We start from the raw sequence: 56,746 nt of genomic DNA, 5'->3' as shown, positions 1-56,746 counted from the left end.
GCGCACGGACCCGCCTCGAGGGCGGTGTCGACCGGAATCGTCCGCTTGAGCAGAGCCAACGCGATCGGGCCGAGCTCGAAGTGGTCGATGACGGTACCCAGACGCCCCACCGTGCGGCCGCCTGCGGTGACCGCATCGCCGGTGCTGGGCCTGCCGTCCGCCGAACCGTCGAGATGAAGCAACACCAGGTGACGCGGCGGGCGACCGAGATTGTGAACGCGCGAGACCGTCTCCTGGCCGCGATAGCAGCCCTTCTCCAGATGCACCGCGCCGAACTCGGCGGCGCTACCGATCCACCGAACCTCGTGCGGGATGGTCTTCTCGTCGGTGTCCACGCCCACGCGTGGACGCAGCGATTCCACGCGCAAGGCGTCGAACGCCCAGGTTCCGGCGGGACCGGCTCCGGCGTCACGAAGTCGGAGGAACCAGTCGACCAGGTTCGCGCGGGGGATCACCACGTCGTACGAGTTCTCGCCCGGCCACGGCATCCGCCGAACGAAACCGCCGCCGTCGATCGCCGACGCACCGTAGGTCTCGCTCGGGGCGGGCAGGCCGGCTTTGTCGAGAATCGACGCCGCGTCGGATCCGAGGACGGTGAGAACGGCGAGTTCGTCGGCCTCACGGGGTTCGGCCTTGGCCCAGAACACCATCTTCTTCAGGAACGAGAGCAGGTCGGGGCCGGCCACGCGTTCGGTGTCGATGTACGTGACGCCGCCCGAGTCGGTCTGCACGAAGTGATGCTCGATGCGGCCGTTGACGTCCAGGCTCAGATTCTCGGCCGAGCTGCCGTCGGCCAGGTTCGAGACGAGTTGGCTCGAGATCGTGTTCAGCCAGCTCAACCGTTCGTCGCCGCTGATGGCGAGGACGAAGCGATGGGATCGATCGATGACGGCGGCCCCGCTCACGGCGTGGCGTTGCTCGCCGAACGGATTGCCGTAGTGCCAGGCCACTCCGGCGTCGACGCTGTCGTCGGGGGAAGGAACCGCACCGGGGAGGGTGAGAAGAGGACTCGGGGTGATCGTCACGGAATCGGACACCACTCCATAGTAGGAGCAGCCCGGCATGTCCTCGACGGCCGACGGGGCACGAACCGGTCTGCGGAGGGTTGCGGACGTTTTACATACGTGCAACCCGTCCGATATCTGTCTGCGTTTCGGCCCGCCTACGTTGAGCGCGTGAAATATCTGAAGCACCCGGCAGCGCAGATCGGCCTGGCCGCGGTCGGCGGAATCGTGTTCGGTCTGATCGTCGGCGATTGGGCGTCGAACCTGAAGTTCGTCGGCGACCTGTTCATCCGCTTGATCCAGATGTCGATCGTTCCACTGGTGATGGCGTCGGTGATCGTTGCGACCGGGTCGATGTCCGGCACCGGCACGGGAAAGATCGCGGCTCGCACGTTCAAGTGGATGATCGGGTTCTCCTTCGTGGCCGCGGTCCTGGCCTGGGTGCTCAGCAGCCTCATCCAGCCGGGTGCAGGCATGGTGTTCACCCAGGAACTCGATCCCGGTCTCGAAGAAGCGGCAGGCGAGGCGCTGGGCTGGCAGGACACGTTGCTCAACTTCGTCTCGACGAACGTCTTCAGCGCCATGTCGACGGCCACGATGGTGCCCATCATCGTCTTCTCGTTGCTCTTCGGAATCGCGCTGCGCAGTCACATCTCCAAGACCGGTGACACCGGGGTTCTCACGCTCATGGATCAGTTCCAGCAGATTGTGCTGACCATGATTCGCCTGGTGATGGTGATTGCACCGATCGGCGTCTTCTGTCTGCTCGCCGCGCTCGCAGGCGATGTCGGATTCTCCGTCGTCTCCACCGCACTGAGCTACCTGGGCACGACACTGCTCGGCGTGCTGATCCTGTTCGTGCTGTTCGTCGTGGTGGTCACGGTACGAACCCGATTGGACCCGAGGTTGCTGCCGGCCAAGCTCACCGAGCAGACGGTCATCGCCGTCACCACCACCAGTTCCGCCGTCACGTTCCCGACGGTGCTGAAGAACACCGTGGAGAAGGTCGGCGTCAGTCAGAAGGTCGCCAACTTCACGCTGTCGATCGGGCTGACCATGGGGTCGTACGGCGCGGTGCTCAACTACATGATCGTCGTGATGTTCCTCGCGCAGGCAGGCAACATCGAGCTGAGCCTCGGCCAGATCGCTCTCGGAATGGGACTGGCGATTCTGCTGAACATGGGCACCATCACGGTGCCGGGCGGATTTCCCGTGGTCGCGATGTTCCTCGCGACGTCGCTGGATCTGCCGTTCGAGGCCGTCGGCCTGCTGATCGCCGTGGACTGGTTCGCCGGAATCTTCCGCACCTTCCTCAACGTCAACGGAGACACCTTCGTCGCGATGCTGGTGGCCAACGCCGACGACGAGATCGACCGCGAGGTCTACGACGGCACCAAGGTCGTGGTCGCCGAGGAGATCGACCTCGACGAGTACCGCGATGTCATGGCCCAAGCGGATCGGGCGGACTGACCCCGCTGCTCTACAGTGACGGCCATGTCGGAGTCGGTAGTGGTGACGTTGGACGGCCGGGTGCACGACGCGAATCGGCCGTTGCTGTTCGCCGACGATCTGGCGGCCGTGCGTGGTGACGGCGTGTTCGAGACGCTGCTCGTGCGGGACGGGGTGGCGTGCGCGGTGGAGTTGCATCTGGCGCGACTGGCGGGGTCGGCCGAGGCATTGGATCTACCCGTTCCCGACCTGGATGCGTGGCGAGCGGTCGTGCAGCAGGCCACCGAACGGTGGGCGGAGGCGTCGACGGAGGAGGGCGTGCTCCGGCTCGTGCTCAGCCGCGGACGCGAGGGCGGGGGAGGCCCGACTGCCTACGTGACGGTGGGGCCGCTTCCCGGACGAGTGCGGAGCGCGCGTGCGGACGGAGTGTCGGTGATCACGCTCGATCGCGGCTACTCGGTGGATTTCTCGGCGGGTGCACCGTGGCAGCTCGCGGGGGCCAAGACGTTGTCCTACGCGACGAACATGGCCGCATTGCGGCACGCCGCGACGCTCGGGGCCGACGATGTGATCTATCTCAGCAGTGAGGGGCGGGTGCTCGAGGGTCCGCGCTCGACGGTGGTGCTCGCCCGCGGTAAGACTCTCGTCACACCCTCTGTGGAACAGGGCATCCTCGCCGGAACCACGGTCGCCGGGTTGTTCGGGGTTGCCGAGGCTGCCGGGTGGGCGTGTTCGCACGGCCACCTGTATCCCGCGGATCTCATTGCCGCAGATGGTGTTTGGCTGGTGTCCTCGGTGACTCTCGCGGCTCGGGTCGCGTCGATGAACGGTGTCGTCCTCGGGCGTCCCGGCCCGCGCGACGAGGTTCGGGAGATGGTCGATCTGGCCGTCCGGACCCCCGAGAAGGCGTAAGGGTCCAACGACCCTGTCGTAAGACTCTTCCCTACTACTACTCGTAGTAGTACTGTCGAATTCGTCGCGGGTCAACGCCCTGACCTGCGGTGTTGCCCGTCACAGCTCGGGTACGAGAGTTCGGAGTACTGATGGACGCCTTGGATGTCTCGAGGTGGCAGTTCGGTATCACCACCGTCTACCACTTCATACTGGTTCCCCTCACGATCGGGCTGGCTCCGATGGTGGCCGCCATGCAGACCATGTGGGTGATCACCGGCAAGGACTCCTGGTATCGGCTGACCAAGTTCTTCGGCAAGCTGTTCCTCATCAACTTCGCCCTCGGCGTCGCCACCGGCATCGTGCAGGAGTTCCAGTTCGGTATGAACTGGAGCGAGTACTCCCGTTTCGTCGGTGACGTCTTCGGCGCACCACTCGCCCTCGAGGGACTGGTGGCCTTCTTCCTCGAATCCACTTTCCTCGGACTGTGGATCTTCGGCTGGAGCCGCCTTCCGAAACTCGTGCACCTGGCGACCATTTGGCTCGTCGCCATCGGCGTCAACGCCTCGGCCTACTTCATCATCGCGGCCAATTCCTGGATGCAGCATCCCGTCGGCGCGATCTACAACGAGGAGACCGGCCGCGCGGAGCTGACCGACATCTGGGCCCTGCTCACCAACAACACCGCGCTGGCGGCATTTCCGCACGCCGTGGCAGGAGCGTTCCTCACTGCGGCCACCTTCGTCGCCGGAATCTCCGGCTGGTGGATGGTCCGTGAGGCCCGCAAGAACAAGGGTGGCGTCGGACCACAGGATCCGCTTCGGGAATCCAACTCGCGCAGCATGTTTCGTCCGGCCGCCCGCATGTCCTTCGTCATCATGATCGTCGCAGGTGGCGCACTGGCCATCACCGGCGACATCCAGGGCAAGCTGATGTTCGAGCAGCAGCCGATGAAGATGGCCTCGGCGGAATCGCTGTGCGACACCGAGACCGGAGCCAGCTTCTCGCTGCTGACCGTCGGAACCCACAACAACTGTGAATCCGTGGTGCACCTCATCGCGATACCCGGCCTCACCTCGTTCCTGGCGGAGAACGACTTCGGGGCCACCGTGCAGGGCGTCAACCAGTTGCAGGAGCAGTACGAGCAGCAATTCGGACCGGGCAACTACAAGCCGAACCTGTTCGTCACCTATTGGGCCTTCCGAATGATGATCGGACTTGCCGCCGGATCGGCCTTGCTCGCCATCGCGGGACTGTGGGTCACCCGAGGGGGTCGAGTGCCCGACCAGAAATGGTTCTCATGGCTGAGCCTCGCGGCGATCCCGACGCCGTTCCTGGCCAACAGCGCCGGCTGGATCTTCACCGAAATGGGCCGGCAGCCATGGGTTGTCGCACCCAACCTGTCGGGTGTCGATCAGATCCGGCTCACCGTCGACCAAGGTGTCTCGGACCATCCCGTCGGCTTGGTCGTCGCCTCGCTGGTCACCTTCACCCTGCTCTACGCGGCACTGGGCGGCGTGTGGTTCTACCTGCTTCGCCGGTACGTCATCGAAGGACCTCTCGACCACGACGCGCATCCGCACGTCGACCCGCCGGACTCGGAAGACGAAGAGCCCAAACAGCTCTCGTTCGCGTACTAGGGGATAGCAATGTCACTGCCCGAATTCTGGTTCTTCGTCATCGCGTTCTTCTTCGTCGGCTACTTCGTGCTCGAAGGCTTCGACTTCGGCGTCGGCATGCTCATGCCCATTCTGGGACGGCACCCCGACGCCGCGACCGGGGAGAAGCGTCGCCGTACCGTGCTCAACACCATCGGACCCGTCTGGGACGGCAACGAGGTGTGGCTCATCACTGCGGGCGGAGCGCTGTTCGCCGCCTTCCCCGAGTGGTACGCCACACTGTTCTCCGGCTTCTATCTCCCGCTGCTGCTCATCCTGGTGGCCCTGATCCTGCGGATCTGCGCCATCGAGTGGCGCGGCAAGATCGACGACCCGCTATGGCGTCGACGCTGCGATATCGGCATCGGCATCGGTTCCTGGGTTCCGGCGGTGCTGTGGGGTGTCGCCTTCGCGAACATCGTGCGCGGGGTCGCGATCGACGAGAACAAGAAGGTCACCGCCGGCTTCTTCGACCTGCTCAATCCCTACGCCCTACTCGGCGGAGCCACCATGGCACTGGTGTTCGCCCTGCACGGTGCAGTGTTCATCGCACTCAAGACCTCCGGCGACGTGCACGAGGACTCGGTGAAAATCGCAGCACGCCTGTCGGTTCCGGCCGTTCTCGTCGGCGGGACATTCGCTCTGTGGACCCAACTCGCGCACGGGAAGACCTGGACGTGGATACTCGTCGGCGTGGCCGCGGTCGCCCTGCTTCTCGTCGTCGCACTGACCGCGAAAGTACGGGAAGGCTGGGCCTTCGTCTTCACCAGCATCGCCATCGTGGCCGTCGTCGTGCTGCTGTTCGCATCCCTGTTCCCCAACGTCATGCCGTCGAGTACCGATGCCGCCTTCGATCTCACGATCGCGAACGCGTCGTCCAGTCCGTACACGCTGAAGGTGATGACCTGGGCCGCGGCATTCGCAGCACCGGTTGTCCTCGGGTACCAGGCGTGGACGTACTGGGTATTCCGCCAACGCATTTCGAGTGATCGGATCCCGGACTCGATCGGATTGACGGTGAAGTCGTGACCACTCCCGCTCGCTCACGGGGGCCGATCGATCCCAGACTCTGGAAGTACTCTCGGCCCGCGCGTGGCTACATGATGGTCACGGTCGCGCTGTCCACCGTCGTCACGCTCTGCATCGTCGTGAGTGCGTTGACCCTCGGCCGCGTACTGGCCGGTGTCATCACCGACCCGACAGCCAGATCGCTGTCGGTCTGGACGACGGAACTGGCGGTGCTGGCGGGCGCAACAGCTGTTCGAGTGCTCGCGACCGGAGCCCAGTCCCGGTACGCGCACCGGTCGGCGTCGCGGGTGGTGGCCGAACTCGAAGTCGACGTGCTCACCGCAGCAACGCGATTCGATCCTCGCGAGCTCGACGCCGAACGGGAAGAACTGGCCGTCGTGGTGACCCGAGCCATCGGGGGACTGCGGGCGTATCTGACCGGATACCTGCCGGCATTGGTGCTGGCCGCCGTCGTCACACCACTGGTGCTGGTCGTCATCGTCACCCAGGACGTGACCTCGGCGGTGGTCATCGCGGTGACCTTGCCGCTCATCCCCATCTTCATGATCCTGATCGGCTTGTTGACCAAGGGCCGGGCCGCGGCGACGCTCGCCACGATGACCCGGTTGTCTGCGCAGATGCTCGATCTCCTGGCCGGTCTACCGACCTTGCGCGCACTGCGCCGTGAACACGGACCGGCCGCCCGCATCCGAGCACTCGGCGACGCCCATCGACGAACGACGATGCGCGCGTTGAAGGTTGCCTTCCTGTCGTCGATGGTGCTCGAGTTGCTCGCGACCCTGTGTGTCGCGCTGGTGGCCGTCGGTATCGGATTGCGCTTGGTGTTCGGGGAGATGACCCTCGAAGCAGGAATCATCGCGTTGATCCTCGCGCCCGAGGTGTATTTCCCGTTGCGTGCCGTCGGTACCCAGTTCCACGCAGCGGAGGACGGCGCCGAGGCCGCCGACCGCGCATTCCGAGTACTGGATCGGCGAACGACGCAGCCGACCGGTGGGCGCACCGTCGACGCTACGGCCGCGGACATCGAACTCGTCGGGCTCACCGTCGAGAGTCGGGACGGCGACGCTCCGGCAGGGCTGAGTGCGCTGTGTCGGGCGGGCACCATCACGGTACTCACCGGCCCGAACGGCTCGGGTAAATCGACTGCACTGCATGCCGTTCTGGGGCTGACGACTCCGACGAGCGGCGCGGTTCTCGTCGGCGGAGTGCCTGTGGTCGATCTCGACCTCGACCGGTGGTGGGCGCAGGTCGCGTGGCTTCCGCAGCGGCCGGTGCTGCTTCCCGGCACGCTCTACGAGAATGTCGTCCTGCACGGGGTGCCCGACGCCGATGCGTTGGACGCAGCCTGCCGCGCTTCGGGTTTCGGCGCCGTACTGCGAGATCACCCGAACGGCTGGAACACTCGCGTCGGACAGGGCGGAGTGGGACTCTCCCTCGGCGAGCTGCAACGCCTGGCCCTGACGCGAACCTTCGTGGCCGACGCTCCGGTGATGGTGTTGGACGAGCCGACGGCACACTTGGACACGGAGAGTGAACGGACTGTGCTGCAGGCTGTTCGAGACGCAGCGGACCGAGGCGTCACCGTGGTGATGGTCGGCCACCGGCGGTCGGTGCTGCAGGCAGCAGATCGTGTCGTCGAGGCGCGAAGCAGCACGCCGACGGTACGGGAGTTCGATCATGTCTGACCTACGACGAGCGCTGGCCCTGTTCGAGCTGTCACCGCGGCGGGTGGCGCTGGCGTCGGCGGCCGGGGTGGCAACGCTCGGCAGCGCACTGGCACTCGCTGCGCTGTCTGCATGGTTGATCACCCGAGCGTGGCAGATGCCTCCGGTGATGGACCTGACCGTGGCAGTGGTAGCCGTTCGAGCACTGGGCATTTCGCGCGGGGTGTTCCGCTACCTCGAACGGTTGACCACCCACGACGCGGCACTGCGCGGTACGACGGCAGCGCGCACGAGGATCTACGAGAAATTGGCGAACGGAGACGGCACACTCGCTCTGCGGCGCGGTGACGTCCTGGCTCGCACCGGGGCGGACGTCGACGTGCTCGGCGACGTGGTCGTACGGGCGATCGTCCCCATCTGCGTCAGCGTCGTGATGATGCTCGCGGCCGTGGGACTGCTCGCAGGTATCGCGCCGGCTGCCGCGTCGATCCTGGCGGTGGCGTTGCTGGTCGCGGGCGTGGGCGCACCGATCCTGGCCGCGCGGTCCGCACGGATCGCCGAAGAGGCCGGGGCCGACGCCGACGCCCGTTTCGCCGAGACCGCCGTCCGAGCACTCGACCATGCCGCAGAACTGCGAGTGGCCGGACGGCTCGACGCGACGCTCGCCGAAGCCGCAGGGGCAGCACAGGATTCGGTGATCGCCCGCGACCGTGCGGCGCGGCCGTCGGCGCTGGCCGATGCGGCCGGGCCGTTGTCCATCGGGGCGTCGGTGATCGGGTCCTTGCTCGTCGGCATCGGGCTGTACGGACCGACCGGAGGCACTCCAGGCGGCATGACCCCGATGGCCTTGGCGATCATCGTGTTGGTCCCGCTGGCGGCCTTCGAGGCGACCGCGGCACTGCCGGGCGCGGCGATCGCCCTGATGCGTGGACGAATCGCGGCAACTCGAATCATGGCGATGCTCGATGCGGCTCCGCCGCATGTGAGTGGAACTTCGACCCCTGCTACGAATTTCCGCGCACATGCGCGCAGCGCTCTCATCGGGCCCAGCGGATCGGGGAAGACCACGATGCTGCGCGCTCTGGCCGAGGAATACGGTTCGGAGGCAGCACTGTTCGCCGAGGACGCGCATCTGTTCGACACCTCGATTCTGGAGAACCTGAGGGTGGTGCGCGGCGACGTCGACGAAGAACAGGCAACGGACGCACTGCGGCGCGTCGGCCTCGGCCCGTGGCTCGACGCTCTGCCGCTGGGAGTGCACACCACGCTGGTCGGCGGCGCGCAGGCGGTCTCCGGGGGCGAGCGACGCAGACTGCTGTTGGCGCGCGCTCTGCTCAGTACGGCGCCGATCGTGCTGCTGGACGAGCCGACGGAACATCTCGATGGAGCCTCCGGCGAACGCATACTGCGGGAGTTGCTCACCACCGACGGTGGCCTGTTCGGTGCCGACCGAACCGTGGTGGTCGTCACCCATCAATTGCCGGAGAACACCGACGCGGACCAGGTGATCGATCTCGGCGCAGACCCGGAGAAAAAACCCTTTGCCGACTCGGAATCTCCGGCGTACGTTGGGAGTACACGAGAGAGGAGGTGGTCTGAAGTTGATGAACTCTAGGACGCGTGAGGTGGCTGTCAGCTAGCCGCAATCGCTGACGGATTCACTCGGAAGACCGCGCGAGCGGCAGGCGAATCCCAGGCAGCTACCCGGCCCCCGAGCCCCCGACCTGTCCGGTCGGGACCTGAAAGCAGGTATGGCTCGGGGGCCGTTCGCGTGCAGTGGGTAGGTGAGAGTCAGCCGATGTAGCGCGACAGGCGAGCGGACAACCGCGGCGCCAGTGGGCCGTCGGCGACGACGCGTTCCTCGACGTACGCGAGGTCTCCGCCCTCGACGATGCCGTAGAGCCGTCGGGCCCCGCCCACCAATGCGCCCGATGTGCTGCGGATGACGACGTCGGTGGCGAGCTCCCAGGACGACTGGGTGAGTGCGTGGCCGTAATACAGCTCGACGACGCCGGTGCTGTGAGTCAGCAGCAGTTCGACGACCTCTTCGTTCTCGGAGCCCTTTTCGCCGTGGCCCCCACTCATGCGCCAGAATCCGGTCTCGCGGAGGTCCGGATGTGCGAAGTTGCCGTCGGAATCGAGACGCCACGACCGCGATTCCCAGCTCAGGTAGCTACCGCCGTCGTGGGTGACGATGATCTGCTGACCGAAGGGGTAGTCGGTGCCGGACTCCGGGTCGTGCCCCTCACCCTCGCCGCGCCACACACCGACGAGCGGCAGCAGGGCGAGCATGGAGGGATGCAGATCGGGGCCGAGGCGGACATTGGCGGTGTCGTCGGGATGCGGGATGTCCGGCAGGACCGGAACATTGCGCGTCGACGCCTCGGCGAACTTCTGTTCGGCTGCCGCTATCGCTTCGTCACCGCTGGTGATGGGGGTGTCGAGGCCCTCGTCACCATTGCTTGGTTGCCCCGCGACCGGTTCTGTCACGACTCGTCGTTGACCAGTCGGTAGACGACATAGAGCGAGAACGCGATGATGGCTACTGCCGCAAGCGCCAGCAATACCTCGAAGAAGATGACCACGAGTGCGAGTTTAACCCGCGGCGATCATCGTGGAGAACAGCGGCCCGAATCCGGCATGTGTCCTTGGTGACATATAACCGGATTCGAGGATACGAGTGGGCTGGATCACCCGTAGTGGTGGAGAATTCCCGGCGAGCAGGTACCTTCTTCGAGGGGCGTCGGGTGGTACAGGATCAATTCCCGATGTTGTTCACTTGTGTTTCGCCACGAAGGCTGGGGAGGTCTCCGCACCAATGCTGCGTCGTAAACGGGCTCTGACATCCGTGTTTCTCAGGTCGGCGGCGGTGACCGTGGCGTTGGCGCTTGCCGCTCCCGCCGTTGCGCTCGCCGCTCCGGACTCGGGATCGGCAGACTCCGGATCGTCCGACTTCGGGTCCTCGCAGGGCCCGAACATCGACCCGAACAACTACGCGCAGGACTGCCCGGACGTGTTGATGCTGGCCGTGTCCGGGGCCACCGACTCGGACGCGGATCGCAATCCCCTCAACGAGGAGTCGCAGACCGTCGCGTCCAACTGGGTCGGGAACGTCACGGTTCCCACCGGTGAGGTCAACGCAGGCAGCCCCGGCACGGTCGGGTGGCTCTACGTCCCCTACGCATCGACGTACGGCGTCGGTTTCCTGGACGACGTGTTGACCTACCAGCAGACGATCGACGACGGTATTGCCTCGACCAATCGTCTGCTGGACGAGTACAAGACGAAGTGCGGTGACAGGACGAAGTTCGTTCTCGTCGGCTACAGCGTCGGCGGAGAGGTACTCGATCGGTTGGCCGTCGAGATCGGCCGACGCGACCCCGGTGCCTTGGTCACCGGCGACGACATCGCAGGCGTGATGATGATCGGCTCGCCCTACCGTCCGGCCGGCGTGCCGAACTTCGAGGACGAGCCCGGGCAATCACGTGGCGGGTTCATGGACCAGTCGCCCCGGGACTACGGAACGCTGACCGACAAGGTCACGTGGTCGTGCCGGCCCTACGATCTGGCGTGCGACGCACCGGCCGACATCGAGTTCCTGCAGCTGGCGCTGGAGATCATCTCGCAGATGCGGATGACGCTGCTCGACCCGGTGCAGACCGTGTCCGACTTCGCGCGTGCAGTGACGACCATCGCCACCCGCGCGATCGTCGACATCGCAACGAACAAGACCTGGCTCGAATCCGACGAGACCCTTCTGCAGGTTCTGGTGAAGGTGGCGGATGTGGACTACACGGTCGCCGATCAGCAGGCGGCGGACGCACTCACCCCGGACCAGCTCCTGGCAGATCTCAACTGGGCACTGGGGCCGGGAGCCGAGACCGTGGAAGCGAAGCTGCGTGCCGAGGGCGAAGGGCTGGTGGACAACAACAAGGGCATCGTCGACGTCGTGCTCGGGCCGTACCTGCTCATCGGATTCCTGCAGCATCTGTCGTACTGGTACAACGACCCGAACGACGGCTACGAGTGGGAGAGCGAGAAGGTCGTGGCCTGGGTCACCGATCTCGCCCGCACCGAACGGGAGAAGGAGAACGCGCCCGAGGTCGTCACCCCGGAAGCCCCCGAGGCCGCACCCGAAGCCCGACTGCTCCCGGTACCCGGAACGCAGACGAGGGTCAGTGATCTCGGTGCATTCCTCGAGTCCCAGGGCATCCCGCTACCGGAAGGGATGTTCCCGCCCCAGTACTCGACGGTGCCCGATCCGGCAGCCTCGGCATCCGTTCCCAACTAGAACCTCCGCTGGACCGAAAGAACCCCGCACCTGCGAGCAGGTGCGGGGTTCTTTTCTCGTTCGATGCGAGCGGGTCGAATCAGACTCCGACGGTCACGTTCGCCGAGTGCACGCCTGCGCTCTCGGGGGCGATGACGGTGTCTCCGTTGCCCGATGCCGACAGCGCACGCAGCGTCCACTGTCCGGGTGCGGCGAAGAATCGGAAATCTCCGGTGCCCGACGCGACGACCTCTGCGGTGAACTCACCGCTGCCGTCGAGCAGACGCACGAATGCGCCTGCTACGGGCTCGCCGTCGCCTGCGAGGACGCGGCCGGTGATGACCGTTTCCTTCTCGACGTCGACGCCTGCGGGGATGGTCTGGCCCTGTACGGGTGCTCCACACATATCAGTGAACCTCCAACTCGATGGGTGCTCCGACGAGGGAGCCGTACTCGACCCAGCTGCCGTCGTAGTTCTTGACGTCTTCCTTGCCCAGGAGCTCCTTGAGCACGAACCAGGTGTGGCTCGAACGCTCACCGATGCGGCAGTAGGCGATGGTGGCCTTGCTGTCGTCGTAGCCCTTGGTCTTGTACAGCTCTTCGAGCGCTTCGTCGGACTTGAAGGTGCCGTCCTCGTTGGCGGTGGTGCTCCACGGGATGTTGATCGCGGACGGCACGTGGCCACGCTGCTGCGCCTGTTCCTGCGGCAGGTGCGCCGGGGCGAGGATCTTGCCCGAGAACTCGTCGGGCGAACGCACGTCGATCAGGTTCTTGTTTCCGATGGCGTCGATGACCTCGTCGCGGAACGCGCGGATCGACAGGTCGGGGGCCTCGGCGCGGTACTGGGTGGTCTCGCGGCTGACGACGTCCTTCGACAGCGCGCGGCCGTCGAGTTCCCACTTCTTGCGTCCGCCGTCGATGAGCTTGACGTCCTGGTGGCCGTACAGCTTGAAGTACCAGTACGCGTAGGCGGCGAACCAGTTGTTGTTTCCGCCGTACAGGACGATGGTGTCGTCGTTGCTGATGCCCTTGGCCGACAACAGGTCCGAGAACTGTTCCTGGTTGAGGAAGTCGCGGCGAACCGGGTCCTGCAGGTCCTTGCGCCAGTCGAGCTTGACCGCACCGTCGATGTGTCCGCCGTCGTAGGCGCTTGCGTCTTCGTCGACCTCGACGAAGACGGTCTTCGGTGCGTTCAGGTTCTGCTCGGCCCAGTCGGCCGAGACCAGGACGTCGGAGCGAGCCATGGTGTTCCTTTCGGTCTTTCTCTGTGGATCGGTGAGGGTCAAGCAGTGGTGCGCAGCCGCGCAGCGAGGGGGTAGATCATGCAACCGAGGCAGACCGCGAATGCGGCGTTGAGGAAGGCCGCGAACAGTGCGAAGCCTGCCGCCACGGTGCCGACGACGGGAGCGCCGAGCGCGAAGCCGAGAACTCCCACGGCGGCGAACACGAAGCCCACCAATTGAGCGAACTTCAACGGTGCCACCGGTTCGCGTTCACTGGTGGGGGAGAGACGCGGTGCGACGAATGTCGCAAAGATCGTGCCGTACGGACTGTGCTTGGGTCCGCGGACGGCTCCGATTCCGAACACGATCGCCTGTAGCCCGAGCAGGATTGCCGCCGCGGGGACCGAGAACGTGGTCAGGAGCAGAACGACGACCAGTACGGCGGTGGTGATCCACGCTGCGAAGCGAGGACCGCGAACGTCGACCTGATCGATCGTGGTGGGGGTGGTGGTTCTGGTGTCGGGTGTCGACATCGAGTGGTACTCCTGTGCGAGGCCGGGCACGCCGCATCGGCAGTGCTCGGACATGGATTTCGATCATCGGGCCGGACAACACGCACGGGCGTGGCGGCAGAAGGAAATCAGCAGCAGCGACAGCAACAACCGCCCAGTCGGCACAGATCAACTGTGCGTCGACTGGTGAGCATCAGCTCGCGGCGGGAGAACACGAAGAGCATCCTACCTTCTACCAGCAGCGCGTCCTACCGCCGGTCCCGGCAGGTCCGGTCACAGCGCGTCGAGCGCCGACCGCAGGGCCGCCGCAGACGGCACGCCCGCAATTCTGGAGCGCCGACGCAACTCGGTGTCGAGGACGAACGTCGTGGGTAGCGACAGCACTCCCAGTTCGCGGGCGAGAATCGGATGGGCGTCGATGTCGAGTTCGACTTCGCGTGCTTCGGTGCGGTCGGCGAGAACCTGATGCACCACACGACGCACGGCAGCGCACGGACCACACCAGTCCGCCGAGAAGTGCAAAATCGTCGGAGTTCCCGAGGTGACGCCCGCATCGACGAGCAGCGGGAGAAGGTCGTCGGAATCGGTGGACGCGATGGTGCGTACGGCACCGGAACGACGACGCAGAATCAAGCCGGTAGCAACGGCAAGGATCGCCACGACGACAAGAACTGTGATCCCTGTCACGGCTTTTCGATTTCGTTGAGGTCGATCGTCACGTTGTCGCCCGACCCTTCGACGACGATCTGCGAGCCCTCTGCGTAGACGTCGGTCGGCTGGAGTCCGAAGGGCAGACTCTGTCGTTCGATGGTCTTGGTGAACATTCCGAGGACCGCGGGCTCGGCGAAATCGGGGATCGAGAAATCCGCCTGACCCTCCGGGCCGAAGTACAAGTCCGACGCCACGATGGCGACGCTGTCACCTTCGAGCACGAGGTCGGCCTTGACGCTCACCGTCGTCTCGAGCGGACCGATCGGAACCGTTCCGGTCAGCACGACGCCACCGGTGGTGGTCATGCCCGACCCGCCGGAGCCGCCGGTGCCGTCGGACTTGTCGGCCGGTGGCGCGGAAACCTGCAGGTCGACGATGCCGAGGAACCTGCCGAGGTCCGTCGCTTCGATACGGACGCGGCCGTCGAGCTCGTCCACCGGGATCGCCCGCACGTTGTTGTCGATCAAGTCGGACAGCTCGATGTGTACGCCGCGAAGATTGGCCTCGATGGTCGTCGAGCCGACGTACTCGGTGGGCACGTCCTGCGCTCGGATCTCGATGTTCTGGTAGCGGCCGTCCGCCGCCTGGGTGAGGAACGGAAAGCCGTGCACGATCACCTGAGGATCGGAGGTGAGCTCACCGCCGGCGCGGATCGCGCGAGAGACTCGGTACTCCGAGTAGGCCGCAGCGCCGAAATCCACCACGAGCGCGAGGGCCAGCAGGCTGGCGAGTCCGATGAGAAGTGTGCGCACCGGACCATTGTGACCGACGAATCGCGCACTGCCCCCTTCGGCCGGTTGTACGGACAAGCTAGTCTGTGTCCTTGACGATCACTCGAGTCCAGTCTGGGCTGGACCGGCAAGCAGCAAGAACGGAGACGCAGTGGAGCTCCTACTACTGACCTCCGATCCCGATCCGGAGGGCGTTCTGCCGTCCCTCGCTCTTCTGGCGCATCACGTACGTCCGGTACCCACCGAGGTGTCCTCGCTTCTCGAAGCCGGTTCGGCAGACATCGCGCTCGTCGACGCCCGTACCGATCTGGCTGCGGCCCGTGGCCTGTGTCGGCTGCTCGGAAGTACCGGATCGGCCATCCCCGTCGTCGCGGTCCTCACCGAAGGCGGCCTCGTCGCGGTCAACTCCGACTGGGGCCTGGACGACATCCTGCTGCCCGGCACCGGTCCGGCGGAACTGGACGCTCGACTGCGGTTGCTCGTCGGCCGTAGCGGCGGAGTTGCCAGCCCCGAGACCTCCGGCAAGATCACGCTCGGTGAACTGGTCATCGACGAGGGCACCTACACCGCGCGACTGCGAGGTCGTCCACTCGACCTGACGTACAAGGAATTCGAGCTGCTCAAGTATCTGGCTCAGCACGCGGGGCGGGTGTTCACCCGCGCCCAGCTCCTGCAGGAAGTGTGGGGCTACGACTTCTTCGGCGGCACGCGTACCGTCGACGTCCATGTTCGACGCCTCCGCGCCAAGCTCGGTACCGAGTACGAGTCCCTCATCGGTACGGTGCGCAACGTGGGATACAAGGCTGTCCGACCGGCGCGCAACTCCAAGGGTGGACCGGCGGCCTCGGATCCTGCGGGCAGGGATTCCGACGATGCGGAATTCGAGTTCGAGCAAGAGAGTACTCTCTCGTAGATGAGTTCGGATTTTGCGTACGGCGTCCATTCGATCGACGGCGGCGCACCGTCTTCGCACGTATCCCACGAGATTCATCGAATCCTTTCCCGCGCAACCGAAGTCGATGGCACTGCGCCCTTGTCAGAGCAGGCGGTGAAGGCGGTCGACGACGGTGACGAGGTCGTTCGTCTCGTCGCCACCGAGGGCGATCGTGTCGTCGGCTACGTCGGAATCGCCGACGGAATGGCCGAGGTCGTCGTCGATCCTCCTTCTCGCGGTCGTGGAGTCGGGAGCGAATTGGTCTCTCGTGCACTCGATGTCGCGTCCGGAACTCGGGTGTGGGCGCACGGCAACCTGCCCGCGGCGCAGGCCGTCGCGGCGCGGCTCGGGTTGACGGTGGTTCGTGAGCTGCTGCAGATGCGTCGGGCAGCCGCACACCCCGATCTGCCGGATGTCGTTGTGCCGGACGGTATTACGCTGCGGACCTATCGAGGCCATCAGGACGATGCCGAGTTGCTGCGGGTGAACAACGCGGCATTTTCGTGGCACCCCGAGCAGGGTGGCTGGACCGATCGCGACATCGCCTCGCGCCGCGACGAATCGTGGTTCGATCCGGCGGGCCTCTTCCTGGCCTTCGAGGAGGGCAGTGACCGGCTGCTCGGGTTCCACTGGACGAAGGTGCATTCTGCCCAAGATCGGGTCGTTCCGCAGGCTCCACTCCTGCCGGCCGAAGGTGTGGAACCGGCCATCGGTGAGGTCTACGTGGTCGGCATCGACCCGCAGTCGCAGGGTCGTGGTCTCGGTCGAGTTCTCACGCTGGCCGGCCTGCATTACCTGCGCAACCGCGAACTGGGCCAGATCATGCTCTACGTCGAGGCCGACAACACCGCTGCCGTCCACACGTACACCAAGCTGGGCTTCGAGAACTTCCACGTGGACGCCGCATACGCGCGCAACGTCTGAAACGGACATAACCACTGGGGTGTTCATCTTCCGTTCACCCGCGCGGGGGTAAACGTCTACCACCTGCCCCTACCTTTCTCCATGGGCGGCAACTACGTCGCCTGGTGCGAGGTTCTCTTGTCGAGCCGGCACCCACACAGCCACAGCGCGGCCGATCAGGTCCGAGCCGTGGACACGGCCCAAGATTCCTCGGAGGAAACAGGTGAACCTCAAGCGCAACGGTGCTCTCATGAGCGCAGTGGCCATCAGTGCCATGTTGCTGACCGCATGCGGTAGCGACGCGAACGTCGAGACCGTCGGCGCGGAAGATTCTTCCGCCTCGTGCGAGGGCAAGTCTCCGCTCACGGGCGAAGGATCTTCTGCTCAGCAGAACGCGATGTCCAACTTCACCTCGGTCTACTCGAGCGTCTGCTCCGGCAAGTCCGTCGAGTACACCACCAGCGGCTCGGGCAACGGTCGTACGCAGTTCGTCGCCGGTCTGGTCGACTTCGCCGGCTCCGACTCCGCGATCAAGGACGAGCAGGCAGCCGAAGCGGCCACCCGCTGCGACAGCAACCCGGCATGGAACCTGCCGCTGGTCTTCGGGCCGGTCGCAGTGGCCTACAACCTCGACGGTGTCGACAGCCTGGTGCTCACGCCCGATGTCACCGCACGGATGTTCACCGGCCAGATCACGACCTGGAACGATCCCGCGATCGCCGCCCTCAACGAAGGCGTCGATTTGCCGGCCACCCCGGTCACCCCGGTCTACCGCTCCGATTCCTCGGGCACCAGCGACAACTTCCAGCGCTTCCTGTCCGACGCTGCTCCCGAGGCGTGGACCCTGGATCACAGCTCCGACTGGGCCGGCGGCGTCGGCGAAGGTGCCAACGGCTCCTCGGGCGTCGCCCAGGCCGTGTCCGGGACTCCGGGCTCGGTCACGTACGTCGAGTTCGGTTTCGTGGAGCAGGAAGGCCTCAGCGCCGCGAACATCGACTTCGGCAACGGACCGGTCGAGCTGAGCACCGAGAGTGCTGCCGCCGCCATCGACGCCGTGACCTTCTCCGGTGAAGGCAACGACCTCGTACTCGACCTCGACACGTTGTACGCCAGCAACGAGGCCGACACCTACCCGTTGGTGCTCGCCACCTACGAGATCGTCTGCTCGGCGGGCTACGACGCCGACACCTCGGCAGCAGTCAAGTCGTTCCTGCTCAGCGCCGCCAACGAGGGCCAGCAGGGCCTCGAAGAAGCCGGTTACGTCCCGCTGCCGGACCGCTTCAAGGAGCGCCTGGTCACCGCCATCGAAGCAATCGCCTGATTCAATGAGACGTAATCTTGCTTCGGCTCGCGAAAACGCGAGCCGAAGCAAGACCGTCCTCGACCTCCACACGAGACAGTGAGCGGTATGAGCGACACCCACTCGATGACCGGCGTTCCCTCCGCGGCCACCACTCCCTCCGCGGGTGCCGCGCACAAACCGGAAGAACCACAATTGTCAACGAAGAAAAAATCGGGGACCGTCACCCGCCCCGGTGACAGGATCTTCTCCGGCCTCGCCACGGGCTCGGGTATCTTTATCATCGCCCTGATCGCCGCCGTGGGTATCTTCCTGGTCTGGCGCGCGATCCCCTCACTGTCGAACAACACGGTCAACTTCCTGACCTACAACGGTGCCTGGGACACGTCCAACACCTCGGCCATGGTGTTCGGTGTTCTCGATCTGTTCCTGGTCACCATCACGGTGTCGCTGTTCGCGCTCGTCCTCGCGATGCCCGTCGCACTCGGCATCGCCATCTACCTGACGAACTACGCGCCCAAGCGAATCGCCGGCCCGCTCGGCTACGTCATCGATCTGCTCGCCGCCGTCCCGTCGATCGTCTTCGGACTCTGGGGCCTGTACGTTCTCGCCCCGGTGATCAGCCCGTTCGCCGAGTGGCTGAACACCAACCTGGGATGGTTCCCGCTCTTCGGTACCGGGTCGGTCTCCATCGCCGGCGGCGGCACCATCTTCACCGGTGGCATCGTGCTCGCCGTCATGATCCTGCCGATCATCGCCGCCGTCACTCGCGAAGTGTTCATGCAGACCCCGAAGGGGCAGATCGAAGCCGCTCTCGCACTCGGAGCCACCCGCTGGGAGGTCGTGCGCACCACGGTCATTCCGTTCGGCAAATCCGGTTACGTCAGCGGCTCCATGCTCGGTCTCGGTCGTGCACTCGGTGAGACCATCGCGCTCTACATCATCATTCGCAGCACCCAGGCGACGTTCGGCGGAACGTTGTTCGACGGCGGTTCCACCTTCGCCACGAAGATCGCGCTGGCCGCAGGTGAGTTCAACAACCCGCTGCAAGCCGGTGCGTACATCGCCGCAGGTCTGGTGCTCTTCATCCTGACGTTCGTCGTCAACGCCGGTGCCCGCGCCGCCATCGCCGGAAAGAAGGACTGACCCATGACCTCAACCATGGACAAGCCCGTCAAGGAACCCACGTTCCAGGGCGTCAGCGCTCGCCGCAAGGCGTCCAACCTCTCGGCGACGATCCTCGTCAGCCTCTCGGTGCTGGTGGCCCTCGTCCCGCTGATCTGGGTGCTCTACACGGTGATCTCTCGTGGACTGTCCGCGGTGGTCTCACCCACGTGGTGGCAGAACTCGCAGGCCGGCGTCACCCAGTTCATCGCAGGTGGCGGTGCGTACCACGCCATCGTCGGAACGCTCCTGCAAGGACTGTTCTGCGCCGTCATCTCCATCCCGATCGGCGTCTTCGTCGCCATCTACCTCGTCGAGTACGGCGTAGGTACCAAATTGGCCAAGGTCACCACGTTCATGGTCGACATCCTCACCGGTGTGCCGTCCATCGTCGCGGCCCTGTTCATCTACGCGCTGTGGATCGCCACCTTCGGATTCCAGCGATCCGGCTTGGCCGTCGCATTCGCCCTCGTGCTCCTGATGATCCCCGTGATCGTGCGCTCGGCCGAGGAAATGCTGCGCATCGTCCCTCAGGATCTGCGCGAGGCGTCCTACGCGCTCGGTGTGCCGAAGTGGAAGACGATCGCCAAGATCGTCATCCCCACCGCCCTGTCCGGCATCGTCACCGGCATCATGCTCGCCCTGGCCCGCGTGATGGGCGAGACGGCACCGGTGCTGATCCTGGTGGGATCCGCCACAGCTATCAACTTCAACATCTTCGAGGGGCCGCAGACGTCTCTGCCGCTCATGATGGTCGACCTGCAGAAAGCAGGAACCGGCGTGCTCACCGCTGAGCGCATGTGGGGAGCAGCCCTGACGCTGATCCTGATCGTCGCAATACTCAACATCGGCGCGAAGTTGGTCTCGAAGTTCTTCTCGCCCAAGAGCTTCTGACTCACCCGACTCCAGCGAATTCTAAGGAACGAAGAACATGGCAAAGCGTCTCGATCTCAAGGACGTCAACATCTACTACGGCAAGTTCCATGCCGTCTCCGACGTCACTCTGGCCGTACCGCCGCGCAGCGTCACCGCGTTCATCGGACCGTCCGGCTGCGGTAAGTCGACCGTGCTGCGTTCGCTCAACCGCATGCACGAGGTCACCCCCGGTGCCCGCGTCGAAGGTTCGGTGCTGCTCGACGGCGAGGACATCTACGGCGGTGGCGTCGACCCGGTGGGTGTGCGTCGCACCATCGGCATGGTCTTCCAGCGTCCCAACCCGTTCCCGACGATGTCGATCAGGGACAACGTCGTCGCAGGCCTGAAGCTGCAGGGCGGCCGTGGCAAGAAGGAACTCGACGAGATCGCCGAGCGCTCGCTCAAGGGTGCCAATCTCTGGACCGAGGTCAAGGATCGCCTCGACAAGCCCGGTGGCGGCCTCTCCGGTGGACAGCAGCAGCGTCTGTGCATCGCTCGCGCGATCGCCGTCTCGCCCGACGTCCTGCTGATGGACGAGCCGTGCTCGGCCCTCGACCCCATCTCGACCCTCGCGATCGAGGACCTGATCCAGGAACTCAAGCAGGACTTCACGATCGTGATCGTCACGCACAACATGCAGCAGGCCGCCCGAGTCAGCGATCAGACCGGCTTCTTCAACCTCGAGGCGACCGGCAAGCCGGGCAAGCTCATCGAGATCGACGACACCGAGAAGATCTTCTCCAACCCGACGCAGAAGGCCACCGAGGACTACATCTCCGGCCGCTTCGGATAACCCGCACACCGACGAGAGAACCCCCGCAGAGCGAAAGCTCGGCGGGGGTTCTCTCGTTCGTGTCTGCGCTCGTTGCTCCGATACGAAAGCCGAGTAGCGCTGCAGCAGCGCTACTCGGCCTCGATGAGGGTGGTCCTACGAGGTGGGGATGTTGTTGTGGCTCAGGTCGACGGGCAGTTCACCCGTCACCAGGAAGATCACTCGACGCCCGACCTCGACGGCATGATCGGCGAACCGTTCGTAGAAGCGTCCCAGCAGGGTCACGTCCACTGCCGCAGCGACGCCGTGGCTCCACTCGCGATCCATCAGCACCGTGAAGAGGTGACGGTGCAGATCGTCCATCGCCTCGTCCTCCTCCTGCAGCTTCGCGGCGCGCTCGGGATCGCGGGTCTCGAGGACCTCGCGGGCCGAAGCACCGATCTGAACGGCGAGGCGACCCATCTCGGCGAAGTACCCGTTGACGACCTCGGGGAGGGCGTGGTTGGGGTGCCTGCGGCGGGTGATCTTGGCGACGTGCAGTGCGAGTGCGCCCATACGGTCGATGTCGGCAACGATCTGAATGCCGGCCACCACCGAACGGAGATCGCCTGCGACCGGAGCCTGCAGGGCGAGAAGCGTGAAGGCCTTCTCCTCGCACACCGCGCTGAGCTCGGTGATCCTGTCGTGTTCGGAAATGACCTGCTCGGCGAGCACCAGGTCTGCTTGAAGGAGGGACTGAGTGGCCTTTTCCATGGCCGCACCAGCCAGGCTCGCCATTTCTCCGAGGAGATCGGCAAGCTCGTTCATCTGTTCGTTGTAGGCGACGCGCATGAGCGAAGTTTAGTAGGTCACACCGACCAGTTCTCTGTCCCGAGGGTTAACGGAGCATGAATGAAGTCAGGCGCACGTGTCGTCGGCGGCGTTGGTGTACGAGAGATCCTCCGGGAGGGGCGCACTCTGGGTGGTGCCTTCCACCTGAGTGGGATCGATTTCGGTACCGAACTCCGTCGGGTACTGGGTGTATCCGGGATAGTTCGAGCCGAGCACGACCTCGACGACATTGTTCAAACTCGGTGCCAGCTCGATGGCAGCGCCGGGGATGGCCGATGCGACCGTCGCCGCAGCGGCTTCCTGATCGGGGGAATAGCGCACCACGGTCTGCGCGGCGGTGCCCGAGAAGTTGCCGACTGCCAGGATCTGGAACCCGTAGACCGCGAGTTCGTCGGATGCCGTCTGAGCCATGCCGGCGATGTCGGAAGCATTGGACACCTGCAGTGAGACGGTTCCCGGATCGACGGCCAACAGCGGGGCGTCGGGAGCGGCGGCAGGTGCGGGCTCTTCGGGAGTGACCGGTTCCGCGCGCTCCTCGCCGGGCAACGGAGCGTCGTCGATGATGGCCCGGAAGATCGCACCGATCGCGTCGTCGTTGGGGATTTCGTTGCCGTAATCGTTGGTTCCGGTGGTGGGGATGGTCAGGAACGTGACCGCCCCCGCGTCCACGTTCTGCAGCGAGCGACCGAGCGTCACCAGATCCTGAGTCTTGACGTTCTCCACGAAGGTGTCCGAGGTGAACGCATTGACGAACCCGTTGAGCTTGCCCGGATCGAGCAACACGTTGTTCGACAGAGCCGACCTGAGCAGTGACGACAGGAATCGTTGCTGTCTCTTGATCCGGCCGTAGTCGCCGTTGCCCTCGGATTCGACGTTGCGCGCCCGAACGTAGTTCAGTGCGGTCCGGCCGTCGACCCGCTGTGTTCCGACGTTGGGGAGGATATTTCCGAGTTCGTAGTCGAACAGGGGTTGCGCGGTGCAGACCTCGACACCACCGACCTCGTCGACCATGGACTCGAACCCGGCGAAGTCCATCCCGACGAAATGCCCGATCCGCAGGCCTGAGATCTTCTGGATGGTCTTGACCAGGCACTTCGGGCCACCGAGGGCATAGGTGGCATTGAGCTTGTCGCCATATGCCTCCGGGAACATCTCCCCGGTGTAGGTATTGGTGTCGTTGTCGAACTGCTCGCACTCGGGGCGGGTCACATCGAGATCTCGCGGGAACGACACGGCGACGACGCGACTGCGATCGGCCGGAATGTTGACGAGCATGATCGTGTCCGAGCGGGCCCCTTCGGCGTCGGCGACGGTGCCCGCACCCACCTCGCCGCTGGCCCCGGTGCGGGTATCGGTACCCACGATCAGGTAGGTCTCGTCGCCGTACTGGCCTGCGGCGTCGACGACGTCGGCCGAATCGGGATCGAGCGCAGCGACCTGGAGAAAGCCCTGGTCGGTGTTGCGGAGATATCCCCACACCACTCCGGTCAGGGCCACCGCCAGGATCGCGACGAGGGAGACAATGCTGCGGCCGATCACCCGCACCCGACGGCGTCGACGTACCCGGCTCATCGCCAATCGCGTCAATGCGGGGCGATCGGCTGTATGCGCGCCCACCGGTTCCGGTGCCGCATGTGGCGGCGGCGGCGTTGGCGGCGTCCGGGTAGGCGAGGGCGTGGAATCGGTGACCGGGGCGATGACCTCGGTCGGCTCTTCGACATCGGGACGGTCGGCCGACACCTCCCGCGTCGATCCCGAGCGTGACATCTTGTCCACCAACTCCGCAACGGAGACGGTATCTGCGTTACGCGGCGATCGTTTGCCGAGCCTGCCGCTGTCACCGGGCTGCGGGGGTGACTCCGAGTCGGGAGTGGCAGGTCGCTCGGAGCGGGGTGGGCGCTGACCGGCCCGTCCGATTGCGCCGTTTCGTCCGATTGAGGACAGTGGGCGCTCCCATGGGGCGCGACCCTCGGGCACTGACGGGCCCGACTCTCGATCGTCTCCCACGAATTCGAACCTGGCCTTCCATCACACGCGCGCGCCGTCTACTCGGCAATCCAAGCCATAGTACTGACTCGAGCGGCATGGTCCACTCGTGCGAGGTGGGCTGCTGGTCAGCTGCGAATCAGCCGCCGGAATGCATCAGTTCGGCACCGGCGGGGACGCAGACGTCCTCCGGATCGTCGAGCCACCCGTCGGGCAGCGACACCGCGCCCGGTGAACCCTGCCGACCACGGGGGCCCTCGGCGTCCTTGGGAAACGGAACGGTCGGATCGAGTTGTGCCAGAAGATCGTCCAGTTCGGCGAGCGTGGACACCAACGCCATCGAGACGCGGAGGTCCGAGCCCGCAGGAAAACCGCGCAGGTACCAGGACACGTGCTTGCGCAGCTCACGTAGACCCTTGCTCTCACCGTGATGCTCAGCGAGCAGCTCGGCATGTCGAGCGATGATGGTGGCCACCTCGCCGAGGGTGGGTGGAGTGGGCTCGGGCCTGCCGTTCAGGCGGGCACTGAGTTCTGCGAACAGCCAGGGCCGACCGAGGCAACCACGCCCGACGACGACGCCGTCGCACCCGGTCTCCGCCATCATGCGGACCGCGTCGGACGCCGAGAAGATGTCACCGTTGCCCAGTACCGGGATGCCGGAGACATGTTCCTTGAGTCGAGCGATCTCGTTCCAGTCGGCGGTGCCGGAGTAACGCTGCGAGGCGGTTCTGGCGTGCAGCGCCACTGCGGCTGCGCCTTCGTCGGCGGCGATTCGACCTGCATCGAGATGAGTGTGGTGGTTCTCGTCGATACCGACGCGGAACTTGACGGTGACGGGGATGTCGGTGCCCTCGGTCGCCTTGACTGCGGCAGCAACGATGCGACCGAACAGGTTTCGCTTGTAGGGCAGCGCTGCGCCGCCGCCTTTGCGGGTGACCTTCGGAACCGGGCAGCCGAAGTTCATGTCGATGTGATCGGCCAGGTTGTCGTCGACGATCATCTTCGCTGCGGCGTAGGTGGTGTCCGGATCGACGGTGTAGAGCTGCAGCGACCGCGGAGTCTCGGTGGGGCCGAAGGTCGTCATGTGCATCGTGGCCGGCTGCCGTTCGACGAGTGCGCGAGCGGTGACCATCTCGCAGACGTACAGACCCGACGTGCTGCCTGCCCGCTCCAGCTCCTGCTCCCGGCACAGAGTGCGGAAGGCCACGTTGGTGACGCCGGCCATCGGTGCGAGGACGACGGGGCTGCGCAACTCGAGTGAGCCGATCTGCAATGTCATGGAAAACAAGCCTTTGGAACGGAGGGAGAACTGTCAGGAGAAAGAAGCGTGCCCGGCACCGAAGTCGGTACCGGGCACACCAGTCGATCGAAGACTACGACGCGCGTGCTTCGGCCTTCGCGCGTTCGCGGGCGAGGGAGCGATCACGCATCTCCTCGAACTTGGTGGCCTGACGCTCGAGGTCTTCGAGGAACGCGGCGAGTTCTTCACGCTTGTTCTCACCACGGGCGGTGAAGTCGTTGCGCTCGAACACGCTCCACTTGCGCAGCACCGGCCAGACGACGTCCTCGAGGTGCTGACGCAGGTCGTAGATGCCGTGCTTGGCCATCAGCACACCGTTGCGGCGGAAGTTCGGCATCCCCGCGCCTGGCATGACGAAGTTCGTCACGATGTCGGAGACCGCGTCGAGGGTCTGGTCGGGAGCGATGTCCATCGCCGCACCGGTGATGTTGCGGTAGAAGATCATGTGCAGGTTCTCGTCGGCGGCGATGCGCTGGAGCATGCGGTCGGCGATCGGATCGTCGCAGACCTTGCCGGTGTTGCGGTGCGAGACGCGGGTGGCGAGTTCCTGGAAGGTCACGTACGCGACCGAGTGCAGCAGGCCCGTCTGCGAGCCTGCCGGTGAGGCGAACCCGTTGGTCATGTGGATCATGCGGGCTTCTTCGAGGGCGACGGGATCGACGCCGCGGGTGACGACGAGGTAGTCACGCATGACGATGCCGTGACGGTTCTCCTCGGCGGTCCAGCGGCCGACCCACGTTCCCCAGGCACCGTCCTGAGAGAAGTTCTCGGCGATCTCACGGTGGTAGGACGGCAGGTTGTCCTCGGTGAGCAGGTTGGTGATCATCGCGGCCTGCGCGACGTCGGAGAGCTTGGACTGCTCCGGGTCGTAGTCCTTGCCGCCGAGTGCGGCGAAGTTCCGACCTTCGTCCCACGGAACGTAATCGTGAGGGTGCCACTCCCGCGCCATCGAAATGTGCCGGTTCACATTGTCCTCGGCAGTGGGCACCAGCTCTTGCAGAAGCTCGAGCTGTGTCAGATCCCTCGCCATTAGATCGCCTCCATAGATTGCGTACGACCGGTCCAGCTTACGGCACCGTAGGTTCGGTGTGAACCTCGTCGCGCCTGTTCACTTGCTGTTCCGGCGGTCGTGGTGTTCGGTGTCGATCGACGCGAAGTGCCCCCGGAGCGTCGATCTTCCGGCCGGCCCTCGCGAATCGACGACCGCTGCAGTTCCTCTTGCACGTCGCTCAATCTCGTCCGATCGTTACGTCCGAGTGTACGTTCCGAACAGGTGTGACCACTGTTACCCGGACGGTGTGTGGTGCCCCCAGTAGGACTCGAACCTACGACCTGCGGATTAAAAGTCCGTAGCTCTACCAACTGAGCTATAGGGGCGCGGCTCGAAAGTGTAACGGGCCGCGCAGCGCCGACGGCATGTACCCCCGACAGTGCTACCGATGGGTCAGCGTCCGAAGCTGCTGCAGCCGTTCGGTGCCGGAATGCCGGCCAGACGGTCGTCGATCCAGGCATACGCACCGGGTATTCCGGTCACCGCGACAACGAAATGCTCGCCGACGTATTCCTCCAATCGGACGCTCGCGCCGTTGGCGCACCACTCGTCGTACAGGTTCTCGGCCCCTTCCGCGGGTATCCAGAACTCTTGCTGTCCGTGATAGATGAAAACCGGGACGGTCGGTGTCTTGTCTCCACCCATGCGTGTCGACGCGATGATCTGCTCGGCGATCGGCGTCCGATCGACGTCCGGAATATCCGAAAGGGCCTGTGCTGGAATGGGAGCCACCAGGCCTCCAGGGGCGGTGAGATAGATGCACATGTCCTTGGCGATGGTGGCCAGGCGCAGGCCGTTGGCGTTCATCAACGAGAACATCTCGGGATACTCTCGGGCGACGCCGAGTGTGGCCGACAGGAACAGTGTGGAGCCGACCGTCCCGTTGAGCGAATGCAGCAGAATGCGGTAATCGGTGGGTGCACCGCCGAACGCCACGCCGACGAGATTCACGTCCGGGGCGTAGCTGGGAGCCAGCTGCGCGGCCCATCCGGTAGCGATGGCACCTCCGGAGTATCCCGTCGCGGCGATCGGAGACCCTGCAGGCAAGCCCAGTTCGGGCAGTTTCACCATCGCGCGGAGGGAGTCCAGGATGGCGTGGCCCGCCATCGGTCCGGACGCATATCCCTGGCGCGGCCCCTGATGATCGGTGACGACGACGGCGTAGTTCTTCGCCAGGAACGATTGCACCGGAACGATCTCCGGTGCGATTCCGCGCGGGAGGGTCCACGACGGAGCGCAGGTGTTTCCGAGTGAATCGATGGCCATGTTGTACGCCACTACCGGCCGGCTCCCGGGGCCCGTCCATGGAGCCGTGGGCACGATGATCGTGGTGACACCCGCAACCGGCCGATCCTTGGAATCGTTGGTGCGGAACAGGATTTGCGTCGACCTGACGGGGGTGAACAGCGGCCCGACGGTGACGTGTCGAGTTGCCAGGACGGACCCGGGTGGTTGCTGTTCGTAGCCGGCGGGCGGATCGAACCAGGGCTCGCCGAGCGGGGTGGGCAAGTAGAGGGCAGGATCGGGAACAGGGTTCACGAAGTTGCCGATGGGGTCTGCGATCGCCGTGCCGGTTGCCGGGAGCATCAGAAGCGAGACCGCGAAAAGTGTTGTCATGGAACGAAATATTCGGACCGATCCCCTCATGGCATGCACTCGTTTCCGATAAGCAGAGGCGTAAGTGTGATTCGTTTCACACTAAGCTGATGTGATCGCGAGGGATGCGTGAAGCGGCGAAAGTATCGAAAACGTTATCTATTTATCGTTTCGACATCGTTTATGCAACATGCTATTTGGATGTGCTCCTCAAACGTGCGACTGTAAGGCATTGTTGTGCAATAGATTTGACTTGCTAACGAGCTTGCCGAATCAATCTGTCTCGAGACTTGTTACCGGAAAATGTAATTCGGCTTTCAACTGAAAGCGAGGCACGTGCCCGAGACCGTGGGGCGACGCGTCGACGGTTCCGTTCTCGAGGTGCCGATCGGGCGATGCGTGCGCTCTCGGCTTCGGATCCGGTGCCGACACTGGTTGTCGTAGTGGAGGCCCGATAGGAGCAGGTGGTTGTCGGTGGGCGGTGCCACGGCGGTGAAGCGGCTCGAGTGCGCACCCCCTGCAGCGCACTCGAGCCGCGCAGATCGTACCATCCGGCTTGTTTCTGTTCGCTAACCGATTTTTCTGTCGGCTGCGGTGGCCGAAGCGAACCGCAGGTGAGTCGACTCGAGTGTCGTTCGGGTGAAGTACTCTCTATCTGTACTACCTGTGGATACGCAGGGCGCTTGGGCTCGGAGGCACGGAGTAAATGGCACAACAAGAGCGCGCACGGCGGACCCGGGCGGCCATCGTAGAGGCGGCGGCGGCGGAGTTCGCAAAGCGTGGATACGCAGCGGCATCCGTCAACACCATCTTGGAGGGCTCCAATGCCACCAAGGGTGCGATGTATTTCCATTTCCAGTCGAAGGAAGATCTGGCCAGAGCGGTGCTCGGGGCCGGGCTGGATCGGTACGTCGCCATCACGGAGAAGTGGGCCGACACCACGGCGCATCCCTTCTACGTCATTCGCGGCATCGTGGACGACATAGCGCAGAACTTCCAGAACGACGTGATCGTGCGCGCCGAATTCCGGCTCATAGTCGAGCCGGAGTTCTATGCGGAGGTTCATTCGGGCGGCGGTCGCGTCTGGGGCGCTCAGGGGCACAAGCAGGCAGAGCGCGCTCTGGCGATGGGCGATCTCAAGCCGGAGTTCGACGCAGTCAAGTTCGTCCGAGTGTTGGCTGCGTCGATGGCCGGTCAGCGTTACATGTCGGATCTGGTCGCAGACAACGCCGATCTGCGTGAGCGGTTCGAGGAGTCCGTCGAGGTCGTTCTCCTCGCGATGGCGTCGGAGCGTTGGCTCTCCGAATTCAAACTGCACGGGTGGGAGCATTTCGGCGAAAACTGCGCGAAAACCAGCTCTGACCTGCCGGTTTGAGATTTACAGCGAAAGTGTCCTAAGCTATCCCAGCTCCCAACGGAACGCCGTTGAGGGTAACGTCGAAGCAGTTCGGCGGGCCCCCTTCGTCTAGCGGCCTAGGACGCCGCCCTTTCAAGGCGGTAGCGCGGGTTCGAATCCCGTAGGGGGTACGTAGGAAAGATCGGATTGACAATCCGATCTGCAGTAAGCATTCTCCATCTCGCTCCTGGCGAGGCGTTGATTTGCAGTTCGGAGAGTTGTTGCGCTAGAAATAGCGCGGCAACAACAGCAAGGCCCTGTGGCGCAGTTGGTTAGCGCGCCGCCCTGTCACGGCGGAGGTCGCGGGTTCGAGTCCCGTCAGGGTCGCAACATCGGTGCGAAAGTACCGACATTGCGATGGCATTGTTTCACCGGTGCCGCCCGGCCAGGTAGCTCAGTTGGTACGAGCGTCCGCCTGAAAAGCGGAAGGTCGCCGGTTCGATCCCGGCCCTGGCCACTCTCGGTGTTGGATCGACAGGCACCTGGGATCGACAAGAACGACGACAGCCCCTTCTGGATCTCCGGAAGGGGCTTTTTCGTGTTCACGCGTTATTGTCGACGCGTGGACGTGATCGAGCGAGCGCAAGAGGATCTGGCGCGAGGAGACAACATCGCGGCCCGGGATCGCCTGGTCTCCGCCCTGGCTCGAAACCCGGCGTCGCCCGGCATTCTCGAACTGCTCGCGTACACGCACCTGGTGCTCGGCGATCGTGCCGCAGCCGGAGCGGCCTGGTTCCTCACCGACATCTCCGACGACGACCCGACGGCGTCTGCCGCCTTCGCGGCGTTGGAGAGGCAGTACCGGTCGCCGTTGGCACTGGCGCAGGCTCTGCCCATCCACGCACCCTCCGACTGGTACCCCACCCATGCTCGGCTTCGGCTCGAACGGCTCGGAGCCTCGATCGAAGCCAACGGTCAGCGATGGGTGCCACCGCGAGACGTCGTCTACTTCGACGAGGACGGGCTGGACTCGGACGACTTCTACGGCTCGGACGGCGATCAGGACGACTCCGAGTACGACCGCACGGGGTCGAGTTACCGAACGGTGCGTCAGCGTGCGATCGCGGCGACCATCGTCATTGCCATAGCGGCCACCTCGGCATCGGTGGTGCTGGCTCTCGTGTTCGGGTGACACCCGGTTCCGAGAAGAACCGCTCGACGCCGAGCGTAGAGTCGCGAAAGAATTTCTGGCCGACGATCGAGGGTGACGGGTATTCATGGGCACAGCGAACGGCGCAGCGTCACCCGCTCCGCGAGACGACAACTACGCCGTCAATCTCGAACAGGCGAGGGTGTTCGCACGGGGACTGGCCGAACACATCGAGACGTGTTCGGCATCCATCGAGCGGGCGCAATCCAGGGCATTTCGAGCTCGCGCGGAACGCGCCGAAGCTCGTGCCCGAGCGTTCGAGTCCGAGGCGTCGACGCTCAGAACCGAACTGTACGAAATGTACCGACACATCGATGCAATGACGGCCCGCTTCCCGGAGCTGCGGACCGATCCGTCCGTGCGAGGGTAGGTACCTCGGGGATCAGAGGGCTGCGGAGTCGGTGACCAAGCCGAAGGTCGCCTCTGCGCCACGACGGCCGAGTGCCGAGCCCCACACCTCGTACACCGCGTCGGTGGCCGAGGTTCGCTCGATATCGCGGCCCTCTGCGACGGTGATGAGCGTGCGCGAGAGCTCGAACAGGCTGACCCGGTGATTTCTCGCGGTCGTGAACAGCTCTTCGATGGCGTCGGCGACGGATCCACCGTGGATGCCGATCAGCACTCCGGTTGCGATGTCGACGTCGGTGCGAGATGCAGGCGAATCGGGCAGTCTGTCGGTCATCTTTTTCCTCGAGATGGTGTGGTCGGTGCGGATGACCGAAGCGGATCCTGGCGTCGAGCGGCTTCACTGTCTCACACGGACATGACATTTCATACCGTCGGTTTTGCCCGCACGTGCATTCGCTCACCCTGCGGTCCGAACAAGCTCAGAAGCTCCACAGGCCGGTTGCCGACGGCACCGAACCAGTGCGGCACACGAGTGTCGAATTCGGCTGCCTCACCGGCCTTCATCGTCAGATCGTGCTCGCCGAGAATCAGGCGCAGGGTGCCGTCGAGGACGTAGAACCATTCGTAGCCCTCGTGCGTGCGCGGACGCGGCTCCGAGTCCTCGGGGCGGACCACGAGCTTGTACGCCTGCAGGCCGCCGGGACGCAGCGTCAACGGAAGGATGGTGACGTTCTCACGAACCGTGGCGGTGGTGCGCACCCTCGGGTCGGCGACGGGTGGCGCAGTCACCAGATCGTCGAGGGCCATCTGGTGGGCTCGCGCGATCGGCCACAGAAGTTCGAGGCTGGGCTTGCGGTCACCGGATTCGAGCCTCGAGAGCGTGCTGATCGAAATTCCCGTGGTCTCGGACAGCGACGCCAAGGTGGTGTTCTTCTCCATCCTGATGCGCTTGAGGCGGGGACCGAGGCCCGCAATGACTTCGTCCAGGCTGGTGACCGATTCCTTCATACCCCTATTGCAGTTTCAGCAATCGGATTTGTCAAGTGTGGAAATAGTGACTCGGCCGAAAACGGCCCGTGCAGGACGGCAGGCGGCACATACTCGATCGATGACCGGTCGTTCGGGGACCACATTTCGCAGCGTCGTGATCCGTGATGCCTACGGCAGTCCTGCATCCGAGGCATTCATGGTCGTCGCCATCGCGACCATCCTGATCACCAGGGCCTATCTGGAGTTGACCAACTATCCCCAGGTGGGTGGTAAGTCGCTGCACATCGCTCACGCCCTGTACGGCGGAGCGGCGATGATGTTCGCACTTCTCGTCGGATGGATGTTCGTCGGTTTCGGCGTTCGGGTGTTCACCGTGCTGCTCGGCGGTATCGGATTCGGACTGTTCCTCGACGAAGTCGGCAAATTCGTCACCAAGGACAACGACTATTTCTACGGCCCCTCGTCGGAGATCATGTACGTCCTGGTGGTCCTGCTGTTGGTGTTCAGCAGGATCGTCCGCGAGTTCCGCCGGCCCTCGGTCGAAGAATCGCTGGCCAACGCGGCTGCCATCGCCGCCGACGGCGTCGCGCACGGCCTACCCGAGCATCGACGCGATTGGGCGCTACGGATGGTCGCGCGGGCCGAGGCGGAAGGAGCCGATCCGGATACCGTGGCCGGCATCAGGATGTTGCTCGGTACCTGTCGTCGCTCGACGTCACGCACCCACTCCCTGCGTCAGTTCGTTCCCCGGCTGATTCCGGCGTTCTTCACCAGTGCCCGGTGGGTTCCTGTCGTCGGCTGGGGCCTGGTTCTGGTCTCCGGGGCCGGCGTGGTGTTCGGAATCGTCGAACTCGTCATCGGCGAACTGCACATCGACCGACGAGACCTGGCGATCGACGTCGACGGAATGGGAATCGCCAGTGGAATCCTGTTCGTCAGTGCCTGCCTCACCTTCGCCACGGCGCTGCCGGCGATGCTGAGGTTGCGTGCGGACGGGGCGCTGTGGCCGCTGCGTATCCTCCGTGTCTCCGCGTTGATCTTCACTCTGCTCAACGCTCTTGTGGACTTCGCTCAGGAGGGATTCGCCGCGCTGGTGAACGTGGCGATCGGACTGTTCGCGCTTGCGGTCATCTCCCATCGAATCACCGTCCGCACGGTCGAGATCAACTCGGAATCTGGAGTGCTGCAGGAGGGTCGAGTCTCCGATCACTCTCGAATCGCCGAACCAGGCCGCTGAGCGGATCGACGAATTCGATCGAGCGGGCCAGCAGGCGGAGCGGCTCGGAGTAGTTGTCGTCGGCGACCTCACGGAACGTGGGGTAGAAGTTGTCGCCGACGATCGGAATACCCAACGAGCACAGATGAAGCCGAAGTTGATGAGTCTTCCCGGTTCGCGGATGCAATCGATACAGGCCGTGGGATCCGACGGTGTCGACCAGATCCACGAGTGTCTCGGCGTTGGGCTCGCCCGGTACCTCTCGGGCCTGAAGAACGCCGCGCTCCTTGATGATTCTGCTGCGCACCGTCAACGGGAGATCGAGATCCCGGGCGAGTGGGGCGATCGCGTCGTACTGCTTGGTGATGGTGCGTTGAGCGAACAGCTCTTGGTACGGCCGGCGGGCCTGCTGCCTGACGGTGAACACCAGAACCCCGGCGGTGAGTCGATCCAGCCGATGCGCCGGGCTCAGCTCCGGCAGGTCGAACCGGCGTCGAAGCAGGACCAGGGCCGATCGCGCGATATACGCGCCGCGCGGGGTGGTGGCCAGGAAATGAGGCTTGTCGACCACCAGTAGATTCTCGTCGCGATGGAGGATGTCGAGGGAGAACGGCACCGTCGGCTCCACCGGTGGGTCGCGGTAGAGGTAGATGTCCGCGCGTGGTCTCGCCACCGTTGCCGAATCGACGGGTACGCCTGCCGCGTCGACGATCTCGCCGCAGGCGACCTTCTCGGTCAGCCTGGCCGCGTCCTGCGGGAACCGGGCGCACAGGTACTCGAGCACCGTCGCTCCGGTCGCGACGTCGGGCATCCGCACCCGAGTGGGATCGAGACCGTCGCGCAAGGGAAGGGGAGCGGCGGGCATATGTCGACTCTAATCGTCGGGGCATGGAAACACCCCGGTCGGAATTCCCGACCGGGGTGTGGACTGCGGTAGAACTCTTCGGGTCCGAGCTAGATGGTGACGACCATCTTGCCGGTGTTCTCGCCCTTCATCAGTCCGATGAACGCCGAGGGTGCGTTGTCGAGACCGTCGACGACCGTCTCGTCGAATTCGATTGCGCCACTGCCGAGCCACTCGGTCATCTTCGCGCGGAACTCATCGGTGAGGTGCGAGTAGGAACCGACGATGAACCCCTTGAGTGTCAGCTCCTTGCCGATGGCCAGCGCGAGGTTGCGCGGTGCCGGTGTCGGTTCGGTCGAGTTGTACTGAGCGATGGCTCCGCACATGGCAATTCGGCCGAACTTGTTCATCGAACCGATGGCGGCTTCGAGGTGCTCGCCGCCGACGTTGTCGAAGTACACGTCGATGCCGTCCGGTGCCGCCTTGCGGAGCTGCTCGGCAACCGGACCGTCGTGGTAATCGAACGCTGCGTCGAAACCGAGCTCGAGCAGGCGGGCGACCTTGGCGGGCGATCCGGCACTGCCGATGACGCGAGAAGCACCGAGCGCCTTGGCGATCTGGCCGACGAGCGACCCGACTGCCCCGGCAGCGCCGGAGACGAACACGACGTCACCCTCCTTGAACGAGGCGACGTCGGTCAGTCCGGCGTACGCCGTCGTGCCGGTCATTCCCAGTGCGCTCAGGTAGGCGGACGCCTTCGCGGCCGAGAGATCGACCTTGCTTGCGGCGTTCGCCGGGACGATGGCGAGGTCGCGCCAGCCCTTGCCGTGCACAACCGCGTCGCCGACCGCGAATCCGTCGGCCTTGGACTCGACGACCTCACCGACCGCGCCGCCGTCGAGTGGGGCGTCGAGCTGGAACGGCGGTACATAGGACTTGACGTCGTTCATCCGACCACGCATGTACGGATCGACGGACATCACGATGTTGCGGACGAGGATCTGCCCATCCGCGAGTTCGGGGAGTTCGATGACCTCCGCGCGAAAGTTGTCTTCGGTCGGCCAGCCTTCTGGGCGGGACGCGAGGTGAATTTCGTGTGCCTTCATGGTGTTTCCTCTTACTCGTCTTCGGTGACGGTGACGGTGACGTCGATGTTGCCGCGGGTGGCGTTGGAGTACGGGCAGACCTGGTGGGCCTTGTCGGCCAGGGCCTGGGCGTTCTCGCGGCTCAGGTTCGGCAGCGTCACCTCGAGGGTGACGGCGAGCTGGAAGCCGCCTGCGTCGTTGGGTCCGATGTCGACACGAGCGCCGACGGCCGAATCGGTGACGTCGGCCTTGTCCTGGCGCGCCACCATCTGCAGTGCGGAGTGGAAGCACGCGGCATAGCCGGCGGCGAAGAGCTGCTCGGGGTTGGTGCCGTTGCCGCTGCCGCCCATGGCCTCCGGGATGGCCAGGTCGAGATCGAGGCGTCCGTCGGAGGTGCGGGCGTGGCCGTTGCGGCCCTCTCCGGTCGCGAGAGCTTCGGCGGTGTAGATGGTCTTCATGATTCTCCTTCTGTCGTGCTCGAATCGGTGTGATGCAGAGCGCTCGTCAATGCGTCGAGCGACTCTTTGAGCTTGACGAGATCGTCGACGTTCATGCCGGTTTTCTCGGCGAGCTTGCGTGGAATGTCGAGTGCCTTTGCGCGCATGGCGCTACCGGTCTCGGTGAGGTGGATTTCGACACGGCGTTCGTCCGTGCTCAGCCGTCGGCGCTCGATGAAACCGAGGCCTTCGAGCCGCTTGAGCATCGGCGACAGAGTGCCGGTGTCGAGATCGAGTTCGGCGCAGATGTCCTTGACGCCGCGCCCGTCCTTCTCCCACAGCACCAGCAGTACGAGGTACTGCGGGTACGTGACGCCGAGCTCCTCGAGCATCGGGCGATACACCGCGGTCGTAGCCCGCGATGCGGAGTACAGCGCGAAGCACACCTGACGGTCGAGTGCGAGTTCGTTGGTCACGTCAAGGACAGTAGTGCACGGTTAAGTTGTGCGCAACCTATCTGTCCGATGTGCGTGGAACTTCGTAGTGGACTACGAAGTTCCACGCACGTGGGGGTCAGCCCTGCAGGGCGTTCTTCAAGCCGTCGAGCACGATGGTTGCCGCGGTCGGACCGGCGTTGAGGTACCACGGGTCGTCGTCGACGCGCACGATGTGGTTCTCGGTGGCCGCGCTCATTCCGGTCCACAGCGGGTTCGTGGTGTACGACGCGGCGCTCGAATCGGCTTCGGCGTCCTGGCTCGAGACGAACACCCAGTCCGCGTTCGCCAGTTGAATCTCTTCCTCGCTGAAGTCCTGGGAAGTCTTGTCGAACTGCTGGCTTTCCGGCCGCGCCAGTCCGGCGTCCCAGGCGATGTAACCGGCGAACGACGGAACGCCGAACACTCGCGCGCGATCAGCGGTGAAGCGAACGAAGGAGACCGTGGGCGTGCCGCCATCGGCAACCGAATTACCCAGTGCCGCAGCGTCGGAGGTAAAGGTGTCGAGGAAGCTCTGGGCTTGCTCGGTGCGGCCGAGCGCGTCGCCGAGAAGCAGGAAGTCCTGCTTCCAGTTCACTCCGGTGCCCTCGGTGAGCACGGTCGGAGCGATGGTCGAGAGAGTCGAATAGATGTCCTCCGAGCCTGCCTTGTTCGCCAGGATGAGGTCCGGTTCGACAACGGCGATCGCCTCGATGTCGACTTCTTGCCGGTTGCCGACGTCGACGAACTGCGACATGCGATCCGCGTACTGCGGGAACGAGAAGCTGATGTAGTCCGGAACCAGTGCGGCACCGTCCCCGTAGGCGACTCCGGTGGGTACGACGCCCAGAGTGAGGGCCGCGTCGAGCTGGCCGGTGGCGATCACGACGATCTTCGTCGGTTCGGCGGGGATTTCGGTGGACCCACCGAAGTGCCCGACGGTGCGGGGAAACACTCCGTCCGCGGCTCCCGAACCCATCCCGTCGGGAATGCCGGTCGGGCCTGGTGCGTCCGTGACGGCGTCGCCGGTAGTGGATTCATTGCTGGTGGACGGAGTGGCCGTCTGCTCGTCGGTGTCGCCGCAGGCAACGGTGGTCAGTGCGGTGACCGCGGCGATCGTGGTGGCCAGGAGTAGACGTTTCACTTCGTTCTCTTTCACGGGTCCGACAGAGACAGGTAACGCTAGCCTAAACCTCGACGGGCCGAGATCGGTGCTATGCGTCTGCTACGGTGCTCTCATGCAGCGCACGTATTTCTGGTTTAGCAGGCCGGCCCCGGGTGGGTCAGCCAGCGACGCCATGCGCTGAACTTCCACCCCACGAGCCGGATACAGACCGGCTCGAAGTGCGTGTGGAGCATGATGAGCCGGCCTGGGAACAGGAACGCCCTCTCATGACACTCTCTCTCGACACCCCACCTCTCGACGATCAGCGGACCATCAGCATCAGTCCACTGATAGCCCCGTCAGTGCTGCGCCGCGAACACGCTGTGGACGACGCGATCTCGGCCACCGTCCGAACCGGACGCGCGGGAGTGGTCGACGTGCTGGACGGCACCGACGATCGGCTGATCGTCGTGGTCGGCCCGTGCTCGGTGCACGACACCGACGCGGCTCTCGACTACGCCCGCCGACTTGCCGCCACGGCAGCCGAATTGGGCGACCGACTGCACATCGTCATGCGGGTCTACTTCGAGAAGCCCCGGACGACGCTCGGCTGGAAGGGACTGATCAACGATCCGCACCTCGACGGCAGCTTCGACATCAACGCCGGACTACGAGTGGGACGCCAACTGCTGCTCGATATTTCGGCGCTCGGTCTGCCGGTCGGATGCGAATTCCTCGACCCGATCACTCCGCAGTACATCGCAGACCTGGTGAGCTACGGCGCGATCGGTGCACGGACCGCTGCGAGCCAGGTGCACCGCCAGCTGTGCAGTGCGCTGTCGATGCCGGTGGGGATCAAGAACTCCACCGAGGGTGACATCCAGGTAGCGGTCGACGGAACTCGCGCCGCCGCGGCGAGTCATGTCTTCCCCGGCACCGATCTGGACGGCCAAGCAGCGCTCATTCGTACCGTCGGAAACCCGGACTGCCACGTCATTCTCCGCGGGGGCGTCGACGGACCGAACTACGACGCCGAATCGGTCGCCGATACCGTTGCGCGGCTGAATAAGTCGGGCCTACCGGAGCGCGTTGTCATCGACGCCAGTCACGGCAACAGCCGCAAGGACCACAACAAGCAGGTGGACGTCGTCACCGACGTGGCCGCCCGGGTAGCGGCAGGCGAACACGGCATCGTCGGTCTGATGCTGGAGAGCTTCCTGGTCGAGGGGCGTCAGGATCTCGAACTCGGCCGCCGCGACGATCTGGTCTACGGGCAGTCGATCACCGATGCCTGCCTCGACTGGGACACCACGGCAACACAATTGAACGTGCTGGCTGCGGCGGTCGAGGAGCGTCGGAACTCCCGAACCGCTCGCTAACGAACCCCGCGCGGTCGGAATTGCACGCTGATGCGTGGGCCGGTCGCGCGGGTGGACTTGGGTACGGCATGTTCCCACGTCCGTTGACACGAGCCACCCATCACCACCAGGTCTCCGTGACCGAGCGTGAATTTCAGCGACGTACCGCCGCCGCGCGGTCGAAGCATGAGTTGCCTTGTGGCACCGAGCGATACGATCGCCACCATGGTGTCCTCGGTCGCGCTGCGGCCGATGTTGTCGCCGTGCCAGGCGACGCTGTCGGACCCGTCGCGGTAGTAGCACAGTCCGGCGGTGGCGAAGGACTCGCCGAGTTCGGCGCGGTAGTGCTCGTCGAGGGCGTCGCGCGCGTCGTACAGCGATGCGTCGGGCCAACGCTCGCGCTCGCCGTAGAACCGAACCAGCCGTGGCACATCGACCACGCGGTCGTACATCTGTCTGCGTTCGGCGCGCCAATCGACGTCGGTCACCAGCGAGTCGAAGAGATCGGTATCGGACAACCAACCCGGGCGAACGTCCACCCACGCCCCGAGTGTGAGTTCGCGACGGGTGACGGACTCGAGCGACCCGACGCCGCCGTCGGCGTCACCGAACAACGAGCCTTGCATCGCGAGCGACATGGTTCGACTGTATCGAACAGGTGTTCCCATTTCCAGTGACCGGCGGTATTGTCCCACCATGGGATACGTATTTCAGGTCGTCGTGGACAGCGTCAACCCCCATGCGCTGGCGAAGTGGTGGGCGCAGACTCTGGGTTGGCAGTCCGAACCCAGCAACGAGGACTTCATCCGTGAGATGGTCGCCGCTGGACACGCTCGCGACGAGGACACGACCACCTTCGAGGGCGTTCTCGTGTGGCGGGCCGGCGCGGGCATCGTCGACGCCGAGTCACCCGGCACCCCGCGAGTGCTCTTTCAATCGGTGCCCGAGGCCAAAACGGTGAAGAATCGGTTGCACCTCGACATCCGCGTCGGCGACGAGCGCGAATCGGTGGTGACGGAACTCGAAGCGCGGGGCGCGACGGTACTGCATCGAGGACAGCAGGGCCCCAGCGTCTGGATCACCATGACCGACCCGGAGGGCAACGAGTTCTGCGTCAGCTGAGACGGTATGCGCCGGGGGTCTGGCCGGTCCACCGCTTGAAGGCTCGGCGAAAGGCACTCGGCTCGGAGAAGCCCAATCGGGTCGAGATGTCGTCGACGCTGTCGCCGCGGCTGAGCCCGGAGATCGCTGCATCGCGCAGAACCTCTTCTCGCAGTTGGTTGATCGAGGTGCCCTCCTGTCGGAGGATGCGTCGCAGATGCGGCGGGCTGATGTTGAGCATCGCCGCGATTTCCTCGGTCCCCGGTGCGCCGCCCTTGAATCCGGTTTCCAGAGCGCGGCGGACCTGGCTCGAGGCCGTGCTGTCGTAATCTCGCGACGAGAACAGCAGATTGGGCGATTCCGCGAGATACTCCGCCAGAGTGGCCTCGGTCTGCACGATCGGTGCTCGCATCACAGCAGTGTCGAATTCAAGTGTGGCGAGGTCGGTTCCGAACTCGACGTGGGTGCCGAAGATGGCGTCGTACATCTTCCCGGCCTCCGGTCCCGGTAACGCGTAGGGCAGCTGGACCGACAGCAGTTTGACCCGGCTGCCGATGAGCCAGGCCGCGAATCGGTGCAGCAGAATCAACAGAAAATCGGTCAGCAAGCGTTCGGCGAGTTCGTTGGCTTCCGGGCTCAGGTGCGTGGTGGGGGTGACGTGCACCGTCAACACCGTGGACTCCTCGGTCCGATCCAACGTCATGGGACGTACCGGAATCAACACCCGCATGGTCTCGGACATCCGAATCAGTGCCGCCCACAGGTTCTCGGTGTGGATGAGCGTCTGACACACCACGCGAAAGCTCCCGCGCCGCACCGGTACTGCGGCGAGGCCGAACAGTTCGTCGCCGGTCATCGTCCAGACCGCCTGGGTGAACGCGGTGACCTGCCGGGTGGTCAGACGCTCGGCCGGGTTGTCGAGAATGGTGGATCCGATGCCCGCCATCGACAACGGGTAGGTCAGGTCGACACCACTGTTCGTCGCGAGGTCGACGGCTTGTCTGACGAAATACGCCGGGATCGTCGGCTGCGGAGTCACAATGTCCGCAGCCTCTCGGCCGCGTCGGAGAGTACCTCGTCCTGCTTGCAGAAAGCGAAGCGCACCAACGACTTCCACGGAGCGGGCTCGTCGACGAAGGCCGTGACCGGAACGGCCGCGACACCCACCAGGTCCGGGAGGGAACGGCAGAACTCGTAGGCGTCGCCCCGCCCGATCGGTGCGATGTCGGCACAGACGAAATACGTTCCCGCGCTGTATTTCACATCCGCTCCAGCGGCGGCGAGAGCAATCGAGAGGGTGTCCCGCTTGCGTTGCAGCCCGTCGCGCATGGCGGTTATCCAGGCCTGTTCGTGCTCGAGCGCGTAGGCCACGGCCGGCTGAAAAGGAGTGCCGCCGACGAAGCTCATGAACTGTTTGGCGGCGCGGACGGCGTCGATCAGCTCTTTCGGTCCGAGCGCCCAACCGGTCTTCCATCCGGTGGCGTTGAAGGTCTTCGCCGCACTCGACACGGTGACGGTGCGCTCGAACATCCCGGGCAGTGTCGCGATCGGGGTGTGCACGCCACCGTCGAAGACGAGGTGCTCGTACACCTCGTCGGTGAGGACCAGCAGATCGTGTGCCACCGCGATGTCGGCGATGCGGATCATGGTGTCGCGGTCGAAGACCGTGCCGGTGGGGTTGTGCGGGGAATTGACGATCAGCATGCGCGTGCGAGGCCCGATCGCGCGCGCGAGGGCGTCGGTGTCGACGGTCCACCCGTTGCCGTCCGAGACCAGGGGCACGGCGGTCCTGGTGGCACCGGCGAGGGCGATGGCGGCCGCGTAGGAGTCGTAGAACGGCTCGATCAGCAGGACGTCGTCGCCTGGCTCGATCAGACCGAGTAGTGACGCCGAGATCGCCTCGGTGGCACCGACGGTGACGAGTATCTGTGAATCGGGGTCGTAGCTCAGTCCGAATCGGGCCGCTCGGTCGTCGGCGATGGCAGCGCGCAACACCGGCATGCCGGGGCCGGGGGAGTACTGATTGAGTCCGTTCGCGATGGCCTCGCGAGCTGCCTCGAGCATGGCGGGTGGGCCGTCGGTGTCAGGGAAGCCCTGCCCGAGGTTGACGGCATTCTTCTCGACGGCGAGTGCGGTCATCTCGGCGAAGATCGTCGAGGAGAACGGGCGCAACCGTGCCACTGTGCGCGAGGGCAACAACTCGGACATTCCTGCAGCGTAGTTCACCGAGCAGAACGGCTGGATCAGGTCGGTATCGACCCGCTCGGCTCTGGAACTCGCTGCGTGATCACGCGCTCGCCGCCGAAGCCTGCCCGCGGGAGTCTCGGTGGGCTCACGACCACGTTCACACCGTTCCGATCGCGACGGACGAGGCGACGCACGAAGCGTGGTCGCTGAAGTACGGCGCTGGAGGAGCATGGAATGACGTACTACTGACCTCACCGACCACAATTCGAATGATCACACGGCATTCCGTCGTAGGCTTCGAATAGTGCGACCCGAGGTCAGTTGTCGACAAGTATCGAGTCGAGCCACAATTCTCGAATCGCATCCCCGCGATGGCTGTTTCGACGCTGAGCGTACGAGAGGTGCCCCGATCAGCGCAGGTCGTCGGGAAGATCCGCCGGGTCGATGAGCAGCTGCTGGTTCTTGGCCGTGCGGACTTTTTCGGACAGACCGATGTTGGCGTGCAGTAGCGCCCATTCGCCCTCGGTGATCTCGTCGACGGCGCGTGCGATGACCGCCTTGTCGGTGGTTCCCCAGGCTATGGGCATCGCCGAGGCCAGCTGCCACGTCCGCCCACCGGTGTTCCGGCCCCGGTCCGCGAGAACCGACACCGCAGGCACCTGCGCGCCCCGCTCGACGGCGTGGCCGGGAAGCGCCCGCACGACGCGTGTGATCAACACGTAGTGCGGCTCGTTCACCCCTGGCTTTGCGATGTCGACCAGGGCCAGCAGTATTGCTCCACTCGGTAGCTTCTCGGCCACCACCGCCGGCACGAGATCGCCTGCAGCATATTGTGATTCGATGGACCCCATCTTTCGCGGTGCCCACAGCATCACCCAGAGCGAAGTGGCCGCGCCGATCAGGAACACCGCGCCGAGGATGTACGACCACGGGGCCGCGATCCAGATGAACCAGGCCCCCAGCGCGATCAGGAAGACGGCGGTGAGCGCCGCAGAGGCCCGTAACCGGCGAAGCTCGGTGAACGTCTCGTTGACCGATTTCGCGTGGGCTACGTCTACGGGGAACTCGAACTTGCGCACACAGGTATTCCTAGCACGGTGCCGAGCCGACCCGAAGTCTCAGATCGCCGGGCCGAGCAGATCGTCCGCGTCGGTGATGCGGTAGGCGTAGCCCTGTTCGGCGAGGAAACGCTGGCGGTGGGCCGCGTACTCGGCGTCGAGGGTGTCGCGGGAGACCACCGAGTAGAAGTGCGCCTGACCGCCGTCGTGCTTCGGTCGGAGCAGTCGGCCGAGGCGCTGGGCCTCTTCCTGCCTGGAGCCGAACGTTCCCGAAACCTGCACTGCAACGGACGCTTCCGGAAGGTCGATCGAGAAGTTAGCCACCTTGCTCACCACCAGCGTCTGGATCTCGCCCTTGCGGAACGCGTCGAACAACACTTCACGTTCCTTGTTCTTGGTCGAGCCCTGAATGACCGGAGCGTTCAGCGCTTCGCCGAGCTCGTTCAACTGGTCGAGGTACGCGCCGATGACCAACGTCGGGGCGTCCTGATGTTTGGCGAGGATCGATTTCACGACGGCGATCTTCGTGTGCGCCGTCGAGCACAGCTTGTAGCGCTCCTCGGGCTCGGCGACCGCGTACGACATACGCTCGGCATCGGTCAGGGTGACGCGAACCTCGATGCATTCGGCGGGCGCGATCCAGCCCTGTGCCTCGATGTCCTTCCACGGGGCGTCGTAGCGCTTGGGTCCGATCAGCGAGAAGACGTCGCCCTCGCGGCCGTCCTCGCGGACGAGCGTCGCGGTCAGGCCGAGGCGTCGACGCGACTGCAGATCGGCCGTCATGCGGAACACCGGCGCGGGCAGCAGGTGCACCTCGTCGTAGATCACCAGTCCCCAGTCCCGGGAATCGAAGAGTTCGAGGTGCTTGTACTCACCCTTGGTGCGACGCGTGATCACCTGGTACGTGGCGATTGTCACAGGGCGAATCTCTTTGCGCTCGCCCGAATACTCGCCGATCTCCTCCTCGGTGAGCGAGGTGCGTGCGATGAGTTCGCGCTTCCACTGCCGACCGGCGACGGTGTTGGTGACCAGAATCAGCGTGGTCGCCTTGGCTCTGGCCATCGCGGCGGCGCCGACCATCGTCTTGCCGGCGCCACACGGCAGTACGACGACGCCCGAGCCGCCGGCCCAGAACGAATCGGCCGCCATCTCCTGGTAGTCGCGCAGCGTCCAGTTGCCGCCCTCGGTGTCGAGCTCGATGGGGTGCGCTTCGCCGTCGACGTAACCGGCGAGGTCTTCGGCAGGCCAGCCGATCTTGAGCAACATCTGCTTCACGTGGCCGCGTTCGCTGGGATGCACGATCACCGTGTCCTCGTCGACCATCGCGCCGAGCATGGGCGCAATCTTCTTGTGCCGCATCACCTCTGTGAGCACAGCGCGGTCCAGGCTGATCAGTACCAGGCCGTGCACCGGGCTCTTGACCAACTGCAGTCGGCCGTACCGAGCCATGGTGTCGACGATGTCGACCAGGAGCGGCTGCGGCACTGCGTAGCGGGAGAAGTTCACCAGCGCATCGACCACCTGCTCGGCGTCGTGGCCTGCGGCACGTGCGTTCCACAGTGCCAGTGGGGTGATGCGGTAGGTGTGCACGTGCTCGGGGGCACGTTCGAGCTCCGCGAACGGTGCGATGGCCGCCCGCGCTGCGCCCGCGAGATCGTGATCGACCTCGAGCAACAACGTTTTGTCGGACTGGACGATCAGCGGGCCGTCGGTCACGGTTCCTCCTAGAGACATCTGCTGCGCCCGAAAGAGCGCAACTTCTCCATTGTCCACAGGTAGGGGCGTGCGTGCACGTGAGCCCGGTCTACTCGACCAGCGCGACCGAGGTGATTCGATGCAGGGTGAAGCGTCGAACCCCACCGGTGGCGGGGTCGAACGCGTCGAGTTGACCGCCGCCGATGCTGATCGGATCGACGATGCGATGCGTGGCAACCCCCTGGGCATCGACGTAGCCGATGCTCACACTCCGCTTGACCTTCGCTGCGGTCTGCAACAGCGTCATCGTCGCGGTGCTGCTGGCCCGGGATCCGTCGGCGCGTACCACTGCGCCGCCGTTGCCTGCCGCTCGGTCGGCGGCGCGCATTCCGCGCACCAACGACCCCAGCTGTTCCTCGGTGGGGACGGCCGGAGTGCGGAACGCCTGGCGCGGCCGCCGTGCCGAGACCCGCGACCCGCGCGCACGCAGATCGACGATGGTGCCGGACGAGTCCTCGCCTGCCGGCGCGAAACCCGCTCCGGCCAACACCGTGAGCACCTCGGCGAGCGGAGCCTGTGAGATCGCGACGGTGGGGGCCAGTGCCCTCAGCGCCAGCGATTCGGCCGCCGGGGACGCCATCACCTCGGCGAGCAACGCCGGATCCTCGCACCGAACGAACGACGCGGCGACGCCTGCTCGAAGGCGGCCGTGCCGACGAGCCACGTCGTCGATCAGATAGGTCAGGGCCTGCGGCACCGGCGTCCGCGAGTGGGTGGCGAACAACGCGTGCAACTCGGACGCGCTCAGTCCCACATCGAGTGCGCGGCGCAGGCTCGTGTCGCTGATCCGGTACATCGTGGCTGCGCCCGCGGATTCCACGTCGGCGACGAGTTCGATCCGATCCTGCAGGTCCGGCTCGAGCGGGCCGGGTGCCACCAGCGTGAGGTCGGCTTGCACCAGGACGTAGTCGATGGGTTCGGGTAGAGCCGCACGCATATCGGCTTCGGCATTGCCGTCGTGCAGCAACGAGCGACCCGGGGTCGACATCGCTCCACGGCCGACGATGCCGAGCGCCGTCGCTTCGGCGAGAACATGGCCGACGGGGGTGACGCCGAAGCGTCCGGACCACCGAGGTCGACGCCACGCCAGGGTGCGAGCGAGGTCGGCGGGCTGCGCTGCGTGCCCACTGCCGAGTTCGGCGAGCAGTTCCAGGATCATGCGTCGATCCCGCGGTGCGGCCGGAGAGCGGACTTCCTCGGACAGGGCGGCGATGGGCTTGTCGTTGGGGTCACGCATCCCGATGACCCAGGGTGCCCGTGGCACTTCGAGCCAGGCGGCGGCGAGCGTGTGCCAGCGGGCCGCCGGTGCGGCGGCGAGCCACGCGTCGACGGCAGGCGTGGGTGCCCAGTAATCGTCGCCGTTGTCGGACGCGGGAACCGGGTCCGGTGTTCCGCTGGAGATCAGGTGGGCGGCGGCGAGCAGCTCGACGAGGACGCTCACGCGGTCGTCGTCGAGTCCGGTGGCCTTGGTGATCTTGCGGAGCTCGCGCACTCCCAGGCCCCCGGCTTTGAGGGCGGGTGCCGGTGCGGTCGAGAGCGCGTCGATGATCGCTACGCAGTGCCTGCCCAGCTCGAGTGCCTCGCCTGCCGCGGCGGCGTCCACGTCGGCGAGTGAATGCGTAGTGGTGTCGAGCGTGGGTTCGGCGAGAGAGCGTGGGTCGGACATCGGCTCGCCGCGCAGAATCTGCCCCACCTGGACGGGAAGCTCGACGGTTTGCTCGTCCAACCAGATCAGCAGGCCCTTGGCGAGCAGCTTCTGGACGGGCCGATCCGGGGGTGTGCCGGGCGCAGCGTCCCTGGTACGCCCGGTCGGCGACGATCTGGCGAGGGTGTCGAGGAGGTTGCGTTCACCGTCGCCGAGTTCGGCCAGTGCAGCGGTGATGGATGCCTCGGTGAGATTGTCGACCGGGTCGAGTACGCGCCCGATGCGCCACGGCACGGCATCCGCCGCTGCGGGGCTGATCCGGAACCCGGCTGCGTCTCCCCACACCAGCAGCCGTTCGCGCAGTTGGGCCAGCACCCGGTCGACGCTCTTGGCCAGTGCGCGCTTGGCCACCACCGCAAGCAACGTTGCGCGGGTGACGGGCCGCTCGTAGGCCTCTTCGACGGCGAGGATTTCGAGGACCGTGAGTGCGAGGGTGTCGAGGGTGTCTGCGGTGTGCAGGATCGACCGGCGCTGCTCGGCCCGTCCGGCCAGCACGGCCAGGGATGCGGGCGGCGGCGCGGTCAGATCCGGACGCAGCGACATGGCCTTGATCAGCTCGGCGTCGGTTCGAGCTGCGATCCACTGAGGCAGATCTGGGGGCGTGTCGGTGTGTCGGTGCGCAGTCGTGTCGGTCATCGTCTATCAGATTAGAGACCTGGGCTGGTGCTCGCCGCAGGGCAGGTGTCAAAATGGGCGCATGGTGAACAAGTCGAAGAAGCCCTATGTCGATCCAGGCTGGCCGGAAACCGCTCGCGGTGACCACGCGGTGACCGAACTCTCGTCCGCGCGATCGGGTGGCTTGTCACCCTTCGGTGAGGACACCGAGTTCCCGCTGCCCGTCGAAGACCTGCCCTACGCCCATCCGGTGACCGTGGTCAATCGCTGACCGCTGCCCTCGAACACGAAAAAGCCCCCGACATCGTCGGGGGCTTTTTTCGTACGAGCTGGAACCGCCAGGCAGCTTACTGGGGCAGGAATGCCTTGTTGGCCTGGTAGAAGTTCACGACCTGCGGATCGAGCTGGATGCCCTGGGCCGCGTTCTGCACGAACGCAGCGATCTGCGGATCGTTGGTGATGTTCTGGACGGCGGTGACGATGCCTTCGACGACCTCGGCGGAGCTGTCCACGGCCGGGATGGACGACAGGTCGGGGAGCGCGGGAACTTCCGGTGCCTTGGGGGTGACCGGAACGCTGCGCTCGGTGGGCGCGCTGTTCAGTCCGAGGCTGGAGGAGCAGGACGGCCATGCACCCCAACCCTGCGAGTCGAGGACCTTCTCTGCGACTGCGATCTGCTCTTCGCGGCTGGCCTGGTTGGCCGTGGCCGCGTACTGCTGTCCACCGTGTGCGTTCCAGGTGCTGGGGGAGAACTGCAACCCGCCCTGGTAACCGTTGCCGGTGTTGATGCCCCAGTTGCCGCCGGCTTCACACTGAGCCAGGCGATCCCAGTCGGAATCCGGTGCCGCGTTGGCAGTGCCGGTGAAGGCGATGCTCGCGGTGCCCATGATGGCTCCGGTGACTGCGACCTTTGCGACGGTCTTGCCCGTGGTGCTCGGCTTGCGATGACGTCCGCTCATACGAGTTGAAATCCTCTCCACACGCGCCTGCGAGGTCAGCTGTCGGGTTCGGGCTGAGAGGTAGCCCGGCCGTTTCGCTCACTCCTGAAAGTGGGCAATTGGGCTTCACCCCAAGGGAAGTCGGTGCGGCTTCGTGAGTCGCTACAACTTCCCGGTTGTCCGTGGAGGACGTGGGTCCCCCGTCCTCGTCCCCTGGGTGATCGTCGAGGGTTTTCCGGTTCCCGCGGGACGAGGTTTGGCGCTGCGGGCCGGAATTCGGCCGAACTTTCCGGCCGCTGCTGACCGTACTGAAATTCCCGCCTTACGTCACTATTTGGTAACTGTCGGTTTCGGGGCGTCGCCGCGAGCGCGTTTTGTACCTCTTTCAGGTCTCTCGCGTCCGCCCAGCTAGTGGACGTGCCGGGCATTGAACCCCTGTCCGTTGCCTGTCCGTTACCGGAGCGTGATGTGATGGAAGTCACATCGGCGGCAACCGATCCGAGAGGTCACCGAATGGCAACGATGTCCTTGCCGAGGGGCATCAGCGATACGGGAATCATCTTCAGGTTCGCGATCGCCAACGGAATACCGATGATGGTGATCGCCATGGCGACGGCCGTGACCACGTGAGTCAGGGCCAGCCACCAACCGGCGAGGATCAGCCACAGCACGTTCCCGACGAGTGCGCCGGATCCGGACCCCGGCTTGTCGACGATCGTCGAGCCGAACGGCCACAGTGCGTAGACGCCGATGCGGAACGACGCGATGCCGAACGGAATGGTCACGATCAGGATGCACAGCAGAAGTCCGGCGAGGAAGTAGCCCAGTGCCAGCCACAGGCCGCCGAAGACCAGCCAGATGACGTTCAGGATCAATCTCATGATCAGCGCGCCCGTCGTCCGGATGCCAACGCGTAGACCAGGGCCAGCACGAAGCCGGTCGGCGCGGAGAACATGGCCGTCAGATACAGCCCGAGTGGGGGCTTGGCGGCGGAGAAGATCGGAAACACGAGGATCGCGACGATGGCGACGAGGCCGATCGCGAACAGGGCCAGCGCGATGCGCAGCAGTACGGTGCTGCTCTTACGAGTCGATGTGTCCACATGCACCACGGTAGTGCGAAGCGTGCTGCGGTGAGGGCGCGGTGAGGCGAACAACTCGAATGCTCTATCCGGGCTCACCGCGCTAGACTGGCGTATTCGCGTCCTACGTTCTCGTGGGGCGCGAAACTTGTGCGGACCGAACATCGGTTCCACGAACAACGCAACCATCGACAGCAACAGATGAACGGGTGAGCTCAGTGCCGACCGGCAAGGTGAAGTGGTACGACGTCGACAAGGGATTCGGATTCCTCTCGCAGGAGGAAGGCGAGGACGTCTACGTGCGTTCCTCGGCGCTGCCCGAGGGCGTCGAGGGCCTCAAAGCCGGTCAGCGCGTCGAATTCGGTATGGCCGCAGGCCGTCGCGGGCCGCAGGCGCTGAGCCTGAAGGTGCTCGAGCCGGCACCGTCGGTGCGTCAGAACACCGGAAGCACCCGCCGCGAACCCGTCGAGCGCAAGCACACTCCCGACGAACTGCACGGGATGGTCGAGGACATGATCACGTTGCTCGAGGCCACCGTGCAGCCCGAACTGCGTAAGGGCAAGTACCCGGACCGGAAGATCGCGCAGCGCATCTCCGAGGTGGTCCGGGCCGTCGCGCGCGAGCTCGACAGCTGATCCAGGAGAACGACTAGGGCAGCATCCCGATCGACCAGATGGCGTGGCTGACGAAGCCCTCCTGATTGGTGTCGGTGTCGATGATGCCGGTGGGCAGGCGAACCTCGATTCCGAGCAGGGTTCGATCGCTGTCGTCCATCGTCGGCACCGTGACGCTCAATCTGGTTCCCGGCTCGTTGAACCGGCTGTCCTCGACGATGTTTCCGCTGTCGTCGCCGTAGACCAGGGCGAGTACCCACGGTGCCGAGTAGACGGCCTCGGGGAGTGAGAGTTGCACCGTCGCTGCCGTGCCGACCCGAATCTCGGTGGTCTCTCCCACGTTGGTACACAGCGGGTCGCTGACGGCGCAGTACAGGTACGGCTCGACCTCGACAGTCCGGCCGTTGGAGTACGCGGAGATGACGGGTTCCTTCTCCGGTGCGTTTCCGATCAGCAGGGCGAGCACCGCGACGAACGCGGCGGCGACGACGAGCAGACCCGCGGAGAGCAGGGCCGCGATCTTCTTGGTGCGGGGAGCGAGATTCACTTGGTCACGTTTTCGCCGAAGGTACCGTCGGACAGTTCTTGTTCGACGTGGTCGGGGCGGTTGCCGCCGAAGCCGGGCAGAAGCGATCTGCCGCGGTAGGTGAGGAATGTCTGCACGAGCCCGATCGTAAGCAACACCGAGACCACGCTGAAACCGAGCCAATACTCGGTGGGTAGCAGGACGCCGAGCGTGCCGCCGAGCACCCAGCACAGCTGCATGACGGTCTCCGATCGGCCGAATCCCGACGCGATCGACTCCGGCGGCAGATCGGCCTGCAAGGACGCGTCGAGCGAGACCTTGGCCAGTGCGCTGGCGCTCGACGCCACGAGCGCGGCCACCGCTGCGGTGAGCAGGCTGTCGGTCACTGCGGCGACGACGGCCACCACTGTGACGGCGAGGGTGCAGCGAAGGACCACAAGGGATGGCCGGCCGAGTTTGATCCTGGCACCGAGCGCGTTGCCCGAGAAGTTGCCGAGGCCTGCTGCGGCTCCGACGAGTCCGAGCATGGCGGCCTGCTGCAGCGGTTCGTGTTCGGTGCGGGATTTGGCCACGAAGGCGATGTAGAGAGTCAGGAAGCCGGTGAGAATCCGGATGGTGCCGTTGCCCCACAGGCCGACGATCACTGCCCGGCCCAACGGTTGTCTGCGATTCTTGGCGGGTCCGTCGGCCGGTGGCGTGCGTCTGATGGTCTCCGTCGGAGCCCCGTTGCCGGGGTAGTCGTTGCCGCGGTCTCGATCGGCGTGGTGCTGATCCGCGTGGTAGCTCAGGGTCGCGGGCACCTCGCCCTCGGTGATCTCCACCCAGGACGGGATGCGCATGCTCAGGTAGGCACCGAGAACGGTGATCGCGGCGACGAACCACAGAGCCCCTGGGGAGTCCGCAACGAACGCGATGCCGCCGGCGACAGCGCCGGCGGCGATGGTGCCGCCGAGCAGACCGAACACGGTGAGTCGAGAGTTGACGCGCACGAGGTCGATGTCAGGTGGCAGCACTCGTGGCGTCACCGCACTCTTGAGTACCGCAAAGGACTTGCTGAGGACGAGCATGCCGAGCGCGGCCGGATACAACACCCAGCTGTCGAAGTTGAACACCAGCACCACCGCCAGCACGGTGCGCAGCCCGAACGAGGTGGCGAGCGCGATGCGTCGGCCGTGTTGCAACCGGTCGAGCAACGGTCCGATGAGCGGCGCGATCAGCGCGAACGGCGCGATCGTGATGACGAGATACAGCGCGACCTTGGTCTTGTCCTCACCGGTGGCAGCCGAGAAGAACAGAGTGTTGGCCAAGGCGATCGCGAGCGCGGCGTCCGAAGCGAAGTTCGCCATGGTCGCGTAGGTGAGAGCCGTCAGTCCGGACTTGTCGGCACCGTCGGCTTTCGCGGCTCGCTGGAACGACGCGATTCCCTTGCCGGTCAGTTCGCGTCCGCGCATGGCGGCGACGCGGGTGACGGTCAGCTTCTTGGGCATCGGCGGCGGCTTGCGGGCACCGGACTTGCCGCGCGCCGCCGTGATCTGCTCGGTTCGCGGCGGGTGCAACGGCGGCAAGGGTTGACGCCTGCTCGGGACATGGGTGGGCGTGACAGGAGTCGCGGGTGGGTAGTTCGCCAGACCCGGATGCGCGAGTGGGTCAGGAGAAGTGCCTGCGGAGTGATCCTGGTGTTGGTCGTGAGCGGAGCCTGCGGAGTGATCCTGGTGTTGGTCGTGAGCGGAGCCCGCGGAGTGATCCTGGTGTGGGTCGTCCGCACCCGGTGGGGTGTGGGGGAGACGTGGATCGGTCACGGTGTCAATTCTGTCCTACGGGCGCGGTTTCGGTGAATCGCACCTCGAAGATCCTGGGCCAGTATTTGCCGGTCACGAGGAACCGGTCGGTGCCGGGAATCTGCGCGATGCCGTTGAACACGTCGGCGCCGTCTCGTTCGGAGGCCGACATCGAATTCCACAGTGGGGTGCCGTCGATGACGGCTGTCACCGCGCCGGTCTCGGGGTCGATGCGCATGATGTCGAAGGTCTGCCACACGTTGGCGTACACCGATCCGTCGTCGGCGCACTCGAGTTCGTTGAGCCGCTCCACCGGATTGCCGTCGAGCGTGACGTCCACGGCGGACTCGGCCTCGAACGAGGTGGGGTCGCGGAAGGTGAGGGTGGACGAGCCGTCGCTCATGACGAGGCGCTCGTCCTGCGAGCACAGTCCCCATCCTTCGCCGTCGTAGTCCACTCGGCGTCGCTCGGCGAGGCTGTCCGGGTCCCGTTCGATCGCGACCCCGTCCTGCCAGGTGATCTGCCAGAGGGTGTCGCCGTCGACGGTGATGCCCTCGCCGAACAGGTCGGACGGCAGATCCGCCCGCCCCAGTTCGGTCATGTTCTCGAGCGAGGTACGGCGGACGAACGACGAGCCTTCCAGTCCGGTGCCTTCGTAGAGGACGTCGCCGTCGATCTCGAATCCCTGGGTGAAAGCGTCGTCGCCGCGGTCGTATTCGCGGACGACCTCGGTGGTCAGTGCCGGAACCGAGTCGGACGTCACCGGAGCCGGTTGCGTCGTCGACGAGCATGCGGACACGGCCAGCAGTGAGGTCACGAGGGCAGCGAAGGTGCGAGCACGGACGGTCATTGCACCCATGATGGCAGCCCGAACTGGGCGTCACCGAGTCGATGCGGCAAACTGAATGTGTGAGTTTCACATCTTCTCCAGAGCTCGATTCCATCCGCCCCGTCTTGGCCGATGCCGTGGACCTTGCGCGGCAGGCACTGCTCGACCTGGGAGAGGGAGGTATCGGCGAGTACCTCGGGGTCACCGTCGAAGACTCCAGTGCGGCCACTCACCGGTTCGCCAGCGATCTCGAGGGGTACCGCGGTTGGCAGTGGGCCGTTGTGGTCGCGGCCCCGGAGGACGCGGATCACGCCACCGTCAGTGAGCTCGTTCTCCTGCCCGGCCCCGACGCCCTCGTGGCACCGTCCTGGGTGCCGTGGGACGAGCGCATCCGTCCCGGCGATCTGGGGCCCGGTGACCTGCTGTCTCCGCGCCAGGACGATCCGCGGCTCGTGCCGGGCTACGTCGCGACCGGTGACCCTGCCATCGACGAGGTGGCAGGCGAGATCGGTCTCGGCCGAACCAAGGTCACCAGCCTCGAAGGACGTCTCGACGCCGCCCAGCGCTGGCACGACGGAGACTTCGGTCCCGATACCGAGATGGCCAAGGCTGCGCCGTCGACCTGTGGGCTCTGCGGCTTCTACCTTCCCCTCGCCGGTTCGCTGTCCGCCGCATTCGGAGTGTGCGGCAACGAATTCGCCGCCGACGGACACGTGGTGCACGCCGAGTACGGCTGCGGAGCGCACTCCGACACCGAACTCCCCACCGGAGCCGGATCGCCGCAATTCGAGCCCTACGACGACGCTGCACTCGACGTGGTGGCCTCGCCGGTTGCCCCGGCCGAATCAGCCGAATCAGCCGCACCGGACGCCGTTGTCGAGGCGGACGCTGTCGAGACGGACGCTGTCGAAGCGGACGCTGTTGTCGAGACGGCTGCTGCGGCCGAGGCGACCGATGTCGTCGATACGACCGTCCCGGATCAGGCCCCCGATGAGGTCGAGGCCCCGGACGAGGGACCGGCCTCGGATGACGTCCCGGCCCCGGCCCCGGACGCGATCGCGTCGGCAGAGTCGTCGGCCACCGAAGCCATCTCGGCCGATGTCTCGCCCGTCACCGATGATGCGTCGAGCACCACCGATCGTGCTGCGCAGGAAGAAGATTCGGCATCTCCGAGCTGATCGATCCGTTCGATACCGAATCGCTGCGGGAGTCGATTCTCGCGGCGTGGGCATCGTCGCCCACCCGGCTTCGGGAGGACTCAGCGTCCGAGTCCGATCTGGTGCGCGGTGGCTACCGCGATCGTCTGCTGACCGAGCTGGCACAGAACGCAGCCGATGCCGCGCAGCGGGCAGGCGTCCCGGGTCGGCTGGCTGTGTGGACCGATGAGAACGGCGCCCTGCATATCGCCAATACCGGTGCTGCGCTAGATATCTCCGGTGTGCACGCGTTGACCGCGTTGAGGGCGTCGGGCAAGACTGCCGCAGATTCGGGCGTCGGGCAATTCGGTGTCGGGTTCACTGCGGTGCGATCGGTGTCCGACGAGATCGAGGTGCGATCGCGTGGCGGCGGCGTGGCGTTCAGCGCGCACCGCACGCGCGAGGCGCTGGGTGAACGAGACGTGCGCCCGCCTGATACCGGCGTTCCGGTGCTGCGGCTCGCATGGCCGGTCGCCGCCTCGCCCGCCGATGGGTTCGATACCGAGATCGTGCTGACACTGCGAGGTGATGTGGCGGCGGATTCCTTCGCCGCAGGGTCTGCGGATGAGGCGGTCGACCTGCTGCTCGAACTGGAGGCGTTGCACTCCATCGAGATCGACGGCGTCGTGATCGACTGCGCAAGAACGCAACTCGAAGGAAACAGTGCCGAGATCGTGATCGGATCGCGAACCTGGCGACAGTTCACGACACCGGCCGCACGATGGCTCGCTCCGGTCGTCGACGGTCTGCCCGTTCCCGCGTCGCCCGATGTGTTGCGCGCTCCGACCCGCTCGGACGAGCTGTTGTCGTTGCCCGCGTTGGTCATTGCCGATGTGCCGATGCAGCCCGATCGGCGACGCGTGTTGCCGGGTGTCTCGCTCGACGCGGTCGCGCACGGCTACGTGGACTTCGTGGCCTCGCTGCCTGCCGCATCCAGGGTCTCGTTCGTACCCGAGGTCGGATTCGCCCGCAGTGCGGTCGACGGTGCACTGCGGGAACTCGTCTTTCATCGATTGTCCTGTGCACCATGGCTTCCTGGCGCTGACGGACATGACCTCGTGCCCGAGCGGGCGAACGTCGTCGCGGACGCCACCGAGGAACTCACTTCGGTGCTGGCGGGCGTCGTGCCCGATCTGGTCGCGGCATCGCTGTCGGGTGCGCGGCATGCGTCGGCGCTCGCGGCGGTGGGGGTGCACCGGATCGGTTTGGCGAGGCTGGCGGAGATGGTCGGTGGGCTCGATCGCGAGCCGAGTTGGTGGCGGCGGCTGTTCGACGCGTTGGCTCCACTCGTGGTCGACGGTGTGGCTGCGGAAGAGCTTGCCGCGCTGCCTGTTCCGCTGGCGGACGGTCGTACGGTGACCGGTCCGCGGATGACGGTGATCGGCTCCGACGCTGCTGCTGCTGTCACCTGGGTCCGGCTGGTGCATCCGGATGCGGTGAGCCCGTTGTTGACGCGGCTGGGTGCTCGCGAGGCGACTGCGACCGAACTGCTCACCGACCCGGCGCTCGAGGCTGCTCTGGACGATCTCGACTGGGATGAGACCGAGGATGTCGACGGGCTGGTCTCCGCCGTGCTGGCGCTGGCGCGGGCGGTGCAGGCGGGTGAACTGCCGAGTTGGCTCGGCGGTCTGCCCCTCGAAGACGACGAGGGCGAATTGCGGAGTGCCGACGAATTGTTGCTTCCCGGAGCGCCGTTGGCGGAGCTGCTGATCGAGGATTCGCCGTTCGGCGTCCTCTCGACTGCGGTGGTGGACAGGTTCGGTGAGCGGGCGCTGCGAGCAGTGGGCGTCGGGTGGGGGTTCTCTGTGCTGCGCGACGAGCTGCCGACCGGGCCGGATCACGATCTCGACGACGAGTCGGCGTGGTGGTCGAGTCTGTCCGAGGAGCCGGAAACGCTTCTCGCGGTTCGGGATCTCGACCTCGTCCGATCGGACGTCTGGTCCGAGGCGCTGACCGTCCTGCTGGACGATCCGAGTACCTGTGCGGCACTGACCGACCGTGACGGTTACACCGCGTGGTGGATCGGACGGCATGCGCGAGTCCATGATTCGCGTCCGATCGTTTTTCGGGCACCGTCGGACGAGACGTTCGCCGGGTTGCTCGATCCGCTGGATCATCCGCGTGCCGACGAACTGCAGGCGGTGCTCAGCGCGTCGGTATGCGACAGCGCCGAAACGGCTCGCGTGCTGCTGGCAGCGCTGTCGGACCCGAAGCGGCGTCCGACGCCTGCGGTGATCGCCAGAACCCACACGTCGATCGCCACCGCTGTTGCGGAGCGCCGCATCGAGGTCTCGGACATCGATCCACCGGATCGTGTCCGCACGCTTGTCGGCGACGTCGTGGATGCGTCGGATGCGCTCGTGATCGACTCCCCATGGCTGGCGAGCGTGGTGCCGCAGGAGATCGCCGTGCTCTCGGACATGGCCTCCGGGGCCGCGCTGGCCGACGTTCTCGACATCCGGACGGCGTCGGAGGCGATCGGTGGCGAGGTACTCGGAACCGGACGGGTCAGCTCCTGGGATCGCGAACCCGGGGCTCTGTTGGCCTGCGCGGTCATGGGATTGCCGCTGCCGTCCGGTGGGGTGGTGGTGCATCGCGAACTCGTGGTGCGGTTGTCGGGTGCGGTCAGCGGCGAGCGCAGAGTCCCGTGGTGGGTGACCGCCGACGGAACGGTCCACTGCACGGAGAGTTGGGAGCGACCACGTGGGGCCTGACGGGGTGATCCTGGACTGGATGGTCGAGCATCGAGTCGAGTGGGTCACGACGATGTTCTGGATCATCACCACGCTGGGCAACACGGTGTCGATGTTCCTGCTGTCCGCGGTGGTCGTCGTTGCGTTGCTTCGCGTCGGACGCAGATCTGATGCCGTCCTGGTGGCGGGCTCGATGCTCACCGGGTGGGGTCTGATGAATGCGCTGAAATTCGCGTTCGCGCGGGAGCGTCCGCCGATTCCGGCGCGGCTGGTGGATATTGCGAGCCATTCGTTTCCATCGGGCCACGCGACGATGTCGATGCTGCTTGCCACGGTGGCGATCGCGGTGATGCTGCGATCGCCGGATCCGCGGC

General features: G+C 65.3%; 55 protein-coding genes, 4 tRNA genes and 1 riboswitch (2 of these 60 only partly in view). Of the genes, 27 read left to right on the top strand and 32 right to left on the bottom strand.

Annotated elements, in window-relative coordinates; all coding sequences use genetic code 11:
• Window positions 1-1,064 carry the 5' portion of a folate-binding protein YgfZ gene (locus tag MTX35_RS04650; RefSeq protein WP_279395658.1) on the bottom strand. 85 nt of this gene lie to the left of the window's left edge, so the window shows 1,064 of its 1,149 coding nt (coding positions 1-1,064); the start codon lies at window positions 1,062-1,064; its stop codon lies beyond the left edge, outside the window.
• 111 nt (window positions 1,065-1,175) lie between these two features.
• Here MTX35_RS04650 and MTX35_RS04645 point away from each other — a divergent pair, with 111 nt between their 5' ends.
• From MTX35_RS04645 to MTX35_RS04620, 6 genes are all read left to right on the top strand, one after another.
• Complete coding sequence (locus MTX35_RS04645; protein WP_243593838.1) at window positions 1,176-2,474, top strand: dicarboxylate/amino acid:cation symporter; 1,299 nt, start codon at window positions 1,176-1,178, stop codon at window positions 2,472-2,474.
• A gap of 24 nt (window positions 2,475-2,498) precedes the next feature.
• Entirely contained in the window at window positions 2,499-3,365 is an 867-nt protein-coding gene (locus MTX35_RS04640) for an aminodeoxychorismate lyase (protein ID WP_243593837.1), read from the top strand.
• Window positions 3,366-3,496: 131 nt separating this feature from the next.
• Window positions 3,497-4,984, top strand: coding sequence for a cytochrome ubiquinol oxidase subunit I (locus MTX35_RS04635; protein ID WP_243593836.1), 1,488 nt, complete (start codon window positions 3,497-3,499; stop codon window positions 4,982-4,984).
• 9 nt (window positions 4,985-4,993) lie between these two features.
• Window positions 4,994-6,031 carry a cytochrome d ubiquinol oxidase subunit II gene (gene cydB, locus MTX35_RS04630; RefSeq protein WP_243593835.1) on the top strand — a complete coding sequence of 346 codons (1,038 nt, stop codon included), beginning with the start codon at window positions 4,994-4,996 and terminating at the stop codon, window positions 6,029-6,031.
• Window positions 6,028-7,716: a thiol reductant ABC exporter subunit CydD gene (gene cydD / locus MTX35_RS04625; protein ID WP_243593834.1), complete on the top strand. Its 1,689-nt coding sequence runs from the start codon at window positions 6,028-6,030 to the stop codon at window positions 7,714-7,716. The genes cydB and cydD overlap by 4 nt, the downstream gene beginning before the upstream one ends.
• Entirely contained in the window at window positions 7,709-9,310 is a 1,602-nt protein-coding gene (locus MTX35_RS04620) for an ATP-binding cassette domain-containing protein (RefSeq protein WP_243593833.1), read from the top strand. The genes cydD and MTX35_RS04620 overlap by 8 nt, the downstream gene beginning before the upstream one ends.
• Before the next feature lie 176 nt (window positions 9,311-9,486).
• Here MTX35_RS04620 and MTX35_RS04615 read toward each other — a convergent pair whose 3' ends face one another.
• The gene (locus MTX35_RS04615; protein ID WP_243593970.1) at window positions 9,487-10,128 is read right to left on the bottom strand and encodes an FABP family protein; all 642 of its coding nucleotides are present in this window, start codon (window positions 10,126-10,128) and stop codon (window positions 9,487-9,489) included.
• A gap of 385 nt (window positions 10,129-10,513) precedes the next feature.
• Here MTX35_RS04615 and MTX35_RS04610 point away from each other — a divergent pair, with 385 nt between their 5' ends.
• Window positions 10,514-11,986: a cutinase family protein gene (locus MTX35_RS04610; RefSeq protein ID WP_279395657.1), complete on the top strand. Its 1,473-nt coding sequence runs from the start codon at window positions 10,514-10,516 to the stop codon at window positions 11,984-11,986.
• A 79-nt stretch (window positions 11,987-12,065) separates the two neighbouring features.
• Here MTX35_RS04610 and MTX35_RS04605 read toward each other — a convergent pair whose 3' ends face one another.
• From MTX35_RS04605 to MTX35_RS04585, 5 genes are all read right to left on the bottom strand, one after another.
• Window positions 12,066-12,371 (bottom strand): DUF1416 domain-containing protein, encoded by a 306-nt coding sequence (locus MTX35_RS04605; RefSeq protein ID WP_243593831.1) that lies wholly within the window; start codon window positions 12,369-12,371, stop codon window positions 12,066-12,068.
• 1 nt (window position 12,372) lies between these two features.
• Window positions 12,373-13,209 (bottom strand): sulfurtransferase, encoded by an 837-nt coding sequence (locus MTX35_RS04600; RefSeq protein ID WP_243593830.1) that lies wholly within the window; start codon window positions 13,207-13,209, stop codon window positions 12,373-12,375.
• 38 nt (window positions 13,210-13,247) lie between these two features.
• Window positions 13,248-13,721 carry a DUF4395 domain-containing protein gene (locus MTX35_RS04595; protein WP_243593829.1) on the bottom strand — a complete coding sequence of 158 codons (474 nt, stop codon included), beginning with the start codon at window positions 13,719-13,721 and terminating at the stop codon, window positions 13,248-13,250.
• A 252-nt stretch (window positions 13,722-13,973) separates the two neighbouring features.
• Window positions 13,974-14,387 (bottom strand): thioredoxin family protein, encoded by a 414-nt coding sequence (locus MTX35_RS04590; RefSeq protein WP_243593828.1) that lies wholly within the window; start codon window positions 14,385-14,387, stop codon window positions 13,974-13,976.
• On the bottom strand, window positions 14,384-15,163 hold the full coding sequence (locus MTX35_RS04585) for an LmeA family phospholipid-binding protein (protein ID WP_243593827.1): 780 nt from the start codon (window positions 15,161-15,163) through the stop codon (window positions 14,384-14,386). The genes MTX35_RS04590 and MTX35_RS04585 overlap by 4 nt, the downstream gene beginning before the upstream one ends.
• A 130-nt stretch (window positions 15,164-15,293) precedes the next feature.
• Between MTX35_RS04585 and MTX35_RS04580 the strand changes: the two genes are divergently transcribed.
• From MTX35_RS04580 to pstB, 6 genes are all read left to right on the top strand, one after another.
• The gene (locus tag MTX35_RS04580; RefSeq protein WP_243593826.1) at window positions 15,294-16,055 is read left to right on the top strand and encodes a response regulator transcription factor; all 762 of its coding nucleotides are present in this window, start codon (window positions 15,294-15,296) and stop codon (window positions 16,053-16,055) included.
• Window positions 16,056-17,000 (top strand): mycothiol synthase, encoded by a 945-nt coding sequence (gene mshD, locus MTX35_RS04575; RefSeq protein ID WP_243593825.1) that lies wholly within the window; start codon window positions 16,056-16,058, stop codon window positions 16,998-17,000.
• 202 nt (window positions 17,001-17,202) lie between these two features.
• On the top strand, window positions 17,203-18,300 hold the full coding sequence (gene pstS / locus MTX35_RS04570; RefSeq protein ID WP_243593824.1) for a phosphate ABC transporter substrate-binding protein PstS: 1,098 nt from the start codon (window positions 17,203-17,205) through the stop codon (window positions 18,298-18,300).
• Between the two features lie 87 nt (window positions 18,301-18,387).
• A complete protein-coding gene (pstC, locus tag MTX35_RS04565) occupies window positions 18,388-19,425 on the top strand; it encodes a phosphate ABC transporter permease subunit PstC (protein WP_243593823.1) in 1,038 nt (345 codons plus the stop codon).
• A gap of 3 nt (window positions 19,426-19,428) precedes the next feature.
• Complete coding sequence (pstA, locus tag MTX35_RS04560; protein ID WP_243593822.1) at window positions 19,429-20,337, top strand: phosphate ABC transporter permease PstA; 909 nt, start codon at window positions 19,429-19,431, stop codon at window positions 20,335-20,337.
• A 37-nt stretch (window positions 20,338-20,374) separates the two neighbouring features.
• Entirely contained in the window at window positions 20,375-21,151 is a 777-nt protein-coding gene (gene pstB, locus MTX35_RS04555; RefSeq protein WP_121870781.1) for a phosphate ABC transporter ATP-binding protein PstB, read from the top strand.
• A gap of 135 nt (window positions 21,152-21,286) precedes the next feature.
• Here pstB and phoU read toward each other — a convergent pair whose 3' ends face one another.
• The 6 genes from phoU to MTX35_RS04525 all read right to left on the bottom strand — a co-directional run bounded on the left by phoU (window position 21,287) and on the right by MTX35_RS04525 (window position 27,945).
• Window positions 21,287-21,961 (bottom strand): phosphate signaling complex protein PhoU, encoded by a 675-nt coding sequence (gene phoU, locus MTX35_RS04550; RefSeq protein WP_094639310.1) that lies wholly within the window; start codon window positions 21,959-21,961, stop codon window positions 21,287-21,289.
• 66 nt (window positions 21,962-22,027) lie between these two features.
• The gene (locus MTX35_RS04545) at window positions 22,028-23,968 is read right to left on the bottom strand and encodes an LCP family protein (RefSeq protein ID WP_374230234.1); all 1,941 of its coding nucleotides are present in this window, start codon (window positions 23,966-23,968) and stop codon (window positions 22,028-22,030) included.
• Window positions 23,969-24,086: 118 nt separating this feature from the next.
• Window positions 24,087-25,226 (bottom strand): tRNA dihydrouridine synthase DusB, encoded by a 1,140-nt coding sequence (gene dusB / locus MTX35_RS04540; protein ID WP_243593820.1) that lies wholly within the window; start codon window positions 25,224-25,226, stop codon window positions 24,087-24,089.
• A 94-nt stretch (window positions 25,227-25,320) separates the two neighbouring features.
• Complete coding sequence (locus MTX35_RS04535) at window positions 25,321-26,277, bottom strand: acyl-ACP desaturase (protein WP_032381649.1); 957 nt, start codon at window positions 26,275-26,277, stop codon at window positions 25,321-25,323.
• A gap of 271 nt (window positions 26,278-26,548) precedes the next feature.
• Window positions 26,549-26,624 (bottom strand) — tRNA-Lys (locus MTX35_RS04530).
• 67 nt (window positions 26,625-26,691) lie between these two features.
• Window positions 26,692-27,945, bottom strand: coding sequence for a lipase family protein (locus MTX35_RS04525; protein WP_374230233.1), 1,254 nt, complete (start codon window positions 27,943-27,945; stop codon window positions 26,692-26,694).
• A gap of 655 nt (window positions 27,946-28,600) precedes the next feature.
• Here MTX35_RS04525 and MTX35_RS04520 point away from each other — a divergent pair.
• The 6 genes from MTX35_RS04520 to MTX35_RS04495 all read left to right on the top strand — a co-directional run bounded on the left by MTX35_RS04520 (window position 28,601) and on the right by MTX35_RS04495 (window position 30,810).
• Complete coding sequence (locus MTX35_RS04520) at window positions 28,601-29,269, top strand: TetR/AcrR family transcriptional regulator (protein WP_243593818.1); 669 nt, start codon at window positions 28,601-28,603, stop codon at window positions 29,267-29,269.
• 79 nt (window positions 29,270-29,348) lie between these two features.
• A tRNA-Glu gene (locus MTX35_RS04515) sits at window positions 29,349-29,421 on the top strand.
• 122 nt (window positions 29,422-29,543) lie between these two features.
• Window positions 29,544-29,617 (top strand) — tRNA-Asp (locus MTX35_RS04510).
• A gap of 56 nt (window positions 29,618-29,673) precedes the next feature.
• Window positions 29,674-29,747, top strand: a tRNA-Phe gene (locus MTX35_RS04505).
• Between the two features lie 105 nt (window positions 29,748-29,852).
• Window positions 29,853-30,422: a DUF6584 family protein gene (locus tag MTX35_RS04500; protein WP_243593817.1), complete on the top strand. Its 570-nt coding sequence runs from the start codon at window positions 29,853-29,855 to the stop codon at window positions 30,420-30,422.
• Window positions 30,423-30,507: 85 nt separating this feature from the next.
• Window positions 30,508-30,810: a hypothetical protein gene (locus MTX35_RS04495; protein WP_243593816.1), complete on the top strand. Its 303-nt coding sequence runs from the start codon at window positions 30,508-30,510 to the stop codon at window positions 30,808-30,810.
• 12 nt (window positions 30,811-30,822) lie between these two features.
• On the opposite strand, the gene MTX35_RS04490 is transcribed toward MTX35_RS04495, so the two are convergent.
• Together MTX35_RS04490 and MTX35_RS04485 are read right to left on the bottom strand one after the other, a co-directional pair.
• Window positions 30,823-31,122, bottom strand: coding sequence for an ANTAR domain-containing protein (locus tag MTX35_RS04490; RefSeq protein ID WP_243593815.1), 300 nt, complete (start codon window positions 31,120-31,122; stop codon window positions 30,823-30,825).
• 89 nt (window positions 31,123-31,211) lie between these two features.
• Window positions 31,212-31,796, bottom strand: coding sequence for a helix-turn-helix domain-containing protein (locus tag MTX35_RS04485; RefSeq protein WP_243593814.1), 585 nt, complete (start codon window positions 31,794-31,796; stop codon window positions 31,212-31,214).
• A gap of 100 nt (window positions 31,797-31,896) precedes the next feature.
• On the opposite strand from MTX35_RS04485, the gene MTX35_RS04480 reads away from it, so the two are divergent.
• A complete protein-coding gene (locus tag MTX35_RS04480; protein ID WP_243593813.1) occupies window positions 31,897-33,015 on the top strand; it encodes a hypothetical protein in 1,119 nt (372 codons plus the stop codon).
• Here MTX35_RS04480 and MTX35_RS04475 read toward each other — a convergent pair.
• The 5 genes from MTX35_RS04475 to MTX35_RS04455 form a co-directional block, all read right to left on the bottom strand.
• Window positions 32,942-33,859, bottom strand: coding sequence for a pseudouridine synthase (locus tag MTX35_RS04475; protein WP_243593812.1), 918 nt, complete (start codon window positions 33,857-33,859; stop codon window positions 32,942-32,944). The genes MTX35_RS04480 and MTX35_RS04475 overlap by 74 nt on opposite strands.
• A gap of 89 nt (window positions 33,860-33,948) precedes the next feature.
• Complete coding sequence (locus MTX35_RS04470) at window positions 33,949-34,944, bottom strand: NADP-dependent oxidoreductase (protein WP_243593811.1); 996 nt, start codon at window positions 34,942-34,944, stop codon at window positions 33,949-33,951.
• Between the two features lie 11 nt (window positions 34,945-34,955).
• Window positions 34,956-35,381, bottom strand: coding sequence for an organic hydroperoxide resistance protein (locus tag MTX35_RS04465; protein ID WP_027495882.1), 426 nt, complete (start codon window positions 35,379-35,381; stop codon window positions 34,956-34,958).
• Window positions 35,378-35,836, bottom strand: coding sequence for a MarR family winged helix-turn-helix transcriptional regulator (locus MTX35_RS04460; protein ID WP_243593810.1), 459 nt, complete (start codon window positions 35,834-35,836; stop codon window positions 35,378-35,380). Before MTX35_RS04460 ends, MTX35_RS04465 begins: the two co-directional genes overlap by 4 nt.
• A 97-nt stretch (window positions 35,837-35,933) precedes the next feature.
• A complete protein-coding gene (locus tag MTX35_RS04455; protein WP_243593809.1) occupies window positions 35,934-36,977 on the bottom strand; it encodes an iron-siderophore ABC transporter substrate-binding protein in 1,044 nt (347 codons plus the stop codon).
• A gap of 248 nt (window positions 36,978-37,225) precedes the next feature.
• Here MTX35_RS04455 and MTX35_RS04450 point away from each other — a divergent pair, with 248 nt between their 5' ends.
• Window positions 37,226-38,317, top strand: a complete 1,092-nt coding sequence (locus MTX35_RS04450) for a 3-deoxy-7-phosphoheptulonate synthase (RefSeq protein ID WP_243593808.1) — start codon at window positions 37,226-37,228, stop codon at window positions 38,315-38,317.
• Here the strand turns inward: MTX35_RS04450 and MTX35_RS04445 are convergent.
• Window positions 38,314-38,934 (bottom strand): alpha-ketoglutarate-dependent dioxygenase AlkB, encoded by a 621-nt coding sequence (locus MTX35_RS04445; protein WP_243593807.1) that lies wholly within the window; start codon window positions 38,932-38,934, stop codon window positions 38,314-38,316. The genes MTX35_RS04450 and MTX35_RS04445 overlap by 4 nt on opposite strands.
• 58 nt (window positions 38,935-38,992) lie before the next feature.
• On the opposite strand from MTX35_RS04445, the gene MTX35_RS04440 reads away from it, so the two are divergent.
• The gene (locus tag MTX35_RS04440) at window positions 38,993-39,418 is read left to right on the top strand and encodes a VOC family protein (protein WP_243593806.1); all 426 of its coding nucleotides are present in this window, start codon (window positions 38,993-38,995) and stop codon (window positions 39,416-39,418) included.
• Here MTX35_RS04440 and MTX35_RS04435 read toward each other — a convergent pair.
• The 5 genes from MTX35_RS04435 to MTX35_RS04410 all read right to left on the bottom strand — a co-directional run bounded on the left by MTX35_RS04435 (window position 39,411) and on the right by MTX35_RS04410 (window position 46,738).
• On the bottom strand, window positions 39,411-40,436 hold the full coding sequence (locus MTX35_RS04435; RefSeq protein ID WP_243593805.1) for an AraC family transcriptional regulator: 1,026 nt from the start codon (window positions 40,434-40,436) through the stop codon (window positions 39,411-39,413). The genes MTX35_RS04440 and MTX35_RS04435 overlap by 8 nt on opposite strands.
• Complete coding sequence (locus tag MTX35_RS04430) at window positions 40,433-41,605, bottom strand: pyridoxal phosphate-dependent aminotransferase (protein ID WP_243593969.1); 1,173 nt, start codon at window positions 41,603-41,605, stop codon at window positions 40,433-40,435. Before MTX35_RS04430 ends, MTX35_RS04435 begins: the two co-directional genes overlap by 4 nt.
• A gap of 389 nt (window positions 41,606-41,994) precedes the next feature.
• Window positions 41,995-42,663 carry a DUF3239 domain-containing protein gene (locus MTX35_RS04420; protein ID WP_243593804.1) on the bottom strand — a complete coding sequence of 223 codons (669 nt, stop codon included), beginning with the start codon at window positions 42,661-42,663 and terminating at the stop codon, window positions 41,995-41,997.
• 39 nt (window positions 42,664-42,702) lie between these two features.
• Window positions 42,703-44,358: a DNA repair helicase XPB gene (locus MTX35_RS04415; RefSeq protein WP_243593803.1), complete on the bottom strand. Its 1,656-nt coding sequence runs from the start codon at window positions 44,356-44,358 to the stop codon at window positions 42,703-42,705.
• Window positions 44,359-44,446: 88 nt separating this feature from the next.
• Window positions 44,447-46,738, bottom strand: a complete 2,292-nt coding sequence (locus tag MTX35_RS04410; protein WP_243593802.1) for a helicase-associated domain-containing protein — start codon at window positions 46,736-46,738, stop codon at window positions 44,447-44,449.
• A 61-nt stretch (window positions 46,739-46,799) separates the two neighbouring features.
• On the opposite strand from MTX35_RS04410, the gene MTX35_RS04405 reads away from it, so the two are divergent.
• Window positions 46,800-46,988, top strand: a complete 189-nt coding sequence (locus tag MTX35_RS04405; protein ID WP_008719333.1) for a hypothetical protein — start codon at window positions 46,800-46,802, stop codon at window positions 46,986-46,988.
• A gap of 76 nt (window positions 46,989-47,064) precedes the next feature.
• Here the strand turns inward: MTX35_RS04405 and MTX35_RS04400 are convergent, their stop codons facing one another.
• From MTX35_RS04400 to MTX35_RS04390, 3 genes are all read right to left on the bottom strand, one after another.
• Complete coding sequence (locus MTX35_RS04400; RefSeq protein ID WP_243593801.1) at window positions 47,065-47,676, bottom strand: resuscitation-promoting factor Rpf1 domain-containing protein; 612 nt, start codon at window positions 47,674-47,676, stop codon at window positions 47,065-47,067.
• An 8-nt stretch (window positions 47,677-47,684) separates the two neighbouring features.
• A riboswitch (cyclic di-AMP (ydaO/yuaA leader) is annotated at window positions 47,685-47,892 on the bottom strand.
• A gap of 269 nt (window positions 47,893-48,161) precedes the next feature.
• Window positions 48,162-48,536, bottom strand: a complete 375-nt coding sequence (locus tag MTX35_RS04395; RefSeq protein ID WP_149405031.1) for a YccF domain-containing protein — start codon at window positions 48,534-48,536, stop codon at window positions 48,162-48,164.
• Window positions 48,537-48,538: 2 nt separating this feature from the next.
• Entirely contained in the window at window positions 48,539-48,757 is a 219-nt protein-coding gene (locus MTX35_RS04390; protein WP_243593800.1) for a hypothetical protein, read from the bottom strand.
• 197 nt (window positions 48,758-48,954) lie between these two features.
• Between MTX35_RS04390 and MTX35_RS04385 the strand changes: the two genes are divergently transcribed.
• On the top strand, window positions 48,955-49,371 hold the full coding sequence (locus tag MTX35_RS04385) for a cold-shock protein (RefSeq protein ID WP_008719325.1): 417 nt from the start codon (window positions 48,955-48,957) through the stop codon (window positions 49,369-49,371).
• A 13-nt stretch (window positions 49,372-49,384) separates the two neighbouring features.
• Here the strand turns inward: MTX35_RS04385 and MTX35_RS04380 are convergent, their stop codons facing one another.
• The 3 genes from MTX35_RS04380 to MTX35_RS04370 form a co-directional block, all read right to left on the bottom strand.
• Complete coding sequence (locus MTX35_RS04380) at window positions 49,385-49,897, bottom strand: DUF2771 domain-containing protein (RefSeq protein ID WP_243593799.1); 513 nt, start codon at window positions 49,895-49,897, stop codon at window positions 49,385-49,387.
• Complete coding sequence (locus tag MTX35_RS04375; RefSeq protein ID WP_374230239.1) at window positions 49,894-51,504, bottom strand: MFS transporter; 1,611 nt, start codon at window positions 51,502-51,504, stop codon at window positions 49,894-49,896. Before MTX35_RS04375 ends, MTX35_RS04380 begins: the two co-directional genes overlap by 4 nt.
• A gap of 175 nt (window positions 51,505-51,679) precedes the next feature.
• Window positions 51,680-52,504 (bottom strand): glutaminyl-peptide cyclotransferase, encoded by an 825-nt coding sequence (locus tag MTX35_RS04370; RefSeq protein WP_374230232.1) that lies wholly within the window; start codon window positions 52,502-52,504, stop codon window positions 51,680-51,682.
• A gap of 41 nt (window positions 52,505-52,545) precedes the next feature.
• Here MTX35_RS04370 and MTX35_RS04365 point away from each other — a divergent pair, with 41 nt between their 5' ends.
• The 3 genes in view from MTX35_RS04365 to MTX35_RS04355 are tightly spaced (each overlapping or abutting the next) and all read left to right on the top strand, a layout consistent with a single transcriptional unit that may run on beyond the window.
• Window positions 52,546-53,661, top strand: coding sequence for a DUF3027 domain-containing protein (locus tag MTX35_RS04365; protein WP_243593796.1), 1,116 nt, complete (start codon window positions 52,546-52,548; stop codon window positions 53,659-53,661).
• Entirely contained in the window at window positions 53,658-56,393 is a 2,736-nt protein-coding gene (locus MTX35_RS04360; RefSeq protein ID WP_243593968.1) for a sacsin N-terminal ATP-binding-like domain-containing protein, read from the top strand. The genes MTX35_RS04365 and MTX35_RS04360 overlap by 4 nt, the downstream gene beginning before the upstream one ends.
• Window positions 56,383-56,746, top strand: partial view of a phosphatase PAP2 family protein gene (locus tag MTX35_RS04355; RefSeq protein ID WP_243593795.1) — the 5' portion only. Its footprint extends 188 nt past the window's final position; only the first 364 of its 552 coding nucleotides appear in the window; it begins with the start codon at window positions 56,383-56,385; its stop codon lies beyond the right edge, outside the window. Before MTX35_RS04360 ends, MTX35_RS04355 begins: the two co-directional genes overlap by 11 nt.

The organism is Rhodococcus sp. ARC_M12, assembly GCF_022810385.1.
Taxonomy (GTDB): domain Bacteria; phylum Actinomycetota; class Actinomycetes; order Mycobacteriales; family Mycobacteriaceae; genus Rhodococcoides; species Rhodococcoides navarretei.
Note: the sequence above shows the minus strand (reverse complement) of the source record. Positions and strands in the feature narration are given on the sequence as shown.

Bases quoted from the DNA above. Each gene is read 5' to 3' on its own strand.
- MTX35_RS04600 (WP_243593830.1), bottom strand. From the start codon at position 13,209: ATGGCTCGCTCCGACGTCCTGGTCTCGGCCGACTGGGCCGAGCAGAAC.
- MTX35_RS04535 (WP_032381649.1), bottom strand. From the start codon at position 26,277: ATGGCGAGGGATCTGACACAGCTCGAGCTTCTGCAAGAGCTGGTGCCC.
- MTX35_RS04635 (WP_243593836.1), top strand. From the start codon at position 3,497: ATGGACGCCTTGGATGTCTCGAGGTGGCAGTTCGGTATCACCACCGTC.
- pstB (WP_121870781.1), top strand. From the start codon at position 20,375: ATGGCAAAGCGTCTCGATCTCAAGGACGTCAACATCTACTACGGCAAG.
- MTX35_RS04620 (WP_243593833.1), top strand. From the start codon at position 7,709: ATGTCTGACCTACGACGAGCGCTGGCCCTGTTCGAGCTGTCACCGCGG.
- MTX35_RS04405 (WP_008719333.1), top strand. From the start codon at position 46,800: ATGGTGAACAAGTCGAAGAAGCCCTATGTCGATCCAGGCTGGCCGGAA.
- mshD (WP_243593825.1), top strand. From the start codon at position 16,056: ATGAGTTCGGATTTTGCGTACGGCGTCCATTCGATCGACGGCGGCGCA.
- phoU (WP_094639310.1), bottom strand. From the start codon at position 21,961: ATGCGCGTCGCCTACAACGAACAGATGAACGAGCTTGCCGATCTCCTC.
- MTX35_RS04410 (WP_243593802.1), bottom strand. From the start codon at position 46,738: ATGACCGACACGACTGCGCACCGACACACCGACACGCCCCCAGATCTG.
- MTX35_RS04365 (WP_243593796.1), top strand. From the start codon at position 52,546: ATGCGGCAAACTGAATGTGTGAGTTTCACATCTTCTCCAGAGCTCGAT.
- MTX35_RS04475 (WP_243593812.1), bottom strand. From the start codon at position 33,859: ATGCCCGCCGCTCCCCTTCCCTTGCGCGACGGTCTCGATCCCACTCGG.
- MTX35_RS04640 (WP_243593837.1), top strand. From the start codon at position 2,499: ATGTCGGAGTCGGTAGTGGTGACGTTGGACGGCCGGGTGCACGACGCG.
- MTX35_RS04450 (WP_243593808.1), top strand. From the start codon at position 37,226: ATGACACTCTCTCTCGACACCCCACCTCTCGACGATCAGCGGACCATC.
- MTX35_RS04480 (WP_243593813.1), top strand. From the start codon at position 31,897: ATGACCGGTCGTTCGGGGACCACATTTCGCAGCGTCGTGATCCGTGAT.
- MTX35_RS04465 (WP_027495882.1), bottom strand. From the start codon at position 35,381: ATGAAGACCATCTACACCGCCGAAGCTCTCGCGACCGGAGAGGGCCGC.
- MTX35_RS04605 (WP_243593831.1), bottom strand. From the start codon at position 12,371: ATGTGTGGAGCACCCGTACAGGGCCAGACCATCCCCGCAGGCGTCGAC.
- MTX35_RS04525 (WP_374230233.1), bottom strand. From the start codon at position 27,945: ATGAGGGGATCGGTCCGAATATTTCGTTCCATGACAACACTTTTCGCG.
- MTX35_RS04595 (WP_243593829.1), bottom strand. From the start codon at position 13,721: ATGTCGACACCCGACACCAGAACCACCACCCCCACCACGATCGATCAG.
- MTX35_RS04520 (WP_243593818.1), top strand. From the start codon at position 28,601: ATGGCACAACAAGAGCGCGCACGGCGGACCCGGGCGGCCATCGTAGAG.
- MTX35_RS04470 (WP_243593811.1), bottom strand. From the start codon at position 34,944: ATGAAGGCACACGAAATTCACCTCGCGTCCCGCCCAGAAGGCTGGCCG.
- pstA (WP_243593822.1), top strand. From the start codon at position 19,429: ATGACCTCAACCATGGACAAGCCCGTCAAGGAACCCACGTTCCAGGGC.
- MTX35_RS04490 (WP_243593815.1), bottom strand. From the start codon at position 31,122: ATGACCGACAGACTGCCCGATTCGCCTGCATCTCGCACCGACGTCGAC.
- MTX35_RS04370 (WP_374230232.1), bottom strand. From the start codon at position 52,504: ATGACCGTCCGTGCTCGCACCTTCGCTGCCCTCGTGACCTCACTGCTG.
- MTX35_RS04610 (WP_279395657.1), top strand. From the start codon at position 10,514: ATGCTGCGTCGTAAACGGGCTCTGACATCCGTGTTTCTCAGGTCGGCG.
- MTX35_RS04445 (WP_243593807.1), bottom strand. From the start codon at position 38,934: ATGTCGCTCGCGATGCAAGGCTCGTTGTTCGGTGACGCCGACGGCGGC.
- MTX35_RS04395 (WP_149405031.1), bottom strand. From the start codon at position 48,536: ATGAGATTGATCCTGAACGTCATCTGGCTGGTCTTCGGCGGCCTGTGG.
- pstC (WP_243593823.1), top strand. From the start codon at position 18,388: ATGAGCGACACCCACTCGATGACCGGCGTTCCCTCCGCGGCCACCACT.
- MTX35_RS04485 (WP_243593814.1), bottom strand. From the start codon at position 31,796: ATGAAGGAATCGGTCACCAGCCTGGACGAAGTCATTGCGGGCCTCGGT.
- MTX35_RS04495 (WP_243593816.1), top strand. From the start codon at position 30,508: ATGGGCACAGCGAACGGCGCAGCGTCACCCGCTCCGCGAGACGACAAC.
- cydB (WP_243593835.1), top strand. From the start codon at position 4,994: ATGTCACTGCCCGAATTCTGGTTCTTCGTCATCGCGTTCTTCTTCGTC.
- MTX35_RS04430 (WP_243593969.1), bottom strand. From the start codon at position 41,605: ATGTCCGAGTTGTTGCCCTCGCGCACAGTGGCACGGTTGCGCCCGTTC.
- dusB (WP_243593820.1), bottom strand. From the start codon at position 25,226: ATGACATTGCAGATCGGCTCACTCGAGTTGCGCAGCCCCGTCGTCCTC.
- MTX35_RS04440 (WP_243593806.1), top strand. From the start codon at position 38,993: ATGGGATACGTATTTCAGGTCGTCGTGGACAGCGTCAACCCCCATGCG.
- MTX35_RS04400 (WP_243593801.1), bottom strand. From the start codon at position 47,676: ATGAGCGGACGTCATCGCAAGCCGAGCACCACGGGCAAGACCGTCGCA.